Genomic DNA, 55,284 nt, shown 5'->3' on the forward strand with positions numbered 1-55,284 from the left:
ACCAACCCGCCGACCGGGGTCAGCTCCACCCGTATCCCGCGAGCCACCTCGTGATCTCGCGGTAGAAACGTCTCCGCGGCCCCGGTCCGGACAGCGTGAGGTCGTGGATCCCGCCAGGAATCCGGGCGATCGTCACCACGGGCCCGAGGTTCGTGGCTCGCCGGGCCAGCAGCTCGACGTCGAGCACGATGTCCGCCTGCCGCATGTCCTCGCTCCAGCGCGGGCTGATGATGGTCCGGTCGGACGTCAGGACGATGATGGGACACGTGACGGACAAGCCGGCAGCGACCGTCGCGTGACCCTCGATGATTCCCCGGAGCCAGCCGGCGCGGACAGGGAAGGACGGCACGGGTCGCCACGCGGGGTTGAACTCCCAGCCGCCGCTCTCGAGGTCGCGCAGCGTCCGCGCGTAGTACCCGGCGTCGATGTTCGGCAGTGGAGCCTTGGGCTGGAACCGGGCGAGCTGACGGATCGCCGGCGAGGACACCGTCCTCACCGTCGACGAACCCTGCAGCTCCAGCCACGGGCTGTTCAGTACCAGCCCGTGCAGCCGACCCGGGTTCCGGTTCGCCCACAAGACACCGGTGAGCCCCCCTGTCGAGTGGCCGACCAGCATGATCGACGCGTGCGCGCCGAGCTCGGTGTGGATCAGGGCGAGCGCGGTCTCGAGATCCTCGTCGTACTCGTGGAGGTGCTCGATGTACCCCGGAGTCTGGTGCGGTCGGAGGCTGCGGCCGTACTTGCGCAGGTCTACCGCGTAGAACGCCGCGCCCTGAGCGTGCCAGTACTCGGCGAGCTCGGTCTGGAAGAAGTAGTCGCTCCACCCGTGGACGTACAGCACGGCGCGTGCGGGGCGGACGGCCTCCTCGGTCGGAGGGTCGTAGCGGACGAGGGTCGCGACGACCTCCCCCTCGTCGTCGGGCGTGAGGTGGAGGGTCAGACGACGGTAGTCCGGTCCGAGGACGTCCTCCTCCCACCGGCCGCGCTGCGGTCTGACACGGGGCCGAGGAACCGGGCCTCGAGGCCCCGTCGGGACGAGCGCCGCTGCCTCGGCGAGCGGAGCCCGCAGCGACGCCAGGGTGAGCGTCCGGGGCGCGGTCGCCCGTGGGCGACGTCGGGAACCTGCGATGCGTGGCGAACCGGTCCACTCGTGCGAACCCGCCGAGCCAGCAGCCCGCGGCTCGGTGCCACGTGACGCGACGCCTGGTTCGACTCCGACAGGCCGCGCGTCGGGAGCAGCGCCGCCGGAGCTCCCCGCGCCCTCGGTGTCCTGGGAGCCTCCGGTCGTCTGGAACTTCCGGTCGCCGCCCCGGGTCGGGCCCCCGTCCGCACCCACGCCGTCGGTCATGTCGTGAGCACGATCTTCCCGTAGTGCTCCCCGGCGTCGAGCCGTGCCAGGCCGGACGCGGCCTGAGCGAGCGGGAGTACCTCGTCGATCGTCGGGCGCACGTCGGTGCGGGCGAGGAACCGCAGCAGGGCCGCGAGGTCTTCGCGTGAACCCATCGTCACGCCCCGGACGGTGATCTCCTGGAAGAAGATGCGCGAGAGCTCGGCGGGGCTCGCGTCCCCGGAAGTGGCCCCGGCGACGACGACCGTCCCGCCCGGCCGGACCGAACGCATCGAGTGCGACCACGTGGCCTGGCCGACGGTCTCGATCACGGCATCCACCCGTGCGGGGAGCCGGGCCCCGGGTTCGAAGACCGCAGACGCGCCGTTCTGCAGAGCGCGGGCTCGCTTGGCCGAGGACCGCGACGTCACGAACACCTCGATGCCCGCCGCGCTCGCGAGGCGCGTCGCGGCGCTCGCGACGCCACCCCCCGCACCCTGGACGAGCACGCGGTCGCCCGGGGCGAGCCCCGCCACGCTGAAGAGCATGCGGTACGCGGTGAGCCACGCCGTCGGGAGGCACGCCGCCTCGACGAACGTGAGCTCCGGCGGCTTGGGGATCAGGTTCTTCGTGGGCACGGCGACCTGCTCGGCAAGCGTCCCCGCGTACTTCTCGGACAGGAGCGTGCGCGACTCCGCGGTCCCTACCCCGTGCCCGTCGGCGCCGATCACGCCGTGGACGACGACCTCGGTCCCGTCGGGCGCGATGCCCGCGGCGTCGGTGCCGAGGATCATCGGGAGCTGCTCGGCGCGCAGACCGACCCCGCGCAGCGACCACAGGTCATGGTGGTTCAGGCTCGCGGCCCGGACGTCCACCACCGACCAGTTCTCCCGGGGCTCCGGAGCGGGCAGGTCTCCCACGGTCAGGCCTGCGAGCGGGTCCTGCTGGTCGAAGTGCGTCACGTAGGCGGCAAGCATGTGTCCAACCTACGGTCTCCGGGCGCGGTGCGCGTCCGAGCCCGGGCGGGACACGATCGCCGTCCGGCCCGTGAGAACGCCAGACCCGCGGCGGCCTCGGATCGCGGCGGACGCGCAGGTCAGCGGTGGATGCCGCCAGCGACCGGGTGCCACTTCGGGCCGTAGCGGCGTGTGAAGACCGCACCGCTCACCTCGACGAGGGCGCCGGCCGCAGCCCGGACCGCGCGGGCGATCTCGGCGGCCTGGTCGTCGTCCTCGGCGAGGAAGCGCACCGTGACGCGGGCCTCGCCGCTCACGATCCCCAGGTCGTAGGACTCGACCTCGGTCACCTCGCGCGCCGCGGCGGCGGCCGCGGGCAGCACGGCTTCCGGGGACGCGCCAGGGCGCAGCATCCCGACGACGAGGCTCACCCGGTACGAAGTCACCGCTGCACCTTCGCACACGTCGGGCGCCCGAGCCCAACCCGCACCGCACCGGTGGCCGGGGTGCTTCACCCGGTATTCCTGCACGATCGGAAACATGCCGTCGGCATACTGGGCCCATGCGCATCACCGCCAAGATCGACTACGCCGTCCGCGCGTGCGTGGAGCTCGCCGTCGCCTACGACGAGGGGTTCGTGACCGCGGAGCGCGTCGGCAAGGCGCAGCGCATCCCGGGGTCGTTCCTCCTGGGCATCCTCAACCAGCTGCGCCGGTCGGGCCTGGTCGAGAGCCGCCGGGGCGCCGAGGGCGGGTTCCGCCTGGCGGCGGCACCCGCGCGGATCGCGGTCGCGGACGTCATCCGGGCGATCGACGGCCCGCTCGCGAACATCGCGGGCGTCCAGCCCGAGGACACGTCGTACGCGGAGTCCGCGGCGGCCCTCCAGCAGACGTGGGTCGCGCTGCGGGTCGCGATGCGCTCGGTCCTGGAGAACGTGACGGTCGCGGACCTCGCGTCGGGCACGCTGCCCGACGACGTCGCTCACCTCGTCGGGGACTCGGAGGCCTGGGTGACGCGCCCGTTCGGCGACGAGGTGGAGCTGCGGGGCGGGGGAGAGAGCCCGCGAGGGTGACGACCGTGCCCGTCGAGGGTGACGGTCCGGTGCTCGCGTTAACACTGCGAAACCTTGTCTCATCCGTCAACTCAATCTGGACCGTTTCGGTCTAGTTCAACTAGCGTCGCTCTCATGCACACCGAGCCGACGCACCGCGCGCTCCGCGCCATCGCGCCGGGCTGTTGCTGTCGACCCGTCTGACCCGACGAGACAGCCTCCCCCGCGCCGACCCCACCGGCGTCCCTGTGCACCCGCGACCAGGTCGCGGCCCCCCGGAAAGCGACCCCTCATGGTTGTGCCCTCTGCCTCCCCCCGCTCTCCTTCGGTCTCCCGCGCCTCCGCGGGTCCCGGAGCACACCGACGCACCTCGCAGCGCGCCCCCCGACCTGCCCTCGTCGAGGACTCCGCGGAGCACCTGCTCCTGCACGCTGACGTCCTCGTGATCGGCGGCGGCCCGGCCGCGACCTGGTCCGCGATCGCCGCGACCGAGCAGGGCGCGAGCGTCGTCCTGGTCGACAAGGGCTACTGCGGCACGAGCGGTGTCGCGGCGACGGCCGGCGTCGGGCACTGGCTCGTCCCGCCGGACGCCGAGCGCCGCGACGAGGAGATCACGCCGCGCGAGCAGCAGGGCGGGTACCTCACCGACCGTGACTGGACCAACGACGTCCTCGACGAGGCCTGGTACCGCACCGCGCTCATCGAGGGCTGGGGGTATGAGCGCACGCGCCGCTCGCGCCCCGCAGGCACCGGCGACCGGGGCGGAGCCGGCGGCCCCGCCCCGGTCGTGAACCCCTTCGCGCGCCGCCCCGGCGAGCGGTCGTTCTCCGGCTCGTCCCCGGACTACCTGCGCTTCCTGCGCGGCAAGGTCAAGAAGAACGGCGTCACGGTCCTCGACCACAGCCCCGCGCTCGAGCTCCTGGTCGACGGCGCGGGTGTCGTCTCGGGCGCCCAGGGCTACCAGCGCCAGACCGGGCGCGCGTGGCGGGTGGCGAGCGGCGCCGTCGTGCTCGCGACGGGCGGGACCACCTGGAAGTCGCACTCCCTGGGCGGCGACGTCAACACGGGCGAGGGCCACCTGATGGCCGCCGAGGTGGGCGCGCACCTGTCGAGCATGGAGTTCTCCAACTTCTACGGCATGGTCCCGTTCGGCACCTCGATGGACAAGAACGGCTTCTTCGTCACGGCCTCCTACTGGGACCACGAGGGCGTCCCCATCGCCTACGAGAACCTGCACAAGAGTCGCGCCGAGCTGCTCGGCGCGTCGCTGCGCGGCACGATCACGGCCCAGTTCACCCAGTTCCCGCCCGAGGTCCGCCCGACCCTGCGCGCCGCCATGCCGAACTTCTTCATGGTCACGGACAAGCTGGGCGTCGACCCGTTCACCGAGCGCTTCCCCATGGACTGGGTCCAGGAGGGCACGGTGCGCGGCACGGGCGGGGTCCACGTGCTCGACCGTGACGCGTGGACCGGCGTCCCGGGGCTGTACGCGGCGGGCGACGTCGCGGCGCGCGACCGCGTGGTCGGCGCGGCGACCGGCGCGGGCGGCCCCAACCTGGCGTGGGCCGTGGCGTCCGGCACGTGGTCGGGCCGGGCTGCGGCCGCCTTGGCCGCGGACCGCGACCCGTCGTCCCGCGGGCAGCGCCTCGTCCCCACGGGCACGCTCGGTCTCCGGCCCGACGGCGGCGCGCACCGCCTGCGTTCGGCCCCGGCCAGGGAGGGGGCGTGGCGCGAGATCACCGCCGCGGTCCGTGACGAGATGCTGCCCATCGACAAGTCGGCCTTCCGTCACCACCACGGCCTCGTGCGCTCGCTCGACACGCTCGACGAGCTGTGGGACCGCGCGGGGACCGAGCTCGTGCCGTCGGACGTGCGCGGCGCCGACGCGATCCGCACGCGCGAGACCGCGGGCATGCTTGCGATGGCCCGCTGGGCCGACCGGACCGCGCTCCACCGCACCGAGACCCGTGGCATGCACACCCGCACCGACTTCCCCGACACCGACCCCCAGCAGGCCCGCCGCCTGCTCACGGGCGGGCTGCGCGACCTGTGGGTGCTGCCGGACCCGGAACCGCCCGTCACCGGCGACGCCGGGGCGCCGTACGCCGCTCCCACCCCACCGACCCGGACCGAGGAAGCGTCATGATCGAGATCCTGAACGCCGCGCGCTGCACGTCGTGCGACATCTGCGTGCGGATCTGCCCGACCAACGTCTTCGAGCCCGCCGCCGACGGCGGCGTGCCGACCATCGCACGGCACTCCGACTGCCAGACCTGCTTCCAGTGCGAGGCGTACTGCCCCGAGGACGCGATCTTCGTGTCCCCGTCGCGCACGCCCGAACCCGCAGGCTCGCCGTTCCTCGACGAGGCCGACCTGCTCGACCGCGACCTCCTGGGCCTGTACCGGGACCGGGTCGGGTGGCGGCGGGCTCCGCGAGGCCAGGGCGACCCCGGGGACACGCGCGCCACCGGCGACGCCCGCGCAGGGGAGCCGGGCGCGGTCCTCGCGTCCGACGTCGACTACCACCGCGCGGCCGTGCTCGCCCCGGCCGCACCCTCCGGTCCCGTCCCTGACGAGACCCCGCACCACGACACCATCCCGACCACCCTCCAAGGAGCCCCCTCATGAGCCGGAACCGCACCTTCGCCGCCCTGGCGTCGCTCGTCCTCGTCACCGCGCTCGCGACGTGCTCCACGTCGGAGGCCGCGACGCCGTCGGGCGACGGGTCGGACGCAGCCGTCGAGCTCACGTCCCTGACCACGGGCGGCCCCTGGAACGGCGTCGCGGGCAAGACGCCCGTGGCGACCGGGCCGTTCGGGTACGCGGTCGAGACCGGGATCGCCGACGCGATCCTCGCCGAGCACGGCTTCGAGTACGAGGGCTTCGTCGGGTTCAACAACGGGCCGCCCGTGGTCCAGGCCCTCCAGACGGGCGACATCCAGGTCGGTTTCATCGGCGACACCCCGGCCACGCAGGCCAAGGCGAGCGGCCTCGACGTCCCCGCGCTCGTCATCGCCAAGCCGTCCTCGGACATCTGGTTCCTCACCAAGACCGGCGGCGTGACGACCATCGACCAGCTCGCGGGCAAGAAGGTCGGGCTCCAGTTCGGCTCCAACTTCGACAAGTACGGCCGCGCGGTCCTCGAGCGCGCGGGGGTCCTGGGCGACGTCGAGCTCGTCAACCTCCTGTTCGCCGACGCCCTGCCCGCGCTCCAGCGCGGCGACATCGACGCCGTGCCCGTCCCCGCGACCACGGCCGGCATCTGGCGCCTGCAGAACGACTTCCCGGTCCTGTCCAAGGCGAGCGTCGACGACCCCGACCTGCTCGCGACGAGCGTCTCGCTCACCTCGCGCGAGACCTACGAGGCGAACCCCGAGCTCGCCGCGGCGGTCTGGGAGGTCACCGAGGCCGGCGTCGCCAAGATCGAGGCCGACCACGACGCGTACGCCCAGTGGGTCTTCGACGCCACGGGCTCACCCGTCGAGGTCGTCAAGGAGGCCGAGCTCTGGCAGTACGGCACCCAGGCGATCGACCCCGACGGGCTGGCGACCGTGCAGTCGACCCTCGACTTCCTCGTCAGCTCCGGCGCCGCCCCGAAGGCGTTCGACGTCAGCACGTGGGGCGTCGAGTGACCGCCGGCACGACGACGTCGCGCGCCCGCGCGGACGCGCTCCCGGTCGCTGCAGCGACAGCCGCCGGTACGGTGCCGGCCACCGCCACGGGTGCGGCCGGGGCGCGGAGGGGCGCGACGTCGTCGGGCAGGCGGAAGCGCTCGCCGCGCGACGTGCTGCTGCGCGCCTCGGTGCCCACCGCGATCCTCGCGCTCTGGTTCCTGGGCTCGGCGCAAGGCTGGATCGACGAGAAGCAGTTCCCCGCCCCCTGGCAGGTCGCCGACGCGTTCGTCGAGCTCGTCTCCACGGGCGTGCTGTGGGAGAACCTGTCGGTGTCGCTCGGGCGCGTGGCCGTGGGCTTCGCGATCGGCGGGCTGCTGGGGCTCACGCTCGGGGTCGTCGCCGGGCTGTTCCGCCTGGGCGACCAGCTCCTCGACCCCACGCTCCAGATGCTGCGCACCATCCCGTTCCTCGCGATCGCGCCGCTCCTCATCCTCTGGTTCGGGATCGACGAACGACCCAAGATCATCATCATCGCGGCCGCTGCGCTGTTCCCGCTCTACCTCAACACCCACAGCGGCGTGCGCAACGTCGACCGCAAGATCCTCGAGGCGGGCAAGGTGTTCGGGCTGCGGGGGCTGGGGCTCGTACGGCACGTGATCCTGCCCGAGGCCATCCCGTCGGTCCTCGTCGGCCTGCGGGTGTCCCTGTCGGTGTCGCTGCTCGCGCTGATCGTCGCGGAGATGTCCAACGCGCCGCGCGGCATCGGGTTCCTCATGGTCTCCGCGCAGCAGTACTTCCAGATGGACGTGCTCGTCGTGTGCGTCCTGATCTACGCGGTGTGGGGGCTGTCGGTCGACCTGGTCGTGCGGCTCCTCGAACGCGTCCTGCTGCCCTACAAGCGACTCGGGAGAAAGCCATGAGCGCACCGACCGTGCCGGACCTCGCCTCACCGACCGTCCGGGTCGAGAACGTCGGGAAGTCGTACGGCGACCGGACCATCCTCTCCGACTTCTCGCTGACCCTGCGTCCGGGCGAGTTCGTCGCGCTGCTCGGCGCCAGCGGCTCCGGCAAGACGACGCTGCTGCGCATCCTCGCCGGGCTCGAGGAGCACGACACCGGGACCGTCGAGGCCCCCGCCGAGCGGACCGTGGTCTTCCAGGAGCCGCGGCTCGTCGCGTCCAAGCGGGTCGGGTCCAACGTGATCCTCGGGCAGCGTTCCACGCGCGACCGGCGCGCGGCCGCCTCGGCGGCGCTCGTGGAGGTCGGCCTCGGCGGGCGCGAGGCCGCGTGGCCCACGACCCTGTCCGGAGGCGAGGCGCAACGCGTCGCCCTCGCCCGGGCGCTCGTGCGCAACCCCCGGCTGCTGCTGCTCGACGAGCCGTTCGCGGCGCTCGACGCCCTGACCCGCATCAAGATGCAGGCCCTCGTCGCCGAGCTGTGCCACGAGCACCAGCCCGCGGTGCTGCTCGTGACGCACGACGTCGACGAGGCGATCCTGCTCGCCGACCGCGTGGCCGTCCTCCAGGACGGGAAGGTCGGGGTCGAACTCGAGGTCCCGTTCGACCGGCCGCGACGCCGCGGGGTGCCGGGGTTCGGGGACTTCCGGCGGCGGCTGCTGCTCGAGCTGGGGGTCGAGGAGGCGATCGGGGCGGCGTGACGGTGACGCGTGTGCCCGCCGAGGGGGACCGGTTGGGCCGCCGAGGGCGACCGTCGGCGGGCAGGTACGTCACCGTCGGCGGCCACGACCTCAGCTCGTGAGCTCGTCCCGTCGCGGCGGGTTCGCGCCCGCGCGTGAGACCGTGACCGCGGCGGCCGCCACGCATCGTTCGAGCACCGCGGTCAGCACGTCGAGGTCGACGGCCCGGAGCGCGTCGCGCCGGTCGCCACCCAGGAGATCCCGATCCCACAGCCCGTCGATGAGCGCCCCCATGAAGGTGTCGCCCGCGCCCACGGTGTCCACGACCTCGACCCGTGGTGCCGCGACCCGGACCTCGCCCGCCGCGCACACCGCGACGGCCCCCTCGCCGCCGAACGTCACGACGACGACCGCGGGCCCGTGATCTGCGCCAGAGCCCCCTGCCCACCGGTGCGCGACCTCCACGGGGTCGGAGCCCGGGTACAGCCACTCGACGTCCTCGTCGCTGACCTTGACCACGTCCACCACGGAGACGAGCGGTTCGATCCGGGTGAGCGCGGCCTCGGGGGTGCCCATGAGGCTGGGGCGGGCGTTCGGGTCGTAGGTGATGGTCGCGTGCTCGCGCGCGGCGAGGACGAGGTCGTGGACCGCGGTCGCGCCGGGTTCCAGGACCGCGGCGATCGACCCGGTGTGGACGGCGAGCGTCGAGTCGGTCGCCCGGGTGCCGGGGGCCAGGTCCCACGTCATCGCGAAGTCGTACGTCGCGGCCCCCGACCCGTCGAGGACCGCGCGCGCGACGCTCGTGGCGGCGGCGCCGTCGGACCCGGGGGTGAGGGCGACGCCCGAGTCGGCGAGCCAGTCGCGGATCGTGTCGCCGTGCTCGTCGCGGCCGAGGTGGGCCGCGAGCCGGACGTCGCGCCCGAGGCGGCCGAGGGTCAGCGCGACGTTCGCGGGGCTGCCGCCGGGGTGCTCGACGGTCGTGCCGTCGGCACGTCGGACCTCGTCGACGAGCGCCTCGCCGACGACGAGGACGTGCGGGGCGTGAGAGGGCATCAGGGCTCCAGGCCGGTCGGGGGCGGCGTCACCGTACGATCCTGCACCGATGACAGCGGTGTCAACCATGGAGAGCTCACCGCACCGACACGAACGCCTCCAGGACCCGGTCCACGCTCGACCGCAGCCCCCACCGCGCGGCGAGCTCGTCGAGAGCCGCAGCGTCCGCGGGCGCGGACGGGACGCCGTCGGGCACCGGGGGGACGGGCGCGTCGCGCGCGACCTGGACCACGAGCGGCGCGACGGCCAGGTAGTCCGCGGCCTCGGTGAGCCGACGCCGCTGCGTGGGGCTCAGGCCCTTGTCGCCCTCGTCGCGCGCGCGCAGGATGCCCGCGAGGTCGCCGTACCGGGCCAGCAGGCCCGCCGCGGTCTTCTCCCCGATGCCCGCGACGCCCGGCAGGCCGTCGCTCGGGTCGCCGCGCAGCGCGGCCATGTCCGCGTACGCCTGGCCCGACGACACGCCGTAGCGCTCGGCCAGGCGCTCGACGTCCACGACGTCGAGCTTCTTGAGGCCGCGCGCGGTGTACAGGACGCGCACGGGCACGTCGTCGTCGACGAGCTGGAACAGGTCGCGGTCGCCCGTGACGACCTCGACCGGCCCACCGTCGGGTGACGCGGGCCCGACGGCGCCGCCCGCCCCGGGCTCCCCGCCCGCCTCGCGCACGGCGCGTCGCCGGACCGACTCACGCTCGACGAGCGTGCCGATCACGTCGTCCGCCTCGTAGCCGGGGCACCCGACCCGCGCGACGCCGAGGGCCGCGAGGACGTCGACGATGATCGGGACCTGTGCGGTCAGGGCCTCGGGCACCTCCTCGATGCCCGTGGTGCCGGGGACCTCGGTCGCGACGCGGTGGGCCTTGTAGGAACCGATGGCGTCGACGCGGAACGCGGGCCGCCAGTCGTCGTCCCAGCAGGCCACGAGGCGCGCGGGCCGGCGCTCGGCCACGAGCACCGCGATGGTGTCGAGGAAGCCGCGCACCGCGTTGACGGGCGTGCCGTCCGGGGCTTTGACCGAGTCCGGGACGCCGAAGAACGCGCGGAAGTACTGCGACGCGGAGTCGAGGAGCAGCAGGCCGCCGCTGCCGGGGAGCTGGGTGTCGCGCAGGGGAGCGGGCGTCGCCGGGTCCGTCATGGTCCCCAACGTACCGGCGGCCTCCCACGCCAGCCGCTCGGGCGCTACGCCGCTGCCGCGCGTCGCCGCCCGGACCGTGCGTCGCCGGCCCGCGCACCGCCTCGATCTGACGCCCTGACGAGGGCCATGTCACATCCGATTCGGGACCTTTGGCGGGGTTTTCGCGCAGGTCACGTGCCTAAGGTGGCAAGTGCCCCGGGCACCTGGGCGGCCCGGACGACGCCGCCTGTCAGGAACCCAGCGACCAACGAGAGAAGGCGTGGCGAGGACATGAAGGCTGCACGTTTCCACGGACGACAAGACATCCGCATCGAGGAGGTCCCGGCCCCCGAGCTGCGGCCCGGCGCGGTCGCGATCGACATCGCGTGGTGCGGGATCTGCGGTTCCGACCTGCACGAGTACCTCGAAGGCCCCATCTTCATCCCCGCGGCGGGCCACCCCCACCCGCTCTCGCACGAGGAGATGCCCGTCACGATGGGGCACGAGTTCTCCGGGACCGTGACCGCGCTGGGCGAGGGCGTGGACGATCTGACGATCGGCGAGTCGGTCGTCGTCGAGCCCTACTTCGTGTGCGGCGAGTGCGCGCAGTGCGAGGCCGGCAACTACCACCTGTGCGTCAAGATGGGCTTCATCGGCCTGGCCGGTGGTGGTGGCGGCCTCTCGGAGAAGGTCGTCGTCGACCGACGCTGGGTCCACCCCGTGGGCGACATCCCGCTCGACCAGGCCGCGCTCATCGAGCCCCTGTCGGTCGGGCACCACGCGGTCGTGCGCTCGGGCGCCAAGGCCGGAGACGTCGCGCTCGTCGGCGGTGCGGGCCCCATCGGGCTGCTCACGGCAGCGGTCCTCAAGGCCCAGGGCGTCACGGTCATCATGTCCGAGGTCTCCGAGGCCCGGAAGACCAAGGCCCGTGAGACGGGCGTCGCCGACCACGTCGTCGACCCCACGCAGGACAACCTCATCTCCCGCGTCCGCGAGATCACGGGCGGCAAGGGTGTCGACGTGGCCTTCGAGTGCACGAGCGTCAACGCGGTCCTCGACCAGCTCTTCGACGCGGTCCGCCCCGCGGGAGTGATCGTGGTCGTGTCGATCTGGGGCAAGCCCGCGGCGGTCGACATGCACAAGCTCGTCCTCAAGGAGATCGACCTGCGCGGCACGATCGCCTACGTGCGCGACCACGCCGAGACGATCAGGCTCGTCCAGGAGGGCAAGGTCGACCTCGCCCCGTTCATCACGGCGAAGATCCCGCTCGAGGACCTCGTGAGCAAGGGCTTCGACACCCTGGTCCGCCGTAACGAGACCGCGGTGAAGATCCTCGTCCACCCGTGACGGGTCCCGGCCCGACGCCGGGGCTCACCTTCGACGCGGAAGGTGGGCTCCGCCGTCGGGCCGGCTTCTCGGAGCGTTGAGTGCATGATTGCGCTGCGACACGCCCGGCGAGTCGCAGCCGAATCACGCACTCAGCGGGGGAGGCCGCCGGCTCAGCGGGGCGACGTCGCCCGGTCCGGGACCAGGCCCGCCTCCCGGGCCGCCACGATCGCCGCGGCCCGGTCGCGCAGCGACAGCTTCGCGAGCACGCCCGCGACGTAGTTGCGGACCGTCTTGGTGCTCAGGGTCAGCCGCCGCGAGATCGCGGTGTTGTCGAGCCCCGCGGCGACGAGCGCGAGCACCTCGCGCTCGCGGTCGGTGAGCTGCGGGAACGGCACCGCAGCCCGCGACCCGCCGCCGAGCACGTTCGCCACGGCCCGCGCCGCGACCCCCGGCGCCAGGATCAGCTCGCCGTTCGCCACGGCCCGCACGGCCCGCTCGACCTCGTGCGGCGACGCCGACTTCACGAGGTACCCGCGGGCCCCGGCGCGCAGGCAGGCGGCGACGGAGTCGTCGTCCTCGTGCATCGTCATTAAGAGGACCGGCACGTCCGGCCGGGAACGCACCAGGTCCCGCGTGAGCTCGACGCCCGACCCGTCGCCCAGGTCGAGGTCCATGACGACGAGGTCCAGGTCGTCGGGAGCGCCCAGGACGTCACGCGCCTCCGCGGCGCTCGCGGCCTGCGCCACGACGCGGACGCCCTCGAGCGAGTCGAGCAGCGCCGCCATCCCGATGCGGAACACGGGATGGTCGTCGACGAGGGCCACGCGGATGAGGCTCACAGCACGACCTTCCGGGGGAGGACGGCCCGCACGCGCGTTCCCGGTGCGAGCGAGGTGATGTCCAGCGTCCCACCCAGCTCCTCGGCGCGCTCCCGCATGGACCGCGTCCCGACGCCGGCGCGCGCGTCCTGCCCGACGCCGGAGCCCGCGTCGTCGCACGTCACGACCAGGTGCGTCCACCCGTCGAGCGAACCGGGCAGGCCTGGCGGGTGGGCGGAGACCTCGACGCGGCAGCCCGCGGCCCCGCTGTGCCGGGACGCGTTGATGACGGCTTCGCTCGCGATCGCGTAGGCCGCGGCGGCGACGCGCGTGTCGAGGTCGTCCCACGGCCCGCACAGCAGCTCGACCGCGAAGCCGTTCGCGTCGTGGTGGTCGGCGAGGTCGTGCAGCGCGGCCTCGAGCCCGGCCTCGTCGAGCGCGGGCGGCAGCAGGCTGCGCGAGAGCGTGCGCACGTCCCCGACCCGCTGCTCGACCTCGCGTTGGAGCGCCTCGAGCACGGCGGCCGCTGCGGCCGGGTCGGTCGCGAGGGTGTTGCGCGCGCCCTGCAGCCCGAGCCGCAGCCCGCTCAACCACGGCCCGACGCCGTCGTGCAGCTCGCGGCGGACGAGTCGCCGCTCGGCCAGGCGCGCCCGGGTCACGGCGTCCTTGGCCTGTTCGAGGTCGCGCGCGCCGCTCGCGAGCGCGAGGCCCGCGGCCACGACGGGCACGAGCTGGGCGAGCGCGTCCCGGGTCCGGGCGTCGAGGCGCTCGCCCGCGCGGGGGGTGACGGTGAGGTCCCCGAGGACCCGGCCGCCGTGCTCGACCGGCACGTGCGTGACGTGCGTGCTCGTCGGGCGACCCCAGGTCGCCTCGACGGTCGGGGCAGGTCCGCCGCTCGTGAGCGTGACCGACTCGAGCTTGAGCGACTCGCCCGTCGAGGCGACGAGCCCGTGCAGCAGCTCCTCGGCCGTCGCCGCGACACCGAGCTGGCGGCCCATGCGCAGCACGGCGCGCCCGGGGTCGGTCGTCTCGCCGTAGACCAGGGCGCGCACGCGTCGCTGGAGCCACGTCCGGGCGGGCTGGACCGCGAGCACGACCCCGACGGCCGCGAGGACCTGGGCGAGCGGCCGGCTGCCGACGAGCGCGGTCACCGTGACCACGAGCGCGACGTAGACCGCGACCAGGGCGAGCGTCAGGAGGGCGCCGATCGTGGCGCGGCTCAGCGCGAGGTCGAGCCCCCACAGCCGGTTGCGCAGGACCGAGACGAGCAGCGCCGCGGGGAACAGCGCCTGGCACGCGAGATGGGTCAGGGGCAGCGCGAGGATCACGTCGGGCGAGCTCCACGTCCCGAGCAGCGGGAGGAACGACAGGGCCATGACCGCCGTGCCGAGGGCCAGGAGGCCCAGGCCGCGACGTTCCTCGGGCGGTCCGTGCCGGTGGCGCCACCACGTCGCGGCCGCGGTCACGAGACCCATGACGACGACGCCGAGGATGGCCGGGCGCGGGTCGTCGACCGGGGCGAGCAGGAAGAACAGGATCGACCCGGCGCCGCCCGCGACCCCCAGCCAGGCACCCGGCGACAACGGCCGGTCGCGGACGAACCACGGCACGAGCACGAACAGCCCGACCGTCCCCGGCACCCACGCGAGCCCGTACGCCGCGGCGAGCGGTTCGAGCGGTGGCAGGCCGGGGTGCGTGCTCGCGAAGCTCCGCCAGCCCCCGCCCAGCGCGGCCAGCCCGCCGCCGATGCCCGCGATCGAGACGAGCCACCCGACGACGTGCCGCCGCCGCGACAGGATGATCGCACCCACCGAGCCGTACACGAGCGCCACCATGGCGTCGACGACGACGAACAGCAGGTCGCCGAGCAGCACGTCCACGCCCGACGTGAGCTGCAGGACGAGCGCCGAGACGCCGAGCAACCACGAGGCGACGGCGATGGCGAGGGCGGTCCGGGGCAGCCCGCCGGGCGCGACGGGGTCGCCGGAGGACTCCGGTGGCTCGTCCCCTGCGACAGCGCCCACAGCGCCACCGTAGGGCGCACGACCACCCGGACGACAGAGGTCGGGAGCGATTCCACCCCCACGTGGCGCGGCACGGTCACGACCGGCCCCGCCCCTGGAGACAGGAGCGGGACCGGTCGCGTGGCCCGAGGCGGGCCCTGGGGATGGTGACAGGTCCACGGTGGTGGGCTGCGCCGTCGGGCGGGTCAGCGACGGTCGCCCAGCGCGAAGCCGAGCGCCGCGACCGTGAGCCACAGCGGACCCACGAAGCCCGCCATGTACTGCAGCGGCGAGACGCCCACGAGCAGCGTGATCCCGCCCAGCAGCAGGCTCACGACGCCGATCCACCGCGGCGCGGCGCCGTGCCGCAGCGAGGCCACCGCGACCGCGACCGCGGTCAGTCCGGCGCCGACCCACAGCCACGGGATCGTCGCGGTCCAGTCGGCGTAGAACGCGCCCGACTCGGGGACGATCTTGTCGAGCTCGGCGGACCCGAACATGAACTGGGTGTCGAGCCCCGATCCCATGAGCGCCGCGACCGACGTCAGGACCAGGCCCGAGCCGGCGACCGTCGGCAGGAGGCTGCCCGCCGGGGCCTGGACGTCGAGGCGACGCTTGAGACCCGCCGCGAAGATCAGGACGAGGACCGCGACCAGGACGGTCGCGGTGTGGAAGACGAGGAGCGTGGACGTCTTGCCCGCGAGGTCGGCGACGACCGCGTCGGCGTCACCTGCGGTCTGCTCCCAGTTCGCACCGAGCGCCATCGAGGCCTGGATCGAGACGATGCCCAGGACGCCGGCCGCGACGCCGGTCCACGCCCAGGCGCGGGAGGCGCGGGCGGGATGCCCGTGGGCGAGGTCGGTCCCGGGCGTGACGGAGGTTGTCGGTCGTGCGGTCATGGTGGACCCCTGCGTGTCGTGGGGCCGGGCCCGACGGGCGGCGGCCGTGGGTGGTTGACACGAGGAGCGTGGGGCGGGACGTGTCCCGGGCGGCAGGGGCGGATGTCCCGGGAGGTCGGGCGGTTCTCTCGGGCGGGCGGTCAGCCCTCGTCCGGCTCGCCCTCGGAGGGCGCGGGCAGCACGGGCAGCACGACGACGGGCCGGTGCTGCAGGTGCGACAGCCTGCCCGCGACCGAGCCGCCCAGGGCCTCGTTGCGCCACCCGTCGGCGCCCGCACGGTGCGCGCCGACCACGACGATCGCGGCGTCGTGGCTCACCGCGGCCTCGTCGAGCTGGCGCGCGACGTCGCCGTCGCCCGCCACGACGAGGGTCCAGCCGACGCCCGTCGCGTGCAGCGCACCGTCGAGCTCGGCCTTGAGCCGCTGCTCCGCGCGGCCGTCGTCGGGCACCGGTCCGACGTCCACCCACACGCACACGATGGCCGTCCCCAGGGCGTGCGCGAAACCGGCGGCGCGCTGCACGATGTCCGGGTGCTGGCCCGGGTGCACTCCGACGAGCAGGGGTCGGATCATCTGTCCATCGTGCCACGGGCGTGCAGGATGCGTCGGGGGAGCCGCCCGACGGCGTCGCGCGCCCCGGGACGGGAGCCTCGCCCGGGGAGTCAGCCCAGCGAGCGCTGGAGCAGCACGGTGTCGAGCCACCGGCCGTGCTTGAACCCGACGCGTTCGAGGCGCCCGACCTGCCGGAAGCCCAGCTTCTCGTGCAGCACCACGGACGCGGGGGAGTCGGCGTCGCTCACGACCGCGACGAGCTCGCGCACCCCCGCCTCCGCGGCAGCGTCCAGGAGGGCGGTCAGGAGCGTCCGGCCCAGGCCGCGTCCCTCGCGGCCGGGGGCGAGGTAGATGGTGTCCTCGCCCGTCGTCGCGTAGGCGGGTCGCTCGCGCCAGGCGCCCACGTACGCGAACCCGGCGACGTCGTCGGGCAGGCCGGGGGCGCCCGGCACGGTGACGACCAGGAACGGGCGGCCCGCCTCCCGCAGCGACTCCCACCGCTCCTCCCACCCCGCGAGGGGGAGCGTTTCGGTCTGGAACGTCGAGACCGTGTGCAGGACGTAGTGCGCCGCGATCTCCGCGACCACGGGCAGGTCGTCGCGGGAGGCGGGACGGACGGTCGCGGTGGAGGAACCGGTCATCCGGGCACCCTAGCGCCGCCGGTCACACGGGGGTGATGTCGTCTGCGTGACGAGCGCGGCCGCTCCGGGCCGACGTCGTGCGGGCGCTACTCGATGCCGTCGGCGTGGCGCTCGTCGACGGTCTTCGCGGCGTCGCGCCCGGCCTTGCGGTTCGCCCGACGGCGTCGCGCGACCCCGCCGTCCTTCTCGCCCGGGTCGTCGTCGGGGTCGTCGTCCTTCTCGTGGCCCGGGTCGTGCAGCATGTGCGAGTCCACCAGCTCGTGCCGCTGGATGTACGTGTTCGCGACGGCCTGGATGGTCGCGGCTATCGGGAGCGACAGGAACGCGCCGAGCGCACCGAACACCGCCCCGAAGGCGAGCACGACCACGAACGACACCGCAGGGTTCATCTCGAGGGCCCGCGCCGAGACCTTGGGCGAGAAGTACAGGTTCTCGAGCTGCTGGTAGGCGACGATGAAGATGAGGACCGCGAGGGCCTGCGGGAGCCCCTGCGAGGTCAGTGCCACGATCACGGGCAGCGCGCCGCCGATGTACGTACCGATCGTCGGCACGAACTGCGACACGACGCCGACGAACACCGACAGCGGCAGGGCGTAGTCCGTGCCGAGGATCAGCAGGAAGACGAACGTGAAGACGCTCGACAGTGCCGCGAGGACGATGCGGGAGTTGATGAAGTCGGAGACCTTGACCTGCGTGATCTCCCACAGGCGCAGGACCTCCTGCTGGCGGTTCGGCGTGAGCCAGCGGCAGATCGCGACGCGGAACTTGGGGCCTGCCGCGAGCAGGTAGTACGTCACGAGCATGATCGTCAGGAACGCGAAGATCACGCCCACGATCGTCGTCCCCACGACCAGGGCACCGGACGCGACGTCCTCGCCGAACTCGTTGAAGCCCTGCTTGAGGAGCTCGTCGGAGCTCGGTATGTCGACGTCGAACCTCGTCGAGAGGAACTCCTGGATGTCGGTGTAGAGGGCAGGGATCGACTGGACGAGCTGGACGAGCTGCTGCACGAACAGGTTGCCGAAGAGAGCGAAGATGCCGACGACCACCACGAGCCCGCCCAGCAGCGCCGTCGCCGCGGCCGCACCGCGCCGCCACCCGTGCCGGACCAGCCACACCACGATCGGCTCGAGCGCGAGGGCGATGAAGAACGCGATGAGGATGTTGACGCCGAGGCTCTCCAGGGTGCCGATCGCGTACCAGGCGAAGATCCCGACGAAGACCGCGACGACGGTCATGAAGAGCGCGCGCGGCAGCCAGCGGGGTGGCTTGCGCGGGTCGTCGGGGGAGAGGGCCAGGAAGTCTCGGGGCCGGTCGGGGTCGGTGACCGGGGCGGTCGGCGCCCCAGGGGCCGGCTCCGGGGTGGTGCTCGCGTCGCTCGTCATGGGGCGAACGTAGCGAACGCGTGCGTGCGCGGGGTGCGCCCACGCCGTCGGGCGGGAAGGTCCGCGTCAGCCGGGCGCGCGTTCCTCCGCGACCGGGACGCCGTCGTCGTCGAGGTCCTCCGGGCCGGGTGAGCGCACGCCCAGGCGCGCCGCGACCCACGGCCCCGTGAGGCCGTACACGACTGCCGTCAGGAGGATCACCCCGAAGACCACGGGGACGAGCTGCTCGAACGGCTGGCCGTCGTCCTCGAAGCGCAGGGCGAAGACCGACGCGGTCGACGCCGCGACGATCCCGCGCGGCGCCATCCAGCCGACCATGACGCGTTCTCGGCTCGTCAGGACGCTGCCCGTCGTCGCGATCGACGCGACGAGCGGGCGCAGGACCAGGACGAGGAGCGCGACGATCCCGAGCGTCGGCAGGGCGTACGCCACGAGGGCGTCGAGGTCGACCCGCGCCGAGAGCAGGATGAAGAGCGTCCCGATGAGTAGCAGGCCGACGTGGCTGCCGAACTCGTGCAGCGGCTCGATGCGCGCCCAGCGCTGGTTCGCGAGCACGATGCCCAGCGTCGTGGTCGCGAACAGGCCAGCCTCCTCGTGGAACGCCTCGGCCACGGCGTACGTCGCGAGTGCCGTGGCGAACGCGAGCGACACCTCGGTCGCGGCCGGCACCCTGCCCCACCGGACCGCCGCGACGTAGACCGCCGCGGCGACGGCCCCCGTGAGCACCCCGGAGAGCGCGGTCGCGCCCAGGTGCTCGGGGGCCGCGTGGAGCGCGATGTTGGCCATCGCGAGCGCGACCGTCGCGCCGATCGGGTCGATGAAGATGCCCTCGAACGCGAGCACCGACTCGAGCGGCTGCTTGGGCCGGATCACCGCGAGCAGCGGCCCGACGACGGTCGGACCCGACACGATGAGGATGGCCCCGATCACCGCGGCCCGGGAGAACGGGAGGTCGAGCACCCACCAGCAGATCAGCGTCGCCCCGACCCCCGTCAGGACCGCGCCGAGCGTCACGAGCAGCGCGACCGGTCGCCGCGCCCCGCCCTGGAGCCGTTTCATGTCGAGCTTGAGCGACTCCTCGAACAGCAGGAGACCGACCGCCATCGACACGAGCGGGAACAGCTCGTCGCCCAGCAGGACGTCGGGGTCGACCAGCCCCGACACCGGACCGGCCAGCAGCCCCAGCACGAGCAGCAGCAGGATCGAGGGCACCTTGAGCGCCTTGGCAGCGACCTGACCCACGACCCCGAGCACGACGACCAGCGCGATCCCGCCCGTGAACCCGAGTTCCATGGACCCATAGTGGTGGTGGACGGCCGTCCGCGCAGCGGATGCCGACGCGGGAGTCCGGTGCCACGATCAGGGGGAGCGAGACTTCCGGGGTGACGCCGGGCCGGTCACGGCCAGGACGACGTCACCCGTTCTACGCGTGCGAGGAGGCACCATGGCACGGTCGTCACAGGTCACGGGATGGGTCGGCTGGGTGTGGTTCGCGGGCATCGTCCTGGTCACGCTCGGGCTGTTCAACGCGATCAGCGGCATGGTCGCCGCGTTCTCCCCCGAGAAGCTCGTCGGGCTGGGGGAGCAGGGCATCGTGGTGCTCGACGTGTCGACGTGGGGATGGGTCCACCTGGTCGTCGGGGTGCTCCTCGTGATCGTCGGCTTCGCGCTCCTCGCGGGACGCGGCTGGGCACGGCTCGTCGCGATCGTGCTCGTCGTGCTCAACGTGCTGACCCAGTTCGTCGCGCTCCCGGCGAGCCCGTGGTGGTCCGTCGTCACGATCGTGCTCGGGATCTTCGTGCTGTGGGCGCTCGTCGTGCACGGTGACGAGGCCGAGCGGGCGTCGCGGTCGTCGCTGCCGTGACGACGGCCTGACCGTCACCCGTCCGCCCTCCCGAGACCAGCCCCCACGCTTCTGGCACGCGCAACCCCGAAGAACGGAGCACCACCCATGGCCACGACACAGTTCGGTCCGGTCGAGTTCGTCGCGATCGCCTTCCCCTCCGAACGGGTCCCCGACGCGGTGAAGATCGCGATCGCCGACCTCCTCGGGTCCGACGTCGTCCGGCTCCTCGACCTCACCGTCATCCGCAAGGGGGTCGGGGGCGAGATCGACGTGGTCGAGGTCGAGGACCTCGGCGACGAGCTCGACATCACCGAGACCCAGCTCGGCAGCTCGGGTCTCGCGGGGCAGGAGGACATCGACGACGTCGCATCGAACCTCGAGCCCGGGACGTCCGCCCTCGTCCTGATCGTCGAGCACTCCTGGGCACGGCAGTTCGTCGGTGCCGTGCACGACGCCGGGGCAGCGGTGATCGCGCAGGAACGCATCCCCGCCGACGTCGTCAACGAGATCGTCGAGCTCGCCGAGACCGAGGTCGGCTGAACCCTGAACCCCTGACGGGCTGACGGAGGACCACCGCCGCACAGACATCGCACGAGAAACGGAGCACACCATGCCACTACGACGCGTCGGACGCCCAGGTCTGCTGGGCACCATGGCCCGTACCGCCGTCATCGCCGGGACGGCTTCCGCCACGGCCGGAGCCGTGAACCGGCACCAGCAGAGCAAGGCCGAGCAGCAGGCCGAGCAGCAGCAGTACGAGGCGCAGCAGCAGGCTCAGCAGCAGCAGCTCTACGCGCAGCAGGCCGCGGCCGCCCAGGCGGCACAGGCCGCGCCGACGGCACCTGCTGCGGGTGGGAACGCCCTCCTGGCCCAGCTCGAGCAGCTCGGCCAGCTCCACGCGAGCGGTGTCCTCAGCGACGCCGAGTTCGTGGCCGCCAAGGCCAAGCTGCTCGGCTGACGCAGCGACGCCCCCGTACCCCCGTATCAACCCACGAACCCGACCCACCCGCTCATGACCCGGCTCTGCCCGAGAGGACAACGATGGCTACCTTCACCGTCTGGTCGTTCGACACCCCCGGAGGCGCGGAGGTCGCGTCCCGTGTCCTGAAGGACGCGGCGTCCGAAGGGCTGATCAAGATCGTCGACCGTGCGATCGTGACCTGGCCCGAGGGCGCGAGCAAGCCCACGACGCGCCACACGCACGAGGACGAGTGGCGCGGTACAGGTTGGGGCGCCTTCTGGGGCCTGCTGTTCGGCGCGCTCTTCTTCGTGCCCGTGATCGGGGTCGCCGCGGGCGCGGCCCTGGGCGCGATCCACAAGTCGATGGAGGCCGTGGGGCTCAACAAGGACCAGCTCGACCGCATCCGCGCCCAGGTCACGGAGGGCACGTCCGCCCTGTTCGCCGTGACCGAGGACGGCAACCTGGACCGCGTGGGTGAACGGTTCCACGGTCTGCACGGCGACCTCATCGCGACCAACCTCACCGACGAGGAGCGCCACCTGCTGCTCGAGACCTTCGACTGACCGCGACCAGCGCGACGTAGAGCGTGAGGGTGGGCCGGCTTCCCGGCCCACCCTCACGCTCTACGCGTCGAGATGGAGCGGCAGGCCGAAGAGCGGGTACCAGGCCTCGACGTCGAGGAACGCGTTGATGCCCGTCACCTTGCCGTCCGCGGTGTCGATCACCTGCAGCGCCCAGGCGTCGTACCCCCCGTCGGGCGCGACCCGGTACTGACCGAAGCCGAACGTGCCGTTGGCCCGGACCGGCACCATGCGCGAGCCGCGGCACTCCGCCCCCGGGCCGACCATCCACCGCTCGATCTGGACCGGCCCCTGCATCCACAGCGCGTAGGGCGGCATCGAGAGCGTGGCCTCGTCGTGGAGGAGCGCCACCAGGGCGGGCATGTCGTAGCGCTCGAACGCGTCGAGGTACTTCTCCAGGAGCTCGTTCTTGTCCTCGTCCACGGGGACGGTCGGCAGGTTGGCGCCGTCGGCCCCGGGACCCGAGCCGTAGTGCGCCTGGGCGGACAGGGTGGCCCGCGCCCGCTGGAGCGCGCTGTTGACCGACGGCACCGAGGTCTCCAGGAGCTCGGCGACCTCGCTGGCCTGCCAACGCAGGACCTCGCGCAGGATGAGGACGGCGCGCTGCTTGGGAGGCAGGTACTGCAGGGCCGCGACGAACGCGAGGCGGATGGACTCGCGCCCGACCGCGACGTCTGCCGGGTCGCCGTCCCGGGGCAGCACACGGTCGTCGGGGACGGGCTCGACCCACGTCTCCTCCGAGAGCTGCTCGCCGAGGTTCCTCTCCTCGGCCGTCTGCGCCGCGCCGAGGCCCATGGGTCTTTCGCGGCGCTTGCGCTGGGCGATGTGGTCGAAGCAGACGTTGGTCGCGATGCGGTAGAGCCAGGAGCGCAGCGCGGAGCGTCCCTCGAAGCGGTCGTAGGATCGCCAGGCGCGGACCATGGTGTCCTGGACCGCGTCGTCGGCCTCGAAGGAGGAGCCGAGCAGGCGGTAGCAGTAGCCCGTGAGCTGCGACCGGTACTGGTCCAGCAGCTCCCCGAGGTCCTCGTCCGCGACGGTCGCTGTGCGTTCGGTCATGGTGTCCTCTCGTGGGCGCGCGGCGATGTGCGCCACCTCACACGGTAGCGCGCACCACCCACACCGTCAGCGGGAGAGGGCGTCTTCCCGGGCGAGCTCGAACCAGACGGTCTTGCCCGGACCGTCCGACGTCTTGTGCTCGACGAACCAGCGGTCGGCGAACCGGTCGAGGAACTGGATGCCGCGGCCGCCCGTCTCGTGCGGTTCGGGGTCGTGGAGGGTCGGCTCGTCGGGGGACGCGTCCCGGACACCGACCCGGACGGTCGCTGGCCACACCTCGACGACCGCCTCGAGCGGTCCCTGCGCGTGCTGGACCGCGTTGGTCAGGGTCTCGCTCGCGAGCAGCATGATGGTGCGCCGTTGGTCGCGGTTGATCCCGCAGCTCTCCAGGATGTCGTCGACCCAGCGCCGCGCCGGTGAGATCGCCGCGGTCGAGTGCTCGACGTCGCGCGTCATCCGGGTGGGGCACGCGGGCGTCGGGTGGGAGTCGACGGCGGCCCGGACGCGGACCGCGAGGACCGCGATGTCGTCGCGCTGGTCGCTGCCGACCAGGCGTTGGACCAGCGCGTTCGGGAGCGCGAGCGTCGAGCCGTGCCGGAGGGCCGCGAGGGCCTGTGCCAGCCCCGACAGGCGTGCGCTCTGCGGGACCCCGCGTCGCTCGATGAGCCCGTCCGTGTAGAGCAGGAGCGTGTCTCCCGGGCCGAGGTGGGTCACGTGGTCGCTGCGCGCGGCGTTGGGGACGAACCCGAGCATCATGTCCGGTCGGGTGTCGAGGAGCTCGACCTTCCCGTCGGACCGCAGGATGAGCGGCGGCGGGTGGCCCGCGTTGGACCAGGACAGGTCGTAGAAGTCGCCGCGCCGGTCGAGCCGCACGACGACGGCGGTCCCGCTCGCGTGGAGCGAGAGCCCCGTGTTCGCACGGTCGAGGAGACGGAGCAGGGCCGAGGGCGACTCGTCGTGGCTCCAGGCGAACGTGCGGAGCATCGACCTGAGCTGCCCCATCTCGGCTGCGGCCCGCATGTCGTGACCCGTCACGTCGCCGATCATGAGGACCGAGGCGTCCTCGTCGTGCACCACGGCGTCGTACCAGTCGCCCCCGACCTGGTCCGTGAGCGTCGCGGGCGAGTAGGTCGAGGCCAGCTCGAGGTGGGGGATGTCGGGCAGGGCCGTGAGCATCGCGGCCTGGAGGGTCGTGGCGGCGTCGCGTCGTTCCTCGAGCAGCTTGACGCGTTCGAGGGCGTGCGCCACGAAGCCGGCGAGGCCCGCGCGGGACAGGGACTCGTCGTCGGCGGTCTTGCCCTGCTCCCACCCGAGGAAGATGACCGCGAGCAGGGTCGTGCCGGAGAGCACGGGCAGCAGCGCCCGCGCGCCGACGCTCTCGTCGAGCGACTCGGAGACGTTCGGGAACGCCGCGAGGATCTCGCCCTCGTCCCGGAAGAACAGGGCCTCCTGGGTGCGGGCGACGAACGACAGGACGCGGTCCGGGTCGTCGAGGCGTGCGTACCGGTACGAGGGCGCGAGCGCCGGCTCCAGGTGGTCCATGCTCGTGTACGTCAGGCTCTTGCGCGACGGGTCGACGACCGCGAGCCCGGCGTACCGGGCCCCGATCGCCGACGACGCCACGTATGCGAGGGTCTCGCCCACGTCCTGCACGGAGGTCGCGTCGGCGAAGGCTTCGCTGAGCATGAGCAGCAGGCGGTTGCGCCGGGTCGCCTGGATGGCGAGGTTCTGCATCCGGGTCGCCCGCTCGTGCGCGATGCGCAGCTGGAGCTCGGACGTGCACGCGGCCGTCAGGTCGGCGAGGGTCGCGAGGTCGGTGTCGGTCCAGTCGTGGGGCTCGTCGTCCATCGCGCACAGCGTCCCGACGACGCGGCCGCGCTGGTCGAAGATCGGGAAGCCCGCGTACGCGAGGACGCCGAACTCCGGGATGGACGGGTTGTCCCAGACCCGGGCGTCCTTGCGCGTGTCCGGCACGACGAGCGGCTCGCGGTCGTTCGTCACGTGCTGGCAGAACGAATGGGTGAGCGGCATGCGCCGGCTGAGCTGGATGTCCTCGGGCATGCCGTGGGCCCCGGGATACACCTGCTCGTCGGACAGGACGAGGGACACGGCGGCCGTCGGGACGCCGAGCTGGCGCATGGCCAGGCGGGCGAAGCGGTCGAAGGACTCGTCCGCGGTCGGGGTCCCGAGACCTGCCTCGACCAGCTCGAAGATCGCCTGGGCCTCGGTCACCGCCTCAGTATGGCGTGCGGGCCGCGGTCCGTCATCGGGAAGCGCGGGGTGAATCGATCCTCCCCGGCGCGACGGGGGCCGCCGAGGTCGACGACGGGTCACCGTCGGCAGGCAAGTGCGTCACCCTCGGCGTGCCCGCGAGACTTCGCATCAGGGGCGCTTCCCCCGGAACCCGCCCGTTTCGCCGCGCGCATCGTGACGCCCGTCACTAACCTGACGTCAGCGCCTCGCGCTCGCGAGCGCCGGAGATCGTCGAACGGGGCTTCACCATGGAATTCTGGGACTTCTTCTGGCTTCTGATCTGGTGGTTCGTCTTCATCGCGTACCTGATGGTGCTCTTCCAGATCCTCACCGACCTGTTCCGTGACCACACGCTCAGCGGCTGGTGGAAGGCGCTGTGGATCGTCGGTCTGGTCTTCATCCCGTTCCTCACGGCGCTGATCTACATCATCGCCCGCGGCCGGGGGATGACGGAGCGGCACCTCGCGGCCGCCAACGCGGCCAAGGCGCAGGCCGACTCCTACATCCGCGAGGTCGCGACGGGTGGTCAGTCCGCGACCGACCAGATCGCCACGGCCAAGGCTCTCCTGGACGCGGGCACCATCACGCCCGACGAGTTCGCGTCGCTCAAGGCCAAGGCGCTCGCCTGAGCCTGGTCCGTCCCCACGGCCCGACGACGGAGCTCGCCGCCCCCGCCGGCGCACCTCCCGGGCACGCGAGCGGCTGACGGGTCCACGGACCGTCGGCAGAGGTGGCCCGGGCGCACGCCCGGGCCGCCTCCGACGGACGGCCGCGAGCCCGTCGCGTACCCTCGGACGCGTGGACGAGGCGCGACCGAGGGACCTGATCGACGCCCCGGCGGACCCGCCGACCGTGGTGCGCGACGCCGTCGGGCAGGACGCCGCCCGGCGCGGCTTCTCGCTCGATCCCGGCCAGGAGCCCGCGGTCCTGGCCCTCGACGCCCTGGCGGGACGGCTCGACGCCCCGGCACCCGACGCGCTGAGCGGCCTCTACCTGTGGGGGCCCGTGGGGCGCGGCAAGACCTGGCTCATGGACGTGTTCCTCGCGACCGTCGCGGGGCCCGGCGGCAGCGCCTGCGTCCGTGTCCACTTCCACGACTTCCTGCGCCGCCTGCACGGCGAGCGTTTCCACCGCGGGTCGATCGACGCCGCGCTCGACGCGATCCTCGGCGAGGCCCGGCTCGTGTGCTTCGACGAGTTCCACGTGCACGACGCGGGCGACGCCATGCTCGTCGCCCGCGCCGTCCGCGTCCTCGACGAGCGCGGGGTGCGCGTGGTCCTGACGTCGAACTACCCGCCGTCGGGCCTCATGCCGAGCCCTGCCTACCACCACCTGTTCGTCCCGACGATCGACCTGCTGACCGCGCGCCTCGACGTCGTCGAGATCGGCGGCGACCGCGACCACCGGCGCTCGCCGAGCGAGGACCTGCGCGGATTCCGTGGCGGTGCGTTCGTGTGGCCCGCGACGGACGCCCGGCTCGCGGCCGCCGGCCTCGCACGCCCCGAGCCCGCCGAGGCGACGACCGTGCGCATCGGGTCGCGCGAGCACCCCGTCCTCGCCCTGCGGGACGCGATCGTGTGGCTCGCTTTCGAGCACTGGTGCGCGGGACGCACCGCGGTCTCGGACGTCCTGCACCTCGCCGACCGGTACGGGTCCGTCGTGCTCGACGGCGTACCGGCCCTGGGCGCGCAGGCCCCCGACACGGGGCAGCGGTTCGCGAACCTCGTCGACGTGCTGTGCGACCGCGACGTGCCGCTGCACGTCCTGGCCCACCAGGACCCCGACGAGACGCTGCGCCGCCACGGCGAGGAGGGCGTCGCGCTCGACGTCGAGCGCACGGCGAGCCGCCTGGCGCTGCTGCGACAGCTGGGGCCGGTGCCGGTCGGTCGCTGAGGCAGCGCCGCCCGGCGCGCGTGGGCGGTCTGCGCGATGATCGGGAGGGCGGCGTCGCTCCCCGGCGCCCGTGACGCGAAGGAGCCCCCATGGCCGAGGTACTGCTCTTCCACCACTCGCTCGGGCTGACGCCCGGGGTCCGCGCGTTCGCCGAGACGCTGCGCGAGGCCGGGCACGTCGTGCACCTGCCGGACCTCTACGAGGGCAGGACGTTCCCCGACATCGAGAGCGGCATGGGATACGTCGAGCAGATCGGGTTCGACACGATCCTGGCCCGCGGCGCGACGGTCGCGGACGGGCTGCCCGAGGAGCTGGTCTTCGCCGGGTTCTCGCTCGGGGTGGTGCCCGCACAGATGCTCGCCCAGACCCGCGAGGGCGCACAGGGAGCCCTGCTCTTCTCCTCGTGCATCCCGACGTCGGAGTTCGGCGACGGCTGGCCGCTCGGGGTCCCCGTGCAGATCCACGGCATGGACGCCGACCCGATCTTCGTCGACGAGGGAGACCTCGACGCCGCCCGAGCCCTGGTCGAGGCCGCGCCCGGCGAGGCCGAGCTGTTCCTCTACCCGGGGGACGCGCACCTGTTCGCGGACGCGAGCCTGCCCTCGTACGACGAGCACGCGGCTCGCCTGCTCACCGAGCGGGTCGTCCGCTTCCTCGACGGGATCGGGCGCTGAGGACCGACGGGCGCGGGCGACACCGCACGACGGGGCTCACCACGAGAGGATCCCGTGGACCGCGTCCTCGAGCCGGGAGGACAGCGTGGTGTCGGCGACGACGGCGTCGCGCTCCTGCGCGGCCCGCGCCGGCAGGTCGGTGATGATGCCGTCCACGCCCTCGCGCACGTAGCCGCGCATCGCCGCGGGCTCGTCGACCGTCCAGACGAAGACCTCTCGACCCGCCGCGTGCGCCTCGGCGAGCAACGACGGAGTGAAGGACGACTCCTCGACCGCGACGAGGTCGACGGTCGTCGCGGGCAGCCTCCCCAAGTTCACCGGCAGCACGTAGCCCGTCCCGATCTCTGGCGCCAGGGACTCGACCAGCTCCACGACGTCCTTGTCGAGGGACTGCACCAGGTACGCGTCGGCCACGCCCTTGGCGCGGAGCAGGGCGACCACGTCCTCGACGTAGCCGGGAGACTCGTGGCCGTGAGGCTTGATCTCGACGAGCAGCGGCACCCCGAGCTCCTGGGCGCGGTCGACGAACGCGTCGAGCGTGGGGATCGTCGCCTCGTGTCCCCGCGCCCGGACGGTCGTCGCGGTCAGCTCAGGGGTCGTCAGGTCGTAGACCTCGCGGTCGACACCGGCCAGTCGTCGGAGGTTCGTGTCGTGGATGACCACGATGCCGCCGTCGGCCGCCTGCTGCACGTCGATCTCGACGTACGCCGGGCGCACCTCGGCCGCTGCTTCCAACGAGGGGATCGTGTTCTCGACACCGCGCGAGGGATACCCGCGGTGGGCGATCACCGCGGTGTCGCTCCGTCTGCCGATGTCGGTCATGACCGACGTGTTGTGGACGGACAGGACGGCGAAGGCGAGCACGCCCGCGATCCCGACGACGACGCGCACCCATCGCGGTCCGTGCAGCCGTGCCGCGACCGGCTCGGCGGGCGCGGAGTGGATCGCGCCGCCGTCGGGCCCCTCGCCCTGGCGCACGCTCAGCGCGACCACCACGACCTGGGCGAGCATCGCCGCGACGAAGCCCGTCACGACGAACACCGCGAGCTGGACCGCGGCGAGCGAGAGGCCCGCGACGAGCGGGGACACGTCGGGTGCGACGCGGTCGGTGAGACGGGTCGGCGCGAGACCCACGTTCACGACACCCACCAGGAACGTCGCCGCGACCGCGACCACGACCCCGAACAGGACGACGAAGCGCCAGGTGTGCCAGCGTGTCAGCCGCCAGCTCGTCGCCATCGACGCCGCGACCGACGAGTCGCTCGTGACGAACACGGCGAGCGTGAGGACCAGACGCAGGTTCAGGTAGAGGACCACGGCGAGGAAGCCGTAGTAGAGCAAGGTGCCCGCGTCCGTCTCGAGCAACGACCCCACGACGAAGCGCGGGATGCGGATCCCGCGCACGACCGTCGCCACGACCCCGACGTTGCCGAGCGGCAGGACCACGAAGAAGTACGGCACGAACAGCAGCACCTGCGGGCTCAGGAGCTTGCGCGCCGCCACGAGCAGGTCCCGGGCGACCGTGCGTACCGTGACCGGCTCGCGGTGCGCGAGGCGGTGGGCGATGACGAGCAGCGCCCCCACCTGGACCAGCACCACCAGGCACGCGAGGGCCGCGATGAGGAGGATCAGGAGGTCGGCCACGGGGGAGCGCAGGACGTCGCCGAGCGTCCGCTGCGTCACGGCGTCGACGCCGGCCTGGTCCAGCGCGAGCTCGAACAGCCACGCGAGCGCCGGGAAGACGAGCAGCACGCTCACGCCCTGGAGCAGCAGGATCGCCTTGAGGTACGTGCCGAACGACGTCCCCAGATAGGTCAGGGCAGCGCCCAACGTCGGCCAGGTGCGTACGGTCCTCACCCCGTGAGCCTAGGCGAGGTGCCCGACGGCGAGCGCTGCCCCGTGCATCGCCGTCGCCTTCTGCGCGTTCTCGACGAGCGCGCCCGAGCCGGCTCGGGACGTGGGAGGTTTCTCGTGGACTCGACCGTCCGACCGGCGCCGGGCAACCTCCGTGCCCGGTCGCACGTGTTTCCGGTGTGACGACATGGACAAGTGAGGGGGCGCTCGTGACGGGCGACGACGCCGAGGACCACCGGCTCCCTGTGGAACACAGCGAACGCCGGACCCGGGACGCGGAGTTCTCGGCCTTCATGGCAGAGGCAGAGCCGCTGCTCGTGCGGACGGCATGGTTGCTGTGCGGCGACGGGCACAGGGCGGAGGAGCTCGTGCAGACGGCGCTCGTGCGCACGTACGTGGCGTGGCCTCGGGCCAAGGCAACCGACCCGCTCGCCTATGCGAGACGGGTCATCGCGAACGCGCGGATCGACTCGTGGCGCAAGCACCGCCGTGAGCAGCTCCTCCCACCCGAGGACCTGCCCCCGCTGCAGGTGTCCTCCAGCGAGCATGCGCACGCCGAACGCGAGGAGCTCGTGCAGGCGCTCCTCCAGCTGAGCGTGCGTCGTCGCCGGGTGATCGTCCTGCGCTACCTGCTCGACCTGCCCGAGCGGCAGGTCGCGGACGACCTCGGCATCAGCCTGGGAACCGTGAAGTCCACCGCTTCGCGCGGCCTCGCTCAGCTTCGCGTCCTGCTCACGACGACGGACGCCCCGACCACCTCGAAGGAGACGACACGATGAACGACGACGAGCTGCTCGTCAGCAGGCTGCGGACCATGGCGGGGAACGTCCCGCTCGTGCCGATCGACCGGGCAGAGGTGCTCAGACGCGGGCGACGGCGTCGGGTGCTGCGGGCGAGCGGCACCACGATGGGTGTCGGCGTGCTGTGCGCGGGCCTCTACTTCGGGACCGGCGGGCTCGGCGGCGGTCCGGCGCCGCAGTCGACGCTCGCCCCGGCGTCGGGGAGCGCGGCCCCCATCACGGGGGACGAGGGTCCGCAGGACCCGGCCTCGGACACGCCCGCTACGCCGTCGGGTGCCGTGGTCGACGAGGCGACGGGGAGCATCGCGCTGCCGGTCGACGCGTGGTTCCTGAGCAGGCAGGAGCTGGCGGTCGTCACCTCTGCGCGGGAGGCGTACCTGGCGCGATGCATGACCGACGCGGGCTTCGGCGACACGGTCGACCTGGTCGGGCCGATTCGGGTCCCGCCCGGCAACGGCAACGCGGACGCGTACGGCGCGTGGCGGGTCGAGACCCTCGAGGCGACGGGCTACGAGGTCCAGGAGGCTGTCCACCCGAACTCCATCCGTTCGGGGGACACCGCCGCCGAGACGCAGCGGAGCACGTGCTTCGGCGAGCTCCGCGCGCTCGGCATCGACTGGGACGTCGACCGGCTCGAGGCGATCGCGCCGACAGGCTGGCTGCCCTTCGCGTACGACGACGCGGGCCGCGCCATCCGCGACGAGTGGCGGCAGTGCCTGGAGGACAACGGCGTGACGGCCCCGGCCGCCGACGAGGCGGGCATGATCCCGCCCGAAGCGCTGGGCGCGCCGCTCGCCGAGCAGGTACGGATCGGGCGGATCGACATCGCGTGCAAGGACGAGCTCGACGTCGTCCAGCGCCTCGCGGACGTCGACGCGGCGCAGCAGGTGGACTACATCGGCCGAGCGCAGGCCTACCTCGAGGAGCGCAAGACCGTCGAACAGGCGGCGCTCGCGGCGTCGCAGGCCTACCTCGCGTCGCAGGGACTCTCGATGGACGACCCGGCCTGGTGACCTCGGGGCTCTCGTGGCGCACCCTCGGGGGTGCGCCACGAGACGCCGGTAGCCTGGGTCTCGTGACCGGCACGGCCCACGGAGGGCCTGGCCACGGCCGGTCGGCCGACGACCAGGAGGACCCTTGTGAGCACCCCCCGATCCGTCCTGTTCGTCTGCGTCAAGAACGGCGGCAAGTCGCAGATGGCCGCCGGGCTCGCCCGGAAGATCGCGCCCGACGTCCGGGTCGACTCGGCCGGGACCTCCCCGGGGTCGAGCCTCAACGCGCTCTCGGTCGCCTCGCTCGAGGAGGTCGGCGTCGACCTGTCGGGCGAGCACCCCAAGCCCCTGACCCCCGAGCTGGTCGCGGCCGCGGACGTCGTGGTCGTCCTCGGCCGGGAGGCGCAGGTGACCACCGACGACGGGACGCCCGTCGTGGTCTGGGACACCGACGAGCCCTCGCTCCGGGGGATCGAGGGTATGGAGCGCATGCGGCTCGTACGTGACGACATCGCGGCGCACGTCCGGGACCTGCTGGCTCCCTGACGGACGGAGAGGACCGTCAGGCGGTCGGGGCCGCGCCGCCCGTCGGGTGCCCCGGCCCGTCGCCGTCGGTCGGCTTGCCCAGCACGTTCTCGCGGACGACGCGGCGCAGCACCTTGCCGATCTGCGAGCGGGGCAGGTCGGGCACGACGAACAGGTGCTTGGGCAGGGCGTAGCGGGCGAGCTTCTGCTCGCCCCACTCGCGTACGGCCGCGAGGTCGATCGGGAGCCCGCTCGCGGTGCTCTGGTCCTCGTCGAGCACGACGGCCGCGGCCACTCGCTCGTCCGAGCCCTCGCCGGGCAGGCCCACGACGGCGACGTCCCGGATCCCGGGCATGAGGCGCAGGTGGTCCTCGACCTGCGACGGGTAGATCTTGAACCCGCCGGTGATGATCATCTCCTTGATGCGGTCGACGAGCGTGACGACGCCGTCCGCGTCCACGGTCACGACGTCGCCCGTGCGCAGCCAGCCGCCGTCGAGGAGCTGGTGAGCCGTCTCCTCGGGGCGGTTCCAGTAGCCCTGGAAGACCTGCGGCCCGTGGATGAGCAGCTCGCCGCGGACCGTGCCGGTCTCGTCCGGTTCGACGTCCTTGGTCGGGTCGTCCTGGTCGACGACCCGGATGTCGGTGCTCGGGAACGGCAGGCCGAGCGTGCCGGGGCGGCGGTCGGCCGAGACCGGGTTGCCGAGCGCGACGGGGGACGTCTCGGTCATGCCGTAGCCCTCGATGAGCAGGCCGCCGGTCGCCTCCTCCCAGGTGCGTGCCGTCGTCGGGCTGATGGGCATGGCCCCCGCGAACGCGAGCCGGATCGAGTGCAGGTCGACGGGCTTGCCCGCCGCGCGGGCCTTGGCGGCCGCGGCGGCGATGCGGTCGAACATGGGCGCGACGCCCGGGAGGAAGGTCGCGGGGCGACGCTTCTGCGCGGCCAGGAACGACTCGGCGTCGAACTTGGGGAACGCGACGAGCGTCGCGCCGATGCGCGCGGGCAGGGTCAGGCAGAACATGAGGCCGAACGCGTGGAAGAACGGCAGGACGCCGTAGACGGTCTCCTCGCCCTCGCGGAACGACGCCCACGCCTGGCCCTGCACGGTGTTCGCGACGAGGTTGCGGTGCGTCAGGACCGCGCCCTTGGGCGTGCCCGTCGTGCCGCCCGTGTACTGGAGGAGGGCGACGTCGTCGGCCTCGGGCTGGGGGGTCGACGGGTCGAGCGGACCTGCGCTCGCGACGAGCCGGTGCCAGTCGGGGACGCCTGCCGTCGCCGGGCCTCGCAGCGCGGCCTTCTGCGTGCGCGCCGCCGTGACGGGCAGGTGCAGCGCGATGCGCTTGACGAGGGGCAGGTCGCGGGCGATGTCGACCGACACGACCGTACGCAGCCCGGTGCCAGGCTTCGCGGCGAGGACCGTCGGGACGGCCTTCTGCCAGACGAGCGCGACGGTCGCACCCGAGTCGGCGAGCTGGTGGGCCAGCTCGTCGGACGAGTAGGTGGGGTTGTGCTCGACGACCGTCGCACCCAGGCGCAGCGCGGCGTAGAACGCGACGAGGTGCGAGGAGCTGTTGGGCATGACGAGCGCGATCCGGTCGCCACGCCCCACGCCGAGCGTGGACAGGGCGCTCGCGGCGCGGTCCACCTTCTCAGCCAGGTGCGCGTACGTGACGGTCGCACCGAAGAAGTCGACCGCGACCCGGTCGGGCCAGCGGGCAGCCGCTCGGGCGAGCGCCGCGGTCACGGGCTCGTCGGGGACGTCGACGGTCGCGGGAACCCCTGGGGAGTACCGACTCAGCCAGGGCTGCTTTGCCAAGGTGTTCACTACTACACCGTAACCTACGGATGCGTAGGTTATGTGTGCGGCGCGTGCGAGGAACCTCGGCGGAGCCTGTGAGCACCCGGGAGAAGAACTGGGACCCGGCCGGGTGGAACCTTCGTGCCCTCGGCTGCGTGTACTGGTCGTGAGGACAACGTACCGACCCCCGCCGAGAGGTTCCGGCGCACGGGGGGCAGGGGGCACCAACGCGCCGTCCGGACCCGTGCCAGCGAGGTCTCGAGCCGTCAGGGGGCGGCTCCGGGACAGGCTGGGCAGCGGGCCGGCGGGGTCGGTCGTCGTCGTCGCGAGCGTCGGGGGCTCGCTCCTCGCGGTCGGCCTGACCTGGCCCTCACCACAACCCGTCCTCAGCGTGGTCCTCCTCGTCCTCGCGCTGCCCGTGTGCGCGATCATCGTCCGGTGGTCGCTCGTGTCGCACCGCGTGACGGTACGCGGCGCCCGGGTCGTGACGACCGACGACGACAGGGGGTGGCTGGTCGTGCGCAGACCGCTGGGCACGGTGCTGCTGGACGGCTCGCGCTTCGGCGTCCTCGATGCGCAGCGGGCGCTCGCGGACCGGGTCGTGGCCGTGCACCTGTCCGGCCGGGCCGAACGGGCCGAGATCCTCGGACTGCTCGACCGCATCGTGGCCCTGGACCGGCTGGAGCACGGGACGGCAGGACCCGTGGCAGGCGACCGGAGCAGGTTCACGCCCGAGCAGAGATCGCTCCTGGGCAGGCACGTCCGCGACGGCCTGACACGGGACGTCGAGCTGCTCGAGTCCCGGCGGACGGGCCCATCGACCGGAGAACCGCGGCCCTCGGTGCCCGGGGTGCTGCCGTGACCGCGGTCCTGCCGCTCGTGGGCGGCGGCGACCTGCAGGGCGGTCCGCGACGAGTGCCCGACGACGGCGCACCGGACCTCTTCGACCAGCAGTTCGACGAGGGGCTCCCCGCCGAGGAGGGCGAGGGCGGCGGCGTGATCCTGCGTGCGAGCCGGAACGCCGAGTTCACGGCGTTCATGGAGCAGGCCGTCGGCCCGCTGCACCGCATGGCCTACCTCCTGTGCGGCGACCAGCACCGCGCCGAGGAGCTCACGCAGCAGACGTTCGAACGCACGTACCGGGCATGGTCCAGGGCCCGCGACGGTGACCCGCTCGTCTACGCGCGCAGGATCCTCGCGAACCTGCGGGTCGACACGTGGCGGCGTACCCGCCGCGAGGTGCTGTCCGGCCCGGACGACCTCCGCGACCACTCCGAGGGCACGACCGACGCGCCGCGCGCCGGCTCTTCGGTGGGTGCGGCGCCCGCCACCGTGGACGACCGCGACCTGGTCGTCCGCGCCCTCCTGCAGCTCCCCCTCAAGCAACGCCGTGTCGTGGTGATGCGGCACATGCTCGACCTCTCGGAGACCGAGGTCTCCACAGAGCTCGGCATCCCGGTCGGCACCGTGAAGTCGACCGCGTCCCGGGCGCTCGCCCGGCTCCGCGCGATCCTCGACGACTCCTCCCGGAAGGGCAGCTCCTCATGACCGGACCGCACGATGACCTCTTCGACCGTCTGCACGCTGCGGCCGACTCCGTCCCGCCCTCGACGCTCGACCTGCCCGTCGTGCTCGTCACGAGCCGACGCAAGGCCACAGCCCGGCGGGCCGTCACCGGGACCGCGGTGCTCACAGTGTTCGCCGTCCTGGGCGTCGGGGTCGCGAGCGGCCTCCCCAGCCAGGTGGCCCACGAGCTCGACCCCGCGGCGGCCTACGAGACCTTGAGCACCGAGATCGTGCATCGAGAGATCGCTCCCGGGATCACGGCCGTGGCGGAGGCGGCGACCTACGAGCTGCCGGACGAGACCGTCGTGCTCGACACGGGCATCGAGACCGGTGCGCACGGCGACCGGTTCCTCATCATCTCGACTGTCGAGTTCTCGGCCGGTGGTCCGTTCGAGGACGCGACCGTCTCGATCGACCCGCGGACCGGGCAGATCCTCGATGCCGCGGTGGCAGAGGGGGCCGAGCCGTCGCAGGACCCCAAGGATCCTGCCTACATCCAGCAGATGGCAGATCTCGGCTACGCACCGCGAGAGACACAGCGCTTCCAGGTGGTCGCCGGGGACGAGGCCGAGCTCCGACGGCTCCGAGCAGGCGCCGAACCGACGACGGTCCTCGTGCCGGTCCTTTCTTCCGCCGCAGTCGTCGAAACCGAGGGGGGCGAGTTCGTCTTCGGCGCCGCGACGAACGAGCTGTTCGACGACGAGCCGAGCGCGTTCGTCTCGTCCTGGGAGCCCATCACACAGGCCGACGGGAAGACCGGCACGTTGCTGCTCGTCCCCACGCTGACGATCCCCGAGCGGGCGCAGGCCCCCTTTGCTCTCGCGCTGACGGGGGAGACCGCGTTCGAACCCCGGATGACGGCCTCGTTCGGGGACGGCCCCCGGACGACGGGGGCTTGCACGGAACTGGTCGACGGGTGCGCGGTGTCCTACGACGCGCAGAGCCGGGTCGCGATCCAGAGCCAGGAGCAGGATCCCCGGTGGGCGGCGCTCCTTGCGACCGGGCCGTACGAGGACGTCGCCGTCCTGGACGCGGGCGGCAACCAGGTCCTGTTCCGGTGCCGCGCGGCCGACGACGCCACCGAGGGGTCCTTCCGGGAGGGCCTCACGACCGAGCAGGAGGACCGCATCATCACCAGCACCGCTGACCTGACCTACTGCAAGGTGGAGCGGAGCCCCTCGGACGGCGGAGGCCTGCGCGTGGGCTCGTGACTCACGTCCCGCCGCGCCGCTCCAGGTCGGCCAGCTCGGCCGCCGCACGGGCCGCGTCGAGGTAGAGCCCGCCGCGGTGCACGGGCACGAGGTGGGCTGCGGCCGCCTGAGCACCCGGCTGCGCACCCGGGTGGGGCTCCCCGCCCGGGTGCGCGGCGTCGTCGGGCGCCTGGCGCTCGAAGCGGTAGACGAGCGGGAGGCCTGTGGGGACGTTGAGGACCTGGACCTCGGGGGCCGTGAGCCGGTCGACGAGCATGACGAACGCGCGCAGCGAGTTGCCGTGCGCCACGACGAGGAGGTTCTCGCCGCGGTCGAGGGCCCGGCGCACCGTCGCCCACAGCGGCGCGAGGCGGTCGACGACGTCCGCGAGCGACTCGGTGTCGCGGCGCAAGCCGACCCGGGCGGCGTCGGGCAGGCGGGAGAAGGTGTCCGCGACGGCCGCCGCGGCCTCGCTGCCCTCCTCGACGGGCGGCGGCCGGTGGTCGAACGAGCGCCGGTACTCCCAGTACGCGGTCTCGCCGAACTCGGCCCGGACGGACTCGCGCAGGTCGTCGGTGAACGCGCCGTAGTGCCGCTCGACCAGCCGCCACTCGGGGACCAGGGGAGGCGGCCCCGGGAGTCGCGCCGCGACGATCGCCGCGGTCGCCGAGGCACGCACGAGCGGCGAGGTCAGCACGCGGCGCGGGACGAGCGTCGGGTCCTGCGCACAGGCCGCGGCGAGCTCCGAGCCCGCCCGCTCGGCCTCGCGGACGCCGTGGTCGGAGAGATCGACGTCGAGCAGGCCCGTGAACCGGTTCTCCGCGTTGTAGACGCTCTGCCCGTGACGCAGCAGGACGAGGGTGCCAGGGGCCGGGGCGCTCATGGCGACCAGCGAACCACACGCGCCGCCGTCAGACCTCGATCAGCCCCCGGTGGTGCGCGATCGAGACGGCTTCCGTGCGGCCCGAGGCGCCCAGCTTGGCCAGGACGTTCGAGACGTGGACGCTCACGGTCTTGCCGCTGATGAACAGGCGCTCGCCGATCTGCCGGTTGGTCAGGCCCTGCGCGACGAGCAGCAGGACCTCCTCCTCGCGGTCCGTCAGCACGGTCGTGGCGCCGCGGCGCAGGCCCGGCAGGTCCAGGCGCCCGCGGCGCGCGAGGTCCCGCAGCGCGCTCGCGAGGGGCGCGGCGCCCATGTCGTCGGCCTCTTCGAGAGCCTCGCCCGCCTGGGCGGCGGCGCCCTCGCGGTCCCCGACGCCCAGCAGCGACTGGGCCCAGCGCCAGCGGGACCGCGCGATCTCGTAGCGGTAGCCGTAGTCGAACGCTGCCGTGGCCTCCTGCCACAGGAGCGGGTCGTTCGTCCCCGTGAGGCGGGAGTGCTCGGCGCGGGCCCGCACGAGCCACGCGATGCCCTCGGGGCCGAGCCGGCCACCGCGAGGACGTCCCCGCTGGGCAGTGGTCTCCGCCGCCGTGAGGAGGGCGTCGCCCTGCGCGACCAGGTCGTCCACGGGGGCACCCACGAGGCGGCGCTCCTCGGTCGCGTCGGCCAGCGCCGTCAGGGCGAGCGCCGAGATCCAGATCCGGCCCAGGAAGTAGTCGCTCCACGTGCGGCCCAGGTAGACGATGAGCTCCTGCGCGAGCGCCAGGGCCTCCTCGCGCTGGCCCGTCCAGACGAGCGCGTCGATCATGCACCCGCCCGCGATGAGCGCGATCTGCCCGTCGCGCCGCCACTCGGGACGCAGCGCGCGGGCGCGCTCGATCACGCCCTCGTCGCCGCGCGCGACGGCCGCGTAGAGCTGGGCGGCCGAGAGCGCGGCGACCGCGCTCGGGGGCATGGGGTCGGGGGACGTGGGCGGCGGGCGGAGGTCGCCCGTGGCGTACCGGACGAGCTCGCCGAAGAGGCGGAGCTCGACCCCGTACCCGTTCCAGCCGAGCCCCGCCGCGACCGCGTGCTCGAGCCCCGTGTGCGCCTCGACGAGGGCCTGCTCGAGGTCCCCCGAGTAGTAGCGGTTGGCCGCGATGTTGTACCAGCAGCGCATCTCCGTGAGGAGGTCGCCTGCAGCCTGGGCGCGCTCGCGCGCGTTGGCGAGGAGCTGGGCGGCGCGGTCCGCGTCATCGACCTCGAGCACCGCGAGCGTGGTCAGGGCGTCGGCCTCGACGTCGGGGGCGTCGATCGCGCGGGCCACCGCGATGGCCTCCTCGGCGGTCTCCTGGGCGACCACGTCCATGTCTGCCCGGTCGAGGTTCATCGCGGCGCGGGCGCGGGTCGCGAGGGTCCACGCCCGGTCCTTCGACGGGGGCTCGGTGGGCAGCACCGCGAGGGCCGCGGCCGTGTGCTCGATGACCTCCTCGACGTGCTCGATCCCGAGCAGGTGCAGGGACAGCACGTGACGCAGCGACGCCTGCCGCAGCGGGTTCTCCGCGGTCATCTCGACGACCTTGCGCGCGATCGCGACCGCGCGGTCCGGCTCGCCCGCACGGCTCGCCGCGGACGCCGCCGCGACGGCCACGTCGACGCGGTCCTCGCCGAGCAGGTCCGCGGCCTCGGGCACGACGTCCCACAGACGCAGGACCTGCTCCAGGTGCCGCAGCTCCTCGGCGGGCGCGAGGACCCGCCCCGCACGGCGCGCAGCCTCGCGGGACGCGACGAGCGCCGTCGTCGTCTCGTGCGCCGACAGTGCGTGGTGGGCCCGCTGCGCGGGCGAGCCGAGCGCCGGGTCCTCGGTGAGCGCGGCCAGGTATGCGCGGTGCAGCGCGACCTGCTCGCCGGGCAGGAGGTCGGCCGAGATGGCCTCGGCGAGCAGGGCGTGGCGGAACGCGATCCTGCCGCCGTCGACGGTCAGCACGTGGTGGGCCACGGCCTCGCGGAGCGTCGCGTCGAACGCCTGGTCGAGCGCGCCCCGGGTCGGGAGCCCGCCGGGGGAGCGCAGGCCGCCGAGCGAGAACACGCCCAGGTCCTGCCCGACGACGGCGCGCAGCAAGGGCTCGGCGACCACGCGTCCCGCGAGCGACGCGATGCGGGCGAGCTGCTGGACGTCGGGCTCGAGCTGTTCGAGGCGAGCGTGCAGGACGTCCGCGAGCGACCAGGGCAGGGCGTCGGCCTGCGGGCCGGCCTCGACCAGCTCCTCGGCGAAGTACGCGTTGCCCTCCGAGCGCTTCATGACGCGCTCGAAGTCGTTCTTGGGCAGCGACCTGCCCGCGACGGCGGTCGTGAACTGCTTGAGCTCGCCCGGAGTGAACGGGTCCAGGGCCAGGTGGTCGACGCGCGGGTGGCGGCGCAGCTCCGCGAGCACGGGGCGCAGCGGGTGGCGACGGTGGAGGTCGTCCGTGCGGTAGCTCGCGATGACGAGCAGGTGGTCGGCCCGCAGCCGCGCGAGGAGGAAGCGCAGGACGTCGCGCGTGGACGGGTCCGCCCAGTGCAGGTCCTCGATGACGAGGACGAGCGGGGCGCCGGGCCTCCCGGGGGCCGTGAGCGCGGCCGTGATGCTCTCGAAGAGCTGGAGACGTCCGGCCTGGTCCTCGCCGTTGCCGTCGAGGGACGAGGGGCCGGCGTCGAGGAGGCGGCCCAGCGCGGGCCGCGCGTCGATGGTCTCGTCGACGACCTCGTGGCTCGACCGGAGCTCGGACAGCGCCTCGGTGAACGGCAGGTAGGGCAGGCCGACGTCGCCGAGGTCGACGCAGTGGCTCACGACGACGGTGGCCCCCGTGCCCCGGGCGAGCTCTGCGGCACGGACCAGGAGGCGCGACTTGCCGACCCCGGCGTCGGCGCCGAGGAGGATCGCACCGGGGTCCCCGGCGGCAGCGCGGCCCACCGCTGCGGCGATCACGTCGAGCTGGTGCTGTCGTGCGACGAAGTGGGCCTGGGAGGGGCGCGGCATACTGCCCATCCTCGCAGCGGCCTGTGACGTCTGCCACGACGTTTCCTGATACTCGCCGACCGGTGTGACGAACCCCTCCTCCGGTCCGGCCGGGAACCGGGAGCCCGGTGGCGCCGAGGGCGATGGTCGACCTCGGCCCACCCGACCGGAGGAGGGCTCCGTCATCCGGTCTGACCTGTGGTGCTCGCGTGGGTACTGTGCGTCTTGTGCCCCAGGCGGTGGCTGCGGAGCCAGTGCATCAGCACGTTCTCGTGGTGGTCGTAGTCCGCGCGGACCTGCTGCTGGCGGTAGGCCACCTCGGTCTCGAAGCCCATCACGTACATCTCGTTCATGGTCGTCCCCGTTCGTGCTCGTCGGCTGCGGACGTGGTGCCCGCTGTGATCCTCACTCTCGTGCTGAGTGGGCGCGTGGTGCATCGGTCGAGCGGGTAGGTTCTGGGCGGCTACCACCTCAGGCCCGACGGCGTATCTCGCCTGAGGTGGTCTGAGGTGCCTTAGGGGTGAGGTCGCCGGGCGACGGTGACCGGGAGACGCGATGGACGGCACCCTCTGCGCGGTCCGGGACCGCCCTGCGATCAACGTCACGGCCATGGCGCGCACGGCCGGGTCCGCCCGGCGGGTAGGCCCCCACCCGTTGCCAACGACGGGTGCCGGTCGCAGACTGGAATGGACCGGACCCCTTGATGGAGGTGCCCTCGTGACATCGACGTACGACGTGCTACCCATGCTAGGACGCGGCAAGCACCGCAACCCGAAGAAGGGCGCGTGCTTCATGGAGCTCGCGTCGTACCTGGCCGGCGAGCGCTGGAGCGACCATCCCCAGTGCACGCACCCGCTGGTCGCGATGCTCGCGCGAGCGGTCAACGACCTCACGAGCGATGCGGCCAGGCCACGCCTGGCGATCCTCATCCCGTCCGTGATCGGGCTGCGGTCCGACGACCCGCGGTGGAGCGTGTGGATCTCGCTGCGCGCGGCGCAGACGGCGCTGCCCGTCTCGCCGAGCGACCGGCAGGACGTCCTCGCGGTCGCGATCATCGCGGGCGAGCGCATGCTCGACCAGCTCGAGGGCCGCGAGCCCGGCACCCGGACGCAGGAGTCGCAGGACGCCCTGAACATGGTGCCCCGCACGGCGGCGTGGGCCGAGTCGTTCTGCAAGGGGTCGCGGCTGCGTCCCGCACGGTTCGCGCGCGACGCCGCTCCGAGCATCGTCGCGGCTGCGGTCCAGGGCATCTCGGAGGCGGGCTCACGTGACGCCGACGACGCGCTCTACGAGCTGCTCTCGTCGACGATCGAGGCGGCCCGCGGCTGGGCCGCGGCCGAGCCCGCCGAGCCGCTCGAGCCCAAGGACTGGGAGCCGGTCGTCCGCAGCGTCGGGGCACAGGTTTGACGGCGGCCGACGACGGCGGCACCCCGGGCCTCGAGGAGTCCCTCGACCTGACGGTGCCGCCGAGCGGTCCCGGCTGTGCCGAGTGCGAGTCCTCCGGCGGCTGGTGGGTGCACCTGCGTCGGTGCGCGCAGTGCGGCCACGTGGGCTGCTGCGACACGTCGCCCTCCCAGCACGCCACGGCGCACTACCAGGAGACCGGCCACCGGCTCATGCGCACATACGAGCCGGGCGAGGACTGGTACTGGGACTACGTCTCGGAGCAGTCGTTCGAGGGGCCGGACCTCGCTCCGCCGATCGCGCACCCGAAGGACCAGGCGACGCCCGGGCCTGCCCAACGAGTCCCCGAGAACTGGCGAGAGCTCATCCACTGACCGCTTCCGCCGAGAAGTGAGTTCACGCCCCTGATCCGCGCGGATCAGGGGCGTGAACTCACTTCTCGGCGGGCGACACGACCCGGGCGAGTGCGTCGAGTGCAGCGAACGGGTCGTCCTGGTGTCCGGGGTCGGGGCTCGTCGGCACGACGACGACGCTGCTGACGCCGTTCGCCTCGAGCGCGGCGAGCCGGGCGCGGACCACGTCGGGCGGGCCGACGATCGCGAGCTGGTCGACCCACTCGTCGGGCAGAGCCCGGGAGAACTCCTGCGGTGTCGACGTCGAGTCGCGCAGCGCCCGGAACGCGGTCGCGAACGGCAGCGGGTCGATCTGCGCGGTCCAGTCCGCGGCGCCGAACGTGGCCAGCGCGGGCCGGACGATCTCGTGGGCGGTCGCGACGTCGTCGTGCACCACGGCGAGGGCGAACGCGACGAGCGTGTGCTCGGGCGGGGCGCTCGGTCCGGCTGCGGCGCGGCCGCGCTCGACGGCCGCGCGGACCACGCCCAGGTACTCGGGGGTCACGGGCATGTCGAGGATCGTGCCGTCGGCGACGCGGCCCGAGACCTCCAGGGACCTTGGCCCGCGCACCCCGTTGAGGACGGGAGGGGCGACCGCCGGAGGGCCGTACAACCCGACGTCATCGAGTTGTACGTAACGTCCGTCGGTGCTGAGCCGCTCGCCGTGCAGCAGCGAGCGGACGGCGCTCGTGGTCTCCTCCAGCAGCGTCAGGGGGCTCGCCGGCCACACCCCGATCTGCCGCATCCACGCGGGCATCCCGTGCCCGATCCCCAGCAGCAGCCGCCCCGGGTGGAGCTCGGCCAGCGTCCCGGCCTCGAGAGCCGTCATGGCGGGGCTGCGCACCGCGGCCGGCAGGATCCCGATACCGACGCGGATCGACTCCGTGCGCGCAAGGATCGTCGCGGCCTGCGCGATCCCACCCCGGAAGAAGCAGTCCTCGACCACCCAGACCTCGTCGAGGCCGATCTCCTCGGCGCGCGACACGAACGGCAGCAGGTCGGTGATCGGCAGATCGCGCGGCACGATCACGCCGAGACGAGGACGGGGCACGGTGGTTCTCCTTCGGGTAGGGCGGCGCGCGGACGTCAGCCGAGCGACGCGTCGAAACCGGTGGGGCGCAGGACCTTCGCAGGCACCCCGGCGACGATCGTGTCGGCCGGGACGTCCTTGGTCACGACCGCTCCGGCACCGACGATCGCACCGTCGCCGATGGTCACGCCCGGGACCACCGTGACCGATGCCCCCAGCCAGACCTTGCGTCCGATCCTGATCGGTGCGGGGATCATGTCCGCTCGGCGGGCGGGGTCGACGGCGTGGTTCAGGGTCGTCAGGGTGCTCCCGTGCCCGATGAGGGTCCCGTCCCCGATCGTGATGCCACCGGTGTCCTGGAAGCGGCAGCCACTGTTGATGAAGACGTCCCTGCCCAGGGTCAGGTTCTTGCCGAACTCGCAGTAGAACGGCGGGAAGACCGTGACCGACTCGTCCACGACGACCCCCGTCAGCCGCGACAGCAGACCGCGCACCTCGTCCGGCGTGCGGTACCCGGAGTTGAGATCGGCGACGCACCGCAGCGCCTCCTGGGCCGCTCCGTGCATGAACTCGTGCCGTGCGGACCCGCCCTCGATGAGTTCGCCGCGGTTCACGTGCTCCAGAAAGTCCTCGAGGTCCATCCTGCGATCCTGCCACTCCCACAATGCCCTGGCTCGACACGTCCCGTGAGGCCTACCGTCGAAGGCATGAGCCTCACGACAGGATCCTTCGCGGCGTTCGACGACCACCTCCGGCAGGCTGCCGCGCGGGACGACTTCTCGGGGGTCGTGCTCGTCTCCCGCGAGGGCGAGAAGCTGTTCGAGGGGGCCTACGGCCTGGCCTCGCGGCGCTGGGGTGTGCCGGTCAAGACCTCGACGCGCTTCGACGTCGCGTCGGTGACCAAGCTCTTCACCTCGGTCGCGGTCCTCCAGCAGGTCGCGGCCGGAACCCTCGACCTGGACGCCTCGATCCACGACCACGTCGACCTCGAGGGGACCCGTATCCCCCGGGAGGCGACCTTGCGCCACCTGCTGTCGCACACCTCGGGCATCGCGGACGACGCCGACGAGGAGGCCGGCGAGTCCTACGAGGCCCTGTGGGTCGACAAGCCGAACTACTCGGTCACGCAGACCGCGGACTTCCTGCCCCAGTTCGTCCACAAGACCCCGACGTTCGGTGTGGGCGAGGGCTGCCGGTACTGCAACGTGGGGTACGTCCTGGCCGGGCTGGCGCTGGAGCGTGCCACGGGCCTCACCTACCGCGACTACGTCCGCGAGCACGTGTTCGCGCGCGCGGGCATGGCGTCGTCGGGCTTCTTCGACATGCGCGAGGCGGTCCCGGACGTCGCGGAGGGCTGGGAGCCCGTCCGCGCGGAAGCGCCCGACGGCGACGCGGGCGACGGCGCAGCTCCCGTCGCGGACGGCGACGCGCCCATCGTGGGGTGGCGGCAGAACATCTACAGCTACCCGCCCATCGGCTCGCCCGATGGCGGTGCGCACGTGACGGCGGCAGACCTGGTCCGCTTCCTCGACGCCGTCCGGGCGGGCGAGCTCCTGCCGCCGGACCTCACGGACGCGTTCCTGAGCCCGCAGGCGCTGCACCACGAGATCCCGGACGCCGCGCCGGGCAAGGCGACCGCGGTGCACTTCGCGTTCGGCCTCGAGATCGAGGTCACCGCGGACGGGAGCGTCCGGTCGCTGTCCAAGGACGGGATCAACACGGGGTCGAGCGCGATCGTGAAGCACTACCCCGGGCAGGGCGGCGAGCCCGGTGTGACGATCGTGGTCGTGTCCAACAGCGAGGACGGCGCCTGGGACCCGATCAGACGGCTCGACGCCCTGATCACCGGGGCGTAGGGGACAGGGCCCGTGGGCGAGGTCGAGGTCAGTCGCGCGCGTACGCCGCCGCGATGTGACGTTCGACGTCGACATAGGCGTCGTCAGCGATGTCGAACACGACCTTCTTGATCTCACCGTCCGTGAACTCGAACCGTCCGCTGTAGTCGGTCGCCGAGGCGCTGTCGGCCGAGTCGTAGCCGATGCAGAGCCCCTCGCCGCACAGCGAGAAGTGGCCGGTCTGGGTGCGGATCTGGGCCGAGTCGACGACCTCTGCGTCGATGTACAGCGATGCCGTGCCGAGAGCTTCGTGATGCTCCCCTATCCCTTCCTTGACGAAGTCGACACCGAGCACGTGCCGTCCTGCGGCGGGCATCTGTGCCGAAAGCCGCTGGACCTCGCCGATGCCGAGGAAGTTGTAGACGTAGACCAGGCGACCGTCCTTGACGAAGAGCGCGTGACCGCCGAAACGCGAGCCGTGCGCGAAGACGACGCCTGCAGTCTCCGTGGTTGTGACCACGTCTCCGAGCACCTTGAACGACACACCGCGCACGTTCGCGGCGCTGCGCTCGGGGATCTCGCTCGTGCCGGGATAGTAGGTGTACTGGCCGCTCTTCGGGGCATCGCTCCGGTACTCCAGACCGAGGAACGTCTCGAGGTCCTTGCCGACGACTGCGAGGTCGTTGAGCGGCAGGACGTTGTTGGCCTTCGCCTCCTCGAACCAGAGGCGCTTGAGCTCCTCGACCTTCTCCGGGTGCTGCTCGGCGAGGTCGTGAGCCTCCGCCCGGTCCACGTCGGTGTGGAAGAGCTGCCAGCGGTCTCTCTCGAAGTGCGACAGTCCAGACGTCGGGCCGTGCTCGGTGACCGCCTTCCAGCCTTCGTGCCAGATGCCACGGTTTCCGTGCATCTCGTAGTACTGGGTCTTCTTGGCCGTCGGCGCGTCGGGGCCCGCGTCGAACGAGTAGGCCATCGACACACCTGAGAGAGGGTGCTGCTCGACGCCTGCAACCACTTCGGGGAACTCGACGCCGCAGGCCTCGAGGATCGTCGGAACGATGTCGGTCGAGTGGTGGTACTGTCCGCGCACCTCGCCGCGAGCCGCGATACCTTGCGGCCACGAGATCACCAGCGGGTCTGCGAGGCCGCCCTGGTACACGTATCGCTTGAACATCTTGTACGGCGTCGAGAACGCCACCGCCCAACCGGTCGGGTAGTGGTTGTACGTGTCGGCCGACCCGAGCCGGTCGAGGTACTGAAGATTCTCGTCCATCGTGTCGGGGTAGCCGTTGAAGAACTTGTTCTCGTTGACAGACCCGTTCGGTGAGCCCTCACCGGAGGCGCCGTTGTCGGCGGCGTAGACGACGATCGTGTTCTCGAGCTGGCCCGAGTCCTCGAGGTAGTCGATGATTCGCCCGACCTGGGCGTCCGTGTACTCGCTGAACCCTGCGAAGACCTCGGCCATGCGGCTGAACAGGCGCTTCTCGTCGTCGGAGAGCGTGTCCCACGGGCGCACCGCGTCTCCTGGAGCGAACGTCCCCTCGGGCATCGGGTTCAGCTCTGTCAACTCGGTGCCCTCGGGCAGGATGCCTCGCTCGATCATGCGTGGCAGGACCCACTCGCGATAGGCCTCGTACCCGTCGTCGAACCGGCCCTTGTACTTGTCGATGTACTCCTGCGGCGCGTGGTGCGGGGCGTGGTTCGCGCCGGGGCAGAACCACAGGTACCAGGGCTTGTCGGGCTCGGTCTGCTTCGAGTCACGGATGAACTCCATCGCCTTGTCAGCGAGGTCGGCGGACAGGTGGTAACCGTCCTCGGGACCATAGGGCTGGTCGATGTAGTGGTTGTCCTCGGCGAGCGATGGGTACCACTGGTTCGTCTCGCCGCCGATGAAGCCGTAGAAGCGGTCATACCCCTGGGCGAGAGGCCAGGCCTTCTTCGAGCCGCCGGCGGTGAACGCGTCGACGGGGACGTTGTGGTTCTTGCCGACCCAGAAGGTGGACCACCCGGCATCGCGGAGAACGGTCGCCATGGTCGCGTTCGACGGTGGGATGTGGGAGCTGTAGCCGGGGAATCCGCTCGAGGCCTCGGAGATCGAGGCGAAGCCGTTGAGGTGGTGGTTTCGCCCGGTCAGGAACGTCGAACGCGTCGGCGAGCAGAGCGCCGTCGTGTGCCACTGCGAATACGTCAGGCCGTTCGCGGCGAGCCTGTCGAGGGTGGGCATGTCGATCCGGCCTCCGTACGGAGACCACGCCGCCTGGCCGGTGTCGTCGAACAGCACGACGAGCACGTTGGGGGAGCCCGCCGGTGCCTTGGGCGGAAGGAACGCGTCCCAGTCCGGGGTCGAGTCCCGGACGTCGAGCTTGATCTCACCGCTGAACGGCTTCTTCGTCATGTCGCCTCCGTGGTCGCCATCGCTGTGGTCCGGAGGGCGGCACGCGATGCCGGGTGCCGGACCGAGTTCGAGTCGTGCGGTACGTCGAGGTGCGACGGGGTGCTGCCATCCCGTCTGGTGCGGACGAGCAGAGGGCTCCGGCGTCGTCGCCGGTGCCCAGGTCACTCACGCTAGGCCGGGTCGCCCGAGCGCGCTCGGCGAGCGGACCGCGCGAGCCCCCGTCCCAGAGGAGGTCGGCATTTTTCGGGAACGTCAGGCATCCGCTACCGTGACGCCGCCAGCCGCTGCTCAGGGAGAACATGTGCCGACCGATCCGGTCAACCGCAACCTCGTCTACGTCTTCGACATCTCGGGCGGGGACCCCGCTCTCCTCGACGACGAGACCACCGTCCGCACCTGCCTCTCCCAGGTCGTCGACCGGGCGGGACTGACCCCGCTCGGCGAGACCTCGCACCGCTTCGCGCCCCAGGGCTTCAGCATGGCGACCCTCCTGGCCGAGTCCCACCTCGCGGTCCACACGTGGCCCGAGGACGGCACGGCCTACGTGACCCTGACGACCTGCCGCGCACCGTCGTCGGGCAGCTTCGAGGAGGACACGCGCAGCCTGCTGCGCGAGACCTTCGCCGCGGCCGACGTCGCCGTCCGGACCCTCCTGTGAGGGCGCGCCGCCCCAGAGCACGCATGGCGCTCGGCAAGCACCTGATCGGTGCGCCGCCGTGGCGCTCGCTGCCGCAGGGAGTCGTCGTCTACGGCGAGCAGGACCCGAGCGACGGCGTCACGTACTACTGGGAGGAGTGGGAGGTCCTCGGGTACGAGAACCTCGACTTCTGGGTCGAGTACGACCACGACACGAAGGCCGTCACGCTCTACCGCCCTGCGGAGTCCGAGGAAGCCCTCGACCCGACGCGGATGCGCACGGGCCAGGTCGTCACCGTGACGCTCAGCGGGAAGAAGTATCGCACGAGGGTCACGGAGGTCGGGGTCGGGACCATCGCGTCGCTCGACGGGTCGTTCACCTACGACCTGACGGTGGGCCAGCGCGTCGCCTACGCCGAGCTCCGCACCCAGGACATGGTCCTGTCGCTCGAGAAGTTCGACGACCGCGTCATCGACCTCTACCACGGCACCGTCCTGGACGCCGCGGGGCAGAAGGCCCACTTCGGCAAGCGCGTCGCGCCGCGCGACACCAAGGTCAACCCCGTGGTCGCGTTCGTCCTGGTCCTCGCGGCGGGCATCGGCCTGTTCTCCGCGTGCGGGGACCGCGACGTCGACGACGACGACTGCACGCCCCGCACGGTCGAGCAGCAGTACGACGCGAGCGGCGACCCGCTCACGACCGACCAGACCTGCTACCGCCGATCCGTGTACGGCGGCGGTGGCGGCGGCCTCGGCAAGTAGCCGGCGCCAGGCACGACCCGAGCACGACCCCTCGCACAGCGTCCGTCCCCACCACCCCTGGAGCCACCATGAGCCTCGCCGAGCTGCGCCTCGACGCCTTCCTGTCCACGATCGTCTACTCGGTGCTGGGCATCGTCCTGCTCGTCCTGACGATCGTCGTCGTCAACTACCTCTTCAAGCTCAACCTGCACCGCGAGCTCGTCGACGAGCACAACACGGCCTTCGGGATCATGATCGCCGGGCTGGCCGTCGCCATCGGCATCATCATCGCGGGGACGATCCTCTCCTGACCGTGGCCGGCGAGACGCAGACCCAGGCCGCGCAGGCCGGGCCGCCCGCAGGGGACGCGCCGCCCGCAGCGGGCGCGCCGCCCGCAGCGGGCGCGCCGCCGTCGGGCCGTGGCATGGACAAGCCGACCGTGTTCGCGGCCGCGCTGCTCGTCGCGGTCGGCGGGATCATCTACGAGCTGATCCTCGGGACGGCCGCGTCCTACCTGTTCGGCGACTCGGTCGTCGCGTTCTCGGTCGCGACGGGCCTGACGCTGTTCGGCATGGGGATCGGATCCCTCCTCGCGACGCGCCTGGCCACGAACCCGGGCCTGAACTTCGTGCGCAACGAGGTCTCGCTCGCCCTGCTGGGCGGCAGCTCGGTCCTGATCCTCTACGCGGCGTTCAGCCTGACCGAGGTCTACTGGCTCGTCTTCGTGCTGCTGTCCCTCGCGCTCGGCGTGGGGATCGGCGTCGAGATCCCGCTGCTCGTCGCGCTGCTCAAGGAGCACGGGCGCGACGAGTCCGTGGGGCTGCTGTCGAAGGTCCTCGCGGTCGACTACTTCGGGGCGCTCGCCGCGTCGCTGCTCTTCCCGTTCGTCATGCTCCCGTACCTGGGGCTCATGCGGACGGCGTACGCGGTCGCGCTGCTCAACGTGCTGGTCGCGGTGTTCATGCTGCGGCGCATGGGGCGGCGCACGCGCTGGACCTGGCTCGCGCGGCTCACGGTCGTGTTCCTCGTGGCGTGCTTCGCGGCGTCGAGCGCGATCGAGGGCGCGATCAACACCCGGCTCTACCAGGACCCGGTGGTCCACTACGAGTCGACGGCTTACCAGAAGCTCGTCCTGACGAGCTTCGGCGACGACGTCCGGCTCTACCTGAGCGACCAGCTCCAGTTCTCCTCGCTCGACGAGGCGAGGTACCACGAGACGCTCGCGCACGCGACGCTCACCTCGGTCGCGGCGCCCGCGTCGGTGGCGATCCTCGGGGGAGGGGACGGGCTGCTCGCGCGCGAGGTGCTGCGGTACCCGAGCGTCCGTGAGGTCACGGTCGTCGACCTCGACCCGGCCGTGACCGAGCTCGCCCGGACCGACCGCCTCGTGAGCGACCTCAACGAGCACTCGTTCGACGACCCGCGCGTGCGCGTCGTCAACGGCGACGCGTTCCGTTTCATGGACACCACGGACCAGACGTTCGACGCGGTCCTGATCGACCTGGTCGACCCGTCGAACGAGCGCATCGCCAAGCTGTACTCGACCGAGTTCTACGCCATGGTCGCGAACCACCTGCGGCCCGGGGGCGTGTACGCGACCCAGGCGACGTCGTCGTACTTCACGCCGCACGCGTTCTGGCAGGTCGCGGCGACCGTGCGTGCGGGCGCGCCCGGGCGGACCGTGGTCCCGCTGTCGGTCAACGTGCCGTCGTTCGGCGAGTGGGGCTTCGTGCTGTCGCTCCCTCCCGCCGGGCAGGGCGAGGCCACGGCGGACGGGACCCTCGGGCCCGACGGCGGGGCGCGCCTCTTCGCCGCGACACCGCTTCCCGAGGGCCTGCGCTTCCACACGCTCGACTCGCTGCGGGCGACCGCGACGCTCGCGGGCGACCACCCGGGACCCGAGGTCGAGATGCAGGCCTCGACGCTGCTGTCACCCGTGGTCTACCGGACCTATCAGCAGGACATGTCGCGCTGGCGGTACTGACGACCGGCCCCACCGGGTGTGCGTTCCGGGCCGTCCGGTGACGCAAGCGCGTGAACAGGCCGTGAAGGTGCTCGGGTGAGACCTCGCCGAGGTCGAAATGTCCGGTCCAGGGCGCATAGGGTCTGCGTATGCCCTTCGCGAACCTCCCTGTCGACCTCGTGCACGTGGCCGCCGCGGGCGATCCCGACCTGGGTGGTGTCGCGGGCTGGGCCGTGTCTCTCATGGAGACGCTCGGCGTGTTCGGCGCGGCCCTGGCCATCGCGCTCGAGAACCTGTTCCCGCCGCTGCCGAGCGAGGTCATCCTGCCGCTCGCGGGCTTCACCGCGAGCCGCGGCAGCTTCAACGTGTTCGCCGCCGTCGCCGCGACGACGGTCGGGTCGCTCGTGGGTGCGGTGGCGCTGTACTACGTGGGCGCGCTCGTCGGGCGCGAGCGCACGCGCCGGATCATCGGCTGGTTGCCGCTCGTCAAGCTCGAGGACGTCGACCGCACCGAGGCCTGGTTCCACAAGCACGGCAGCATGGCCGTGTTCTTCGGCCGCATGATCCCGATCTTCCGGAGCCTCATCTCGCTGCCCGCCGGGGTGGACCGCATGCCCCTGCCCAAGTTCGTCCTCTTGACGACCGCAGGCAGCCTCATCTGGAACAGCATCTTCGTCGGTGCGGGCTTCGCGCTGGGCGAGAGCTGGCACCTGGTCGAGGAGTACGCGGGCGTCCTGCAGAAGGTCGTCATCGGGGTCGTGGCGCTCGCGGTCGTCGCGTTCGTCGTGATGAGGGTCTCCCGGTCCGTGCTCGCGGGTGCGCCCCCGGCGCACGGTCGTCGTGCGCGCCCCGCCCAGCCCGACGACGACGAGCAGGCTCCCGAGTCGGGCACGGCCGAGCGGACCAAGACCCCCACGACCACGCTCGCGCTGCCCAAGGGCGTGTTCGAGCGGTCCGGGGTCCGGGCCGGGCCGTCCACCGACTGAGCCCCGAGCCATCCGGAGTGCGCCCGCCCCCCCGGTAGCAGCCGTCGTAGGCTCGGTCCCGTGACCACCTCACCCTTCGCGACCGACAACCCGCTCGACGCCCTCACCCCGGACGCGCTGCGCCGTCGGACCAGCCTCAAGTGGCGGGCCTACGCCCCCGACGTGCTGCCCCTGTGGGTCGCCGAGATGGACGTCGAGCTCGCGACGCCCGTCGTCGAGGCCGTGACCGAGGCCATGCGGTCGGGCGACACCGGGTACGACTACGGCGACACGTACGCCGAGGCCCTCGCGGGGTTCGCGAAGCGCCGCTGGGACTGGTCGTTCGATCCGGCAGGTACGCGCATGATGCCCGACGTGATGCTCGGGCTCATGGAGATCCTCAAGGTCCTCACCGGGCCGGGCGACGCGGTCGTGGTCAGCCCGCCCGTCTACCCGCCGTTCTTCGGCTTCACGCAGAACGAGGGGCGCAGGGTCGTCACCGCGCCGCTCACCTCCGACTTCCGCCTCGACCTCGACACGCTCGACGCGGCCTTCGCCGACGCGACCGGGGCCACGCTCAACGGGACCGGACCGGGCAGCGGACGGCGCGCCGTCTACCTGCTGTGCAACCCGCACAACCCCACGGGCACCGTCCACACGCGCGCGGAGCTCGAGGCGCTCGCCGCCCTCGCGCGCCGCCACGGCGTGCGCATCGTGTCCGACGAGATCCACGCGCCCGTCACCGCACCCGGCGTCGCCTACACGCCGATCGTCACGGTCGCGGGGGCCGAGAACGCGATCGCGGTCCTCTCGGCCTCCAAGGCGTGGAACCTCGCCGGCCTCAAGGCGGCCGTCGCGGTCGGCGGACCCGAGGCGGCCGACGACCTGCGACGCATCCCCGAGGAGGTGGTGCACGGCGTCGGGCACGTCTCCGTGATCGCGCACGCCGCCGCGCTCACGCACGGCACTCCGTGGCTCGACGCGGTCCTGCGTGGCGTCCGGCGCAACAAGCTGCTCCTCGCGGACCTGCTCGACGAGCAGCTTCCGCAGGTCCGCTACCAGCCGACGCAGGGCACCTACCTCGCGTGGCTCGACGCGTCGTCGGTCTCGGACGACCCGTACCGCTTCTTCCTCGACCGGGCCAAGGTCGCCCTCAACGACGGTCGGCACTTCGGGCCGGGTGGAGCCGGGCACGTGCGGCTCAACCTGGCGACGAGCCAGGAGGTGCTGACGGAGGCCGTGCGCCGGATGGGCGAGTCGGCGCGGACGGCGTCGGCCTAGCGGACCCTACGGGGCCCGGCCGTCCTTCCCGGCCCCCTCGTCCGGCCGGCCGGCCCTGCGCCGCCCGGCCAACCGGGTCAACGGCCCGGACAGGAAGAGGAGGAAGAGCCAGAACATCCCGATCCCCGGCGCGACCACCGCGAGCACGAGGATCACCACCAGCAGCAGCACCGCGACGAGCGCGCCCTTCACCTCGAGCTCGCCCCGGACCTCGGGACGCTGGAGGTCGGGGTCGCGGACCGCCAGCCACTCCACGAGCGCCAGGCTGCCCGTCGTCACGATCATCACCGAGATGTACAGGGCGTTGACCGCCGGGTCGTCGGTGCCCTCGTCCGCCAGGAGCTGGGTCGTGAAGGGGATGAACACGATGCTCGCGAGCCACAGGAAGTTGGCCCAGAGCATCGCGTTCGAGTAGTCCCGCAGGTGCTCGAACACCCGGTGGTGACCCACCCAGAAGTTCGCGATGACCACGAAGCTGATCCCGAACGCGAGGAAGGTCCCGCGCTCGTCGGAGAACAGGGACGCGACCGAGTGCTCCTCGCCGTCGGTGACGAGGTCGATCAGGGGGAGCACGAGCAGCGTGATCGCGATCGCGACCGACGCGTCGGTGAAGTTGACGAGGCGGTCGAGCCCCCGGTCCGTGCGGATCCTCGGCATCCGTGCCTCCTCCGGTCGTCTCCACTGTAGGAAGGGCCCGGCGTCCCGGCGCGGCGAACCGCATCGCGGCGAACCGCGTACGCGGAGAACCTGTGATGCTCCGGGGAAGACGTGCGCGCCGTGGCCACGCTCCCGCGTGGGGGTGGGCTAGCCTCGCAGGCGGGCGAGGACGCCCGGGTCAACTCTTCCGCCGACCCGTCGGCGGACCGTCTGCCGCAGGGCACCGAGGGGGAGCACGTGGTTCGCACGCAGCTGGTCGACAGGCGCATCGGGGCGCGACGCCTCGCTGCCAGGGCGCTCGGCCCGACCGCACTGGCGGTGCTCGCCCTGACGCTCACCGCGTGCAGCGAGGACGCCCCCAGCCCCGACGGCGCAGCCGACGGCCTCGCGGCCGCGATCGCCGAGGGGGACTTCGCGGACGTCGCGTTCACCCAGCCGAACCTCGACGTCGCGGCGCACCGCGACGCGGTGCTCGAGCCGCTGGCTGCGACCGACCACACGGTCACGGTCGCCAAGGTCGACGTCGCCACCGAGGGCGAGGACAAGGGTAAGCAGGCGACCGCCACGCTCGCCTACACCTGGAACGTCACGGACACCACGCCCTGGACCTACGAGACCACGGTCGACCTCCTGCTCCAGGACTCGCCGGACGGTGGAGCCCAGGAGTGGGCCGTGGCGTGGGAACCCGACGTGCTGGTCCCCGACCTGAAGGACGGTGACCGCCTGGCCGTCACTCGCGTGCGCGCCGAGCGCGCCCAGATCCTGGGAGCCGACGGCGGACCCATCGTCGAGTCGCGACCCGTCTACCGGATCGGCGTCGACAAGATGAACCTCGACCCCGCGCGCCAGGAGGCCGTCGCGCGCGAGGTGGGCGCCGCCGTCGGGATCGACGCCGAGGCGTACGCGAAGAAGGTCGCCGGGGCCGGCGAGAAGGCGTTCGTCGAGGCGATCGTGGTCCGTACCGACGACACCGCGGGCATCGACCTCGGGGCGGTGCGCGCGATCGACGGCGCCGCGGTCGTCGACGGTCAGCTCGACCTCGCGCCGACCCGTACCTTCGCCCGGGCCATCCTGGGCCGCGTGGGCGACGCGACCGCCGAGGCCGTCGAGGAGTCCGAGGGGCAGGTCGTCGCGGGCGACACGATCGGCCTGTCGGGGCTCCAGCGGCAGTACGACGTCCAGCTCCGCGGGACGCCCGGGATCACGGTGAGCGTCGTCGCCGACGGCAGCGCCGGCCAGGACACCGGCGTGGACCTGGACGGCGACGGCGAGCCCGACCCGGTCGAGAACGTCACCGACGTCTTCACGGTCGAACCGGTCGCGGGCGTGCCGCTCGCGACGACGCTGCGCACCGACATGCAGATCGCGGCCGAGTCCGTGCTGGCCGGCGTCCCGTCGGCGAGCGCGATCGTCGCGATCCAGCCCTCGACCGGGGACGTGCTGGCCGCGGCGAGCGGCCCGGGTGGTGACGGGACGTCGACCGCGACGACCGGCAAGTACGCCCCCGGCTCCACGTTCAAGGTCGCGTCGGCGCTCGCGATGCTGCGCTCGGGCATGACCCCCGAGACGGTCGTGTCCTGCACCCCCACCATCACGGTCGACGGCCGAGAGTTCCAGAACGTCCCCGGCTTCCCGAAGGCCGCGATCGGCGACGTGCCGTTCCGCACCGCGTTCGCCAACTCGTGCAACACCGCGATGATCGCCCAGCGCGAGGCGGTCTCGCAGCAGGCCCTGCACGACGCCGGCGCGGACCTCGGCCTGGGCGTCG

At 72.6% G+C, this 55,284-nt stretch carries 53 protein-coding genes (1 of these 53 only partly in view); 30 read left to right on the forward strand and 23 right to left on the reverse strand.

Annotated elements, in window-relative coordinates:
* Nucleotides 1-19 precede the first annotated feature (19 nt).
* The 3 genes from ACZDYF_RS18190 to ACZDYF_RS18200 form a co-directional block, all read right to left on the reverse strand.
* On the reverse strand, nt 20-1,348 hold the full coding sequence (locus ACZDYF_RS18190; RefSeq protein ID WP_475060881.1) for an alpha/beta hydrolase: 1,329 nt from the start codon (nt 1,346-1,348) through the stop codon (nt 20-22).
* Nucleotides 1,345-2,304: a zinc-binding dehydrogenase gene (locus tag ACZDYF_RS18195; protein WP_475060884.1), complete on the reverse strand. Its 960-nt coding sequence runs from the start codon at nt 2,302-2,304 to the stop codon at nt 1,345-1,347. The genes ACZDYF_RS18190 and ACZDYF_RS18195 overlap by 4 nt, the downstream gene beginning before the upstream one ends.
* 119 nt (nt 2,305-2,423) lie before the next feature.
* Nucleotides 2,424-2,729: a hypothetical protein gene (locus tag ACZDYF_RS18200; RefSeq protein ID WP_191790060.1), complete on the reverse strand. Its 306-nt coding sequence runs from the start codon at nt 2,727-2,729 to the stop codon at nt 2,424-2,426.
* Nucleotides 2,730-2,845: 116 nt separating this feature from the next.
* Between ACZDYF_RS18200 and ACZDYF_RS18205 the strand changes: the two genes are divergently transcribed.
* The 6 genes from ACZDYF_RS18205 (at nt 2,846) to ACZDYF_RS18230 (ending at nt 8,605) form a co-directional block, all read left to right on the forward strand.
* On the forward strand, nt 2,846-3,355 hold the full coding sequence (locus tag ACZDYF_RS18205; RefSeq protein ID WP_204810181.1) for an RrF2 family transcriptional regulator: 510 nt from the start codon (nt 2,846-2,848) through the stop codon (nt 3,353-3,355).
* Between the two features lie 271 nt (nt 3,356-3,626).
* Nucleotides 3,627-5,480 carry an FAD-binding protein gene (locus ACZDYF_RS18210; RefSeq protein ID WP_475060891.1) on the forward strand — a complete coding sequence of 618 codons (1,854 nt, stop codon included), beginning with the start codon at nt 3,627-3,629 and terminating at the stop codon, nt 5,478-5,480.
* Entirely contained in the window at nt 5,477-5,962 is a 486-nt protein-coding gene (locus ACZDYF_RS18215; protein WP_475060898.1) for a 4Fe-4S dicluster domain-containing protein, read from the forward strand. The genes ACZDYF_RS18210 and ACZDYF_RS18215 overlap by 4 nt, the downstream gene beginning before the upstream one ends.
* A complete protein-coding gene (locus ACZDYF_RS18220) occupies nt 5,959-6,966 on the forward strand; it encodes an ABC transporter substrate-binding protein (protein WP_475060905.1) in 1,008 nt (335 codons plus the stop codon). Before ACZDYF_RS18215 ends, ACZDYF_RS18220 begins: the two co-directional genes overlap by 4 nt.
* Nucleotides 6,963-7,868 (forward strand): ABC transporter permease, encoded by a 906-nt coding sequence (locus ACZDYF_RS18225; protein ID WP_475060911.1) that lies wholly within the window; start codon nt 6,963-6,965, stop codon nt 7,866-7,868. Before ACZDYF_RS18220 ends, ACZDYF_RS18225 begins: the two co-directional genes overlap by 4 nt.
* The gene (locus ACZDYF_RS18230) at nt 7,865-8,605 is read left to right on the forward strand and encodes an ABC transporter ATP-binding protein (RefSeq protein WP_400275167.1); all 741 of its coding nucleotides are present in this window, start codon (nt 7,865-7,867) and stop codon (nt 8,603-8,605) included. Before ACZDYF_RS18225 ends, ACZDYF_RS18230 begins: the two co-directional genes overlap by 4 nt.
* Nucleotides 8,606-8,695: 90 nt before the next feature.
* Here ACZDYF_RS18230 and ACZDYF_RS18235 read toward each other — a convergent pair whose 3' ends face one another.
* Nucleotides 8,696-9,637 (reverse strand): PfkB family carbohydrate kinase, encoded by a 942-nt coding sequence (locus ACZDYF_RS18235; RefSeq protein ID WP_475060917.1) that lies wholly within the window; start codon nt 9,635-9,637, stop codon nt 8,696-8,698.
* A gap of 76 nt (nt 9,638-9,713) precedes the next feature.
* Nucleotides 9,714-10,769, reverse strand: coding sequence for a 5'-3' exonuclease (locus tag ACZDYF_RS18240; RefSeq protein ID WP_475060920.1), 1,056 nt, complete (start codon nt 10,767-10,769; stop codon nt 9,714-9,716).
* A gap of 270 nt (nt 10,770-11,039) precedes the next feature.
* On the opposite strand from ACZDYF_RS18240, the gene ACZDYF_RS18245 reads away from it, so the two are divergent.
* Nucleotides 11,040-12,095, forward strand: coding sequence for a 2,3-butanediol dehydrogenase (locus ACZDYF_RS18245; protein WP_191790069.1), 1,056 nt, complete (start codon nt 11,040-11,042; stop codon nt 12,093-12,095).
* Nucleotides 12,096-12,247: 152 nt separating this feature from the next.
* On the opposite strand, the gene ACZDYF_RS18250 is transcribed toward ACZDYF_RS18245, so the two are convergent.
* The 7 genes from ACZDYF_RS18250 to ACZDYF_RS18280 all read right to left on the reverse strand — a co-directional run bounded on the left by ACZDYF_RS18250 (nt 12,248) and on the right by ACZDYF_RS18280 (nt 19,667).
* On the reverse strand, nt 12,248-12,916 hold the full coding sequence (locus tag ACZDYF_RS18250; protein ID WP_475060925.1) for a response regulator: 669 nt from the start codon (nt 12,914-12,916) through the stop codon (nt 12,248-12,250).
* A complete protein-coding gene (locus ACZDYF_RS18255; protein ID WP_475060928.1) occupies nt 12,913-14,919 on the reverse strand; it encodes a sensor histidine kinase in 2,007 nt (668 codons plus the stop codon). Before ACZDYF_RS18255 ends, ACZDYF_RS18250 begins: the two co-directional genes overlap by 4 nt.
* A 185-nt stretch (nt 14,920-15,104) precedes the next feature.
* A complete protein-coding gene (locus tag ACZDYF_RS18260; protein WP_475060935.1) occupies nt 15,105-15,797 on the reverse strand; it encodes a hypothetical protein in 693 nt (230 codons plus the stop codon).
* 140 nt (nt 15,798-15,937) lie between these two features.
* Nucleotides 15,938-16,369: a universal stress protein gene (locus ACZDYF_RS18265; RefSeq protein ID WP_475060941.1), complete on the reverse strand. Its 432-nt coding sequence runs from the start codon at nt 16,367-16,369 to the stop codon at nt 15,938-15,940.
* Nucleotides 16,370-16,458: 89 nt separating this feature from the next.
* Nucleotides 16,459-16,989 (reverse strand): N-acetyltransferase family protein, encoded by a 531-nt coding sequence (locus ACZDYF_RS18270; RefSeq protein ID WP_475060944.1) that lies wholly within the window; start codon nt 16,987-16,989, stop codon nt 16,459-16,461.
* Nucleotides 16,990-17,075: 86 nt separating this feature from the next.
* Nucleotides 17,076-18,374: an AI-2E family transporter gene (locus ACZDYF_RS18275; protein ID WP_475060947.1), complete on the reverse strand. Its 1,299-nt coding sequence runs from the start codon at nt 18,372-18,374 to the stop codon at nt 17,076-17,078.
* Nucleotides 18,375-18,440: 66 nt separating this feature from the next.
* Entirely contained in the window at nt 18,441-19,667 is a 1,227-nt protein-coding gene (locus tag ACZDYF_RS18280; protein ID WP_191790076.1) for a cation:proton antiporter, read from the reverse strand.
* A gap of 151 nt (nt 19,668-19,818) precedes the next feature.
* Between ACZDYF_RS18280 and ACZDYF_RS18285 the strand changes: the two genes are divergently transcribed.
* The 4 genes from ACZDYF_RS18285 (at nt 19,819) to ACZDYF_RS18300 (ending at nt 21,744) form a co-directional block, all read left to right on the forward strand.
* Nucleotides 19,819-20,238, forward strand: a complete 420-nt coding sequence (locus ACZDYF_RS18285; RefSeq protein WP_475060952.1) for a DUF7144 family membrane protein — start codon at nt 19,819-19,821, stop codon at nt 20,236-20,238.
* Nucleotides 20,239-20,325: 87 nt separating this feature from the next.
* Complete coding sequence (locus tag ACZDYF_RS18290; protein ID WP_191790078.1) at nt 20,326-20,760, forward strand: DUF6325 family protein; 435 nt, start codon at nt 20,326-20,328, stop codon at nt 20,758-20,760.
* 70 nt (nt 20,761-20,830) lie between these two features.
* Nucleotides 20,831-21,178 (forward strand): SHOCT domain-containing protein, encoded by a 348-nt coding sequence (locus ACZDYF_RS18295; protein ID WP_475060958.1) that lies wholly within the window; start codon nt 20,831-20,833, stop codon nt 21,176-21,178.
* An 83-nt stretch (nt 21,179-21,261) separates the two neighbouring features.
* The gene (locus ACZDYF_RS18300; protein ID WP_191790080.1) at nt 21,262-21,744 is read left to right on the forward strand and encodes a DUF1269 domain-containing protein; all 483 of its coding nucleotides are present in this window, start codon (nt 21,262-21,264) and stop codon (nt 21,742-21,744) included.
* A 60-nt stretch (nt 21,745-21,804) separates the two neighbouring features.
* Here ACZDYF_RS18300 and ACZDYF_RS18305 read toward each other — a convergent pair whose 3' ends face one another.
* Both ACZDYF_RS18305 and ACZDYF_RS18310 read right to left on the reverse strand, forming a co-directional pair.
* A complete protein-coding gene (locus ACZDYF_RS18305; protein WP_191790081.1) occupies nt 21,805-22,818 on the reverse strand; it encodes a sigma-70 family RNA polymerase sigma factor in 1,014 nt (337 codons plus the stop codon).
* A 66-nt stretch (nt 22,819-22,884) separates the two neighbouring features.
* Nucleotides 22,885-25,050: a SpoIIE family protein phosphatase gene (locus ACZDYF_RS18310; protein ID WP_400275178.1), complete on the reverse strand. Its 2,166-nt coding sequence runs from the start codon at nt 25,048-25,050 to the stop codon at nt 22,885-22,887.
* A gap of 269 nt (nt 25,051-25,319) precedes the next feature.
* On the opposite strand from ACZDYF_RS18310, the gene ACZDYF_RS18315 reads away from it, so the two are divergent.
* The 3 genes from ACZDYF_RS18315 (at nt 25,320) to ACZDYF_RS18325 (ending at nt 27,638) form a co-directional block, all read left to right on the forward strand.
* On the forward strand, nt 25,320-25,700 hold the full coding sequence (locus ACZDYF_RS18315) for an SHOCT domain-containing protein (RefSeq protein WP_191790083.1): 381 nt from the start codon (nt 25,320-25,322) through the stop codon (nt 25,698-25,700).
* Nucleotides 25,701-25,869: 169 nt separating this feature from the next.
* On the forward strand, nt 25,870-26,964 hold the full coding sequence (gene zapE / locus ACZDYF_RS18320; protein WP_475060970.1) for a cell division protein ZapE: 1,095 nt from the start codon (nt 25,870-25,872) through the stop codon (nt 26,962-26,964).
* Between the two features lie 89 nt (nt 26,965-27,053).
* Nucleotides 27,054-27,638 (forward strand): dienelactone hydrolase family protein, encoded by a 585-nt coding sequence (locus ACZDYF_RS18325; RefSeq protein ID WP_475060973.1) that lies wholly within the window; start codon nt 27,054-27,056, stop codon nt 27,636-27,638.
* A 36-nt stretch (nt 27,639-27,674) separates the two neighbouring features.
* On the opposite strand, the gene ACZDYF_RS18330 is transcribed toward ACZDYF_RS18325, so the two are convergent.
* Nucleotides 27,675-29,495: a glycerophosphoryl diester phosphodiesterase membrane domain-containing protein gene (locus ACZDYF_RS18330; protein ID WP_475060978.1), complete on the reverse strand. Its 1,821-nt coding sequence runs from the start codon at nt 29,493-29,495 to the stop codon at nt 27,675-27,677.
* Nucleotides 29,496-29,701: 206 nt separating this feature from the next.
* Between ACZDYF_RS18330 and ACZDYF_RS18335 the strand changes: the two genes are divergently transcribed.
* The 3 genes from ACZDYF_RS18335 (at nt 29,702) to ACZDYF_RS18345 (ending at nt 31,830) form a co-directional block, all read left to right on the forward strand.
* Nucleotides 29,702-30,271 carry a SigE family RNA polymerase sigma factor gene (locus ACZDYF_RS18335; protein ID WP_475060981.1) on the forward strand — a complete coding sequence of 190 codons (570 nt, stop codon included), beginning with the start codon at nt 29,702-29,704 and terminating at the stop codon, nt 30,269-30,271.
* Nucleotides 30,268-31,305: a hypothetical protein gene (locus tag ACZDYF_RS18340; RefSeq protein ID WP_475060984.1), complete on the forward strand. Its 1,038-nt coding sequence runs from the start codon at nt 30,268-30,270 to the stop codon at nt 31,303-31,305. Before ACZDYF_RS18335 ends, ACZDYF_RS18340 begins: the two co-directional genes overlap by 4 nt.
* 126 nt (nt 31,306-31,431) lie before the next feature.
* The gene (locus ACZDYF_RS18345) at nt 31,432-31,830 is read left to right on the forward strand and encodes an arsenate-mycothiol transferase ArsC (RefSeq protein WP_191790090.1); all 399 of its coding nucleotides are present in this window, start codon (nt 31,432-31,434) and stop codon (nt 31,828-31,830) included.
* Nucleotides 31,831-31,846: 16 nt separating this feature from the next.
* Here ACZDYF_RS18345 and ACZDYF_RS18350 read toward each other — a convergent pair whose 3' ends face one another.
* Nucleotides 31,847-33,634 (reverse strand): AMP-binding protein, encoded by a 1,788-nt coding sequence (locus ACZDYF_RS18350; protein ID WP_191790091.1) that lies wholly within the window; start codon nt 33,632-33,634, stop codon nt 31,847-31,849.
* A 364-nt stretch (nt 33,635-33,998) separates the two neighbouring features.
* On the opposite strand from ACZDYF_RS18350, the gene ACZDYF_RS18355 reads away from it, so the two are divergent.
* The 3 genes from ACZDYF_RS18355 to ACZDYF_RS18365 are packed head-to-tail and all read left to right on the forward strand — an operon-like array spanning nt 33,999 to nt 36,384.
* The gene (locus tag ACZDYF_RS18355) at nt 33,999-34,469 is read left to right on the forward strand and encodes a hypothetical protein (protein ID WP_475061000.1); all 471 of its coding nucleotides are present in this window, start codon (nt 33,999-34,001) and stop codon (nt 34,467-34,469) included.
* Complete coding sequence (locus tag ACZDYF_RS18360) at nt 34,466-35,155, forward strand: SigE family RNA polymerase sigma factor (RefSeq protein ID WP_475061007.1); 690 nt, start codon at nt 34,466-34,468, stop codon at nt 35,153-35,155. Before ACZDYF_RS18355 ends, ACZDYF_RS18360 begins: the two co-directional genes overlap by 4 nt.
* Nucleotides 35,152-36,384, forward strand: a complete 1,233-nt coding sequence (locus ACZDYF_RS18365) for a hypothetical protein (RefSeq protein ID WP_475061012.1) — start codon at nt 35,152-35,154, stop codon at nt 36,382-36,384. The genes ACZDYF_RS18360 and ACZDYF_RS18365 overlap by 4 nt, the downstream gene beginning before the upstream one ends.
* A 1-nt stretch (nt 36,385) precedes the next feature.
* Here the strand turns inward: ACZDYF_RS18365 and ACZDYF_RS18370 are convergent, their stop codons facing one another.
* The 3 genes from ACZDYF_RS18370 to ACZDYF_RS18380 all read right to left on the reverse strand — a co-directional run bounded on the left by ACZDYF_RS18370 (nt 36,386) and on the right by ACZDYF_RS18380 (nt 40,573).
* Nucleotides 36,386-37,246, reverse strand: a complete 861-nt coding sequence (locus ACZDYF_RS18370; RefSeq protein WP_475061015.1) for a 2,3-bisphosphoglycerate-dependent phosphoglycerate mutase — start codon at nt 37,244-37,246, stop codon at nt 36,386-36,388.
* Between the two features lie 28 nt (nt 37,247-37,274).
* A complete protein-coding gene (locus ACZDYF_RS18375; RefSeq protein WP_475061020.1) occupies nt 37,275-40,241 on the reverse strand; it encodes a helix-turn-helix transcriptional regulator in 2,967 nt (988 codons plus the stop codon).
* 161 nt (nt 40,242-40,402) lie between these two features.
* Nucleotides 40,403-40,573, reverse strand: a complete 171-nt coding sequence (locus ACZDYF_RS18380; protein ID WP_191790096.1) for a hypothetical protein — start codon at nt 40,571-40,573, stop codon at nt 40,403-40,405.
* Between the two features lie 391 nt (nt 40,574-40,964).
* Here ACZDYF_RS18380 and ACZDYF_RS18385 point away from each other — a divergent pair, with 391 nt between their 5' ends.
* A complete protein-coding gene (locus ACZDYF_RS18385) occupies nt 40,965-41,627 on the forward strand; it encodes a hypothetical protein (protein ID WP_191790097.1) in 663 nt (220 codons plus the stop codon).
* Nucleotides 41,624-41,998, forward strand: a complete 375-nt coding sequence (locus ACZDYF_RS18390; protein WP_191790098.1) for a UBP-type zinc finger domain-containing protein — start codon at nt 41,624-41,626, stop codon at nt 41,996-41,998. Before ACZDYF_RS18385 ends, ACZDYF_RS18390 begins: the two co-directional genes overlap by 4 nt.
* Before the next feature lie 58 nt (nt 41,999-42,056).
* On the opposite strand, the gene ACZDYF_RS18395 is transcribed toward ACZDYF_RS18390, so the two are convergent.
* Nucleotides 42,057-43,067, reverse strand: a complete 1,011-nt coding sequence (locus tag ACZDYF_RS18395; protein WP_475061027.1) for an LLM class flavin-dependent oxidoreductase — start codon at nt 43,065-43,067, stop codon at nt 42,057-42,059.
* Nucleotides 43,068-43,102: 35 nt separating this feature from the next.
* Nucleotides 43,103-43,687 carry a sugar O-acetyltransferase gene (locus ACZDYF_RS18400; RefSeq protein WP_191790099.1) on the reverse strand — a complete coding sequence of 195 codons (585 nt, stop codon included), beginning with the start codon at nt 43,685-43,687 and terminating at the stop codon, nt 43,103-43,105.
* Nucleotides 43,688-43,753: 66 nt separating this feature from the next.
* Between ACZDYF_RS18400 and ACZDYF_RS18405 the strand changes: the two genes are divergently transcribed.
* Nucleotides 43,754-44,902, forward strand: coding sequence for a serine hydrolase domain-containing protein (locus tag ACZDYF_RS18405; RefSeq protein ID WP_475061037.1), 1,149 nt, complete (start codon nt 43,754-43,756; stop codon nt 44,900-44,902).
* A 28-nt stretch (nt 44,903-44,930) separates the two neighbouring features.
* Here the strand turns inward: ACZDYF_RS18405 and ACZDYF_RS18410 are convergent, their stop codons facing one another.
* Nucleotides 44,931-47,273 carry an arylsulfatase gene (locus ACZDYF_RS18410; RefSeq protein ID WP_475061041.1) on the reverse strand — a complete coding sequence of 781 codons (2,343 nt, stop codon included), beginning with the start codon at nt 47,271-47,273 and terminating at the stop codon, nt 44,931-44,933.
* 301 nt (nt 47,274-47,574) lie between these two features.
* Here ACZDYF_RS18410 and ACZDYF_RS18415 point away from each other — a divergent pair, with 301 nt between their 5' ends.
* The 6 genes from ACZDYF_RS18415 (at nt 47,575) to ACZDYF_RS18440 (ending at nt 52,859) form a co-directional block, all read left to right on the forward strand.
* Entirely contained in the window at nt 47,575-47,931 is a 357-nt protein-coding gene (locus tag ACZDYF_RS18415; RefSeq protein WP_191790101.1) for an S-adenosylmethionine decarboxylase family protein, read from the forward strand.
* A 23-nt stretch (nt 47,932-47,954) separates the two neighbouring features.
* Nucleotides 47,955-48,671: a hypothetical protein gene (locus tag ACZDYF_RS18420; RefSeq protein ID WP_475061046.1), complete on the forward strand. Its 717-nt coding sequence runs from the start codon at nt 47,955-47,957 to the stop codon at nt 48,669-48,671.
* 68 nt (nt 48,672-48,739) lie between these two features.
* Complete coding sequence (locus ACZDYF_RS18425) at nt 48,740-48,961, forward strand: DUF350 domain-containing protein (protein WP_191790103.1); 222 nt, start codon at nt 48,740-48,742, stop codon at nt 48,959-48,961.
* A gap of 2 nt (nt 48,962-48,963) precedes the next feature.
* Entirely contained in the window at nt 48,964-50,634 is a 1,671-nt protein-coding gene (locus tag ACZDYF_RS18430) for a polyamine aminopropyltransferase (RefSeq protein ID WP_475061051.1), read from the forward strand.
* Nucleotides 50,635-50,762: 128 nt separating this feature from the next.
* Nucleotides 50,763-51,599 (forward strand): DedA family protein, encoded by an 837-nt coding sequence (locus tag ACZDYF_RS18435; protein ID WP_307824266.1) that lies wholly within the window; start codon nt 50,763-50,765, stop codon nt 51,597-51,599.
* A gap of 60 nt (nt 51,600-51,659) precedes the next feature.
* Nucleotides 51,660-52,859 (forward strand): MalY/PatB family protein, encoded by a 1,200-nt coding sequence (locus ACZDYF_RS18440; RefSeq protein ID WP_475061056.1) that lies wholly within the window; start codon nt 51,660-51,662, stop codon nt 52,857-52,859.
* Nucleotides 52,860-52,865: 6 nt separating this feature from the next.
* Here the strand turns inward: ACZDYF_RS18440 and ACZDYF_RS18445 are convergent, their stop codons facing one another.
* Entirely contained in the window at nt 52,866-53,516 is a 651-nt protein-coding gene (locus ACZDYF_RS18445; protein WP_475061059.1) for a TMEM175 family protein, read from the reverse strand.
* A gap of 237 nt (nt 53,517-53,753) precedes the next feature.
* On the opposite strand from ACZDYF_RS18445, the gene ACZDYF_RS18450 reads away from it, so the two are divergent.
* Nucleotides 53,754-55,284 carry the 5' portion of a penicillin-binding transpeptidase domain-containing protein gene (locus ACZDYF_RS18450; RefSeq protein ID WP_475061062.1) on the forward strand. The gene runs 488 nt beyond the window's last position, so 1,531 of the gene's 2,019 nt are visible here — the first part of the coding sequence; the start codon lies at nt 53,754-53,756; its stop codon lies off the right edge, out of view.

The sequence above is a fragment of the Oerskovia sp. PE-21s genome (genome assembly GCF_056158145.1).

What these genes read in the sequence shown, in the direction of transcription:
- ACZDYF_RS18190 (WP_475060881.1), bottom strand. Translation starts at nt 1,348, where the DNA reads ATGACCGACGGCGTGGGTGCGGACGGGGGCCCGACCCGGGGCGGCGAC.
- ACZDYF_RS18195 (WP_475060884.1), bottom strand. Translation starts at nt 2,304, where the DNA reads ATGCTTGCCGCCTACGTGACGCACTTCGACCAGCAGGACCCGCTCGCA.
- ACZDYF_RS18205 (WP_204810181.1), top strand. Translation starts at nt 2,846, where the DNA reads ATGCGCATCACCGCCAAGATCGACTACGCCGTCCGCGCGTGCGTGGAG.
- ACZDYF_RS18210 (WP_475060891.1), top strand. Translation starts at nt 3,627, where the DNA reads ATGGTTGTGCCCTCTGCCTCCCCCCGCTCTCCTTCGGTCTCCCGCGCC.
- ACZDYF_RS18215 (WP_475060898.1), top strand. Translation starts at nt 5,477, where the DNA reads ATGATCGAGATCCTGAACGCCGCGCGCTGCACGTCGTGCGACATCTGC.
- ACZDYF_RS18220 (WP_475060905.1), top strand. Translation starts at nt 5,959, where the DNA reads ATGAGCCGGAACCGCACCTTCGCCGCCCTGGCGTCGCTCGTCCTCGTC.
- ACZDYF_RS18230 (WP_400275167.1), top strand. Translation starts at nt 7,865, where the DNA reads ATGAGCGCACCGACCGTGCCGGACCTCGCCTCACCGACCGTCCGGGTC.
- ACZDYF_RS18235 (WP_475060917.1), bottom strand. Translation starts at nt 9,637, where the DNA reads ATGCCCTCTCACGCCCCGCACGTCCTCGTCGTCGGCGAGGCGCTCGTC.
- ACZDYF_RS18240 (WP_475060920.1), bottom strand. Translation starts at nt 10,769, where the DNA reads ATGACGGACCCGGCGACGCCCGCTCCCCTGCGCGACACCCAGCTCCCC.
- ACZDYF_RS18245 (WP_191790069.1), top strand. Translation starts at nt 11,040, where the DNA reads ATGAAGGCTGCACGTTTCCACGGACGACAAGACATCCGCATCGAGGAG.
- ACZDYF_RS18260 (WP_475060935.1), bottom strand. Translation starts at nt 15,797, where the DNA reads ATGACCGCACGACCGACAACCTCCGTCACGCCCGGGACCGACCTCGCC.
- ACZDYF_RS18265 (WP_475060941.1), bottom strand. Translation starts at nt 16,369, where the DNA reads ATGATCCGACCCCTGCTCGTCGGAGTGCACCCGGGCCAGCACCCGGAC.
- ACZDYF_RS18270 (WP_475060944.1), bottom strand. Translation starts at nt 16,989, where the DNA reads ATGACCGGTTCCTCCACCGCGACCGTCCGTCCCGCCTCCCGCGACGAC.
- ACZDYF_RS18275 (WP_475060947.1), bottom strand. Translation starts at nt 18,374, where the DNA reads ATGACGAGCGACGCGAGCACCACCCCGGAGCCGGCCCCTGGGGCGCCG.
- ACZDYF_RS18280 (WP_191790076.1), bottom strand. Translation starts at nt 19,667, where the DNA reads ATGGAACTCGGGTTCACGGGCGGGATCGCGCTGGTCGTCGTGCTCGGG.
- ACZDYF_RS18285 (WP_475060952.1), top strand. Translation starts at nt 19,819, where the DNA reads ATGGCACGGTCGTCACAGGTCACGGGATGGGTCGGCTGGGTGTGGTTC.
- ACZDYF_RS18290 (WP_191790078.1), top strand. Translation starts at nt 20,326, where the DNA reads ATGGCCACGACACAGTTCGGTCCGGTCGAGTTCGTCGCGATCGCCTTC.
- ACZDYF_RS18295 (WP_475060958.1), top strand. Translation starts at nt 20,831, where the DNA reads ATGCCACTACGACGCGTCGGACGCCCAGGTCTGCTGGGCACCATGGCC.
- ACZDYF_RS18300 (WP_191790080.1), top strand. Translation starts at nt 21,262, where the DNA reads ATGGCTACCTTCACCGTCTGGTCGTTCGACACCCCCGGAGGCGCGGAG.
- ACZDYF_RS18305 (WP_191790081.1), bottom strand. Translation starts at nt 22,818, where the DNA reads ATGACCGAACGCACAGCGACCGTCGCGGACGAGGACCTCGGGGAGCTG.
- ACZDYF_RS18315 (WP_191790083.1), top strand. Translation starts at nt 25,320, where the DNA reads ATGGAATTCTGGGACTTCTTCTGGCTTCTGATCTGGTGGTTCGTCTTC.
- ACZDYF_RS18325 (WP_475060973.1), top strand. Translation starts at nt 27,054, where the DNA reads ATGGCCGAGGTACTGCTCTTCCACCACTCGCTCGGGCTGACGCCCGGG.
- ACZDYF_RS18340 (WP_475060984.1), top strand. Translation starts at nt 30,268, where the DNA reads ATGAACGACGACGAGCTGCTCGTCAGCAGGCTGCGGACCATGGCGGGG.
- ACZDYF_RS18365 (WP_475061012.1), top strand. Translation starts at nt 35,152, where the DNA reads ATGACCGGACCGCACGATGACCTCTTCGACCGTCTGCACGCTGCGGCC.
- ACZDYF_RS18370 (WP_475061015.1), bottom strand. Translation starts at nt 37,246, where the DNA reads ATGAGCGCCCCGGCCCCTGGCACCCTCGTCCTGCTGCGTCACGGGCAG.
- ACZDYF_RS18375 (WP_475061020.1), bottom strand. Translation starts at nt 40,241, where the DNA reads ATGCCGCGCCCCTCCCAGGCCCACTTCGTCGCACGACAGCACCAGCTC.
- ACZDYF_RS18380 (WP_191790096.1), bottom strand. Translation starts at nt 40,573, where the DNA reads ATGAACGAGATGTACGTGATGGGCTTCGAGACCGAGGTGGCCTACCGC.
- ACZDYF_RS18385 (WP_191790097.1), top strand. Translation starts at nt 40,965, where the DNA reads ATGCTAGGACGCGGCAAGCACCGCAACCCGAAGAAGGGCGCGTGCTTC.
- ACZDYF_RS18400 (WP_191790099.1), bottom strand. Translation starts at nt 43,687, where the DNA reads ATGGACCTCGAGGACTTTCTGGAGCACGTGAACCGCGGCGAACTCATC.
- ACZDYF_RS18405 (WP_475061037.1), top strand. Translation starts at nt 43,754, where the DNA reads ATGAGCCTCACGACAGGATCCTTCGCGGCGTTCGACGACCACCTCCGG.
- ACZDYF_RS18410 (WP_475061041.1), bottom strand. Translation starts at nt 47,273, where the DNA reads ATGACGAAGAAGCCGTTCAGCGGTGAGATCAAGCTCGACGTCCGGGAC.
- ACZDYF_RS18420 (WP_475061046.1), top strand. Translation starts at nt 47,955, where the DNA reads ATGGCGCTCGGCAAGCACCTGATCGGTGCGCCGCCGTGGCGCTCGCTG.
- ACZDYF_RS18425 (WP_191790103.1), top strand. Translation starts at nt 48,740, where the DNA reads ATGAGCCTCGCCGAGCTGCGCCTCGACGCCTTCCTGTCCACGATCGTC.
- ACZDYF_RS18435 (WP_307824266.1), top strand. Translation starts at nt 50,763, where the DNA reads ATGCCCTTCGCGAACCTCCCTGTCGACCTCGTGCACGTGGCCGCCGCG.
- ACZDYF_RS18445 (WP_475061059.1), bottom strand. Translation starts at nt 53,516, where the DNA reads ATGCCGAGGATCCGCACGGACCGGGGGCTCGACCGCCTCGTCAACTTC.